Genomic DNA, 53,758 nt, shown 5'->3' with positions numbered 1-53,758 from the left:
CGCTGCTGTCGCTGCTGACCCTGCCCTTCGGCTGGGTGATGCCGCCGCCCGATATCTTTGCCCTGCTGGTGCTGGCGGGCTTTCTTGGCGGGATCGGACAGATCCTGCTGACCTCAAGCTACCGCGAGGCCGAAGCCGCCGTCATCGCCCCGCTCGATTATGCCTCGATGATCTTTGCCCTGGGGATCGGCTGGTTCTTCTTCTCCGAAGTGCCGACGCTGCAGATGCTGTGCGGCGCCGCCCTGGTGATGGCAGCAGGCGTGCTGATCATCTGGCGCGAGCACAGGCTCGGCAAGGACCGCAGCCGGGCGCGCAAAGCCTCCACCCAGGGCGGCTGAGGGCTTGTCACCCGCGTGCAGCAGGCGTAAGCAAAAGCCATGAACAGCCCGCGCCCGATCCTCACGAGTGTTTATTATCCGCTGCCCTGACGCAGCGGAGCATCTGTTCATCCCCCCGCTGTCGTCTCTCCTGCCAGAGGCACAGCGCCGATCTTCCCCGCTTCCCCTGGCCCGCCCCCTACCGGATCCAGGACCATGCAACACCCGACCCTCGCTCTGATTGGCTTTGGCGCCTTTGGCCGCCTGACCGCCCGCCTGCTGGCGCCCCATTGCCGCATCCTTATCTGCGACCCCTCGGAAACCGCCTGCGAGGCCGCACGGCAGGCAGGCCTGACCCCGGTTGCGCTCCCCGAAGTGGCTGCGGCCGATATCGTCCTTCTCTGCGTGCCGGTGCCGCAGCTCGGCCAGACACTCTCAGCCCTGGCCCCCCATCTGCGCCCGGGCCAGCTCATCGCGGATGTGGCCTCAGTGAAATCCGCCCCCGCCGCCCTGATGCAAAACCTGCTGCCGGACCACGTTGACCTGCTGGCAACCCATCCGATGTTCGGGCCCCAAAGCGCGGCCGGCGGCACCCGCGGGCTGCAACTGGTGCTCTGCCCGCTCCGCGGCACCACCTGGCGCCGCCCGGCAGCCTTCCTGCGCAAAACCTTCGGACTGCGGATCCTGCTGAGCACGCCGGATCAGCACGACCGCGAAGCCGCCTTCACCCAGGGCCTCACCCATCTTCTCGCCCGCGCGATGCGCGATCTCGGCCCCGCGCCGAAACTGCGCACGAAAAGCTTCGATCTGCTCGACCAGGCCTTCGCCATGGTCCGGGACGATGCCGCAGAGGTCTTCGACGCCGTCACCCGCGACAACCCCCATGTCGCCCCCCTGCAGGCCCGGCTCGCGGCGCTTCTCTCCCCCGCCAGCCGCTGACTTTGGCTTTTTCAAAATACTCCCGGGCGGGGTCCGGGGAGGGCGGAGCGCCTCCCCGGCGCTCTCCGGACCCACAACCGCCTGAGACCTCTTAAAACCCCCGGAAAAGTAAAGACCCCGGAAAACAAAAACGCCCCCCGGAAAACCGGAGGGCGCTTTGGATCCGAAGGCCGTCGGGATCACTCTTTCGAGCGTTCCACATAGGTGTTGTCATCGGTATTGATGACGATACGGGTGCCCACGCCGATATGCGGCGGAACCATGACGCGCAGACCCGAGTCGGTCATCGCCGGCTTATAGGAGGAGGAGGCGGTCTGACCTTTGACGACCGGCTCGGTCTCGGTGATTTCCACCGTGATCTTCTGCGGCACTTCGATCGAGATCGGGTTGCCTTCAAAGGTCTTCAGCCAGACGCGCATGCCTTCCTGAAGATAGACTTTGGTGTCGCCCATGACGTCTTCTGCCACAACGACCTGCTCATAGGTGGTCGGCTCCATGAAGTGCCAGCCTTCGCCGTCTTCATAAAGATAGTCGAATTCACGTTCTTCGACGGTCGCTTTCTCCACCTGCTCGGTGGTGCGCCAGCGCTCCGAGACCTTGATGCCATCCGAGATGCGGCGCATGTCGACCTGGGTCACCGGGGTGCCCTTACCGGGGTGGATGTTCTGAGCGGTCAGAACGACATAGAGCTTGCCGTCCATGTCGATGACATTGCCCTTACGGATCGACGAGGCGATGACTTTCACGGGTGATAATCCTTGTGATATCCGGAGAACGCGGGGCCACAGCCTGCGCGATTGGCACCGCGCGTAGCGCATTCCGGCCATGATTTCCAGCCGAAAGGCGTTTTTGCCCCCGAAAGGACCCTGCGATATGGCCGAAACTTCCTGGTGGAACGCTGCCCGACATGCCGACCGTCGCCCCATGCTGCTGGCACGCAACCGCATTCAGGCGGGTCTGCGGCGCTGGTTTGACGATCAGGGCTTCACCGAAACCGACCCCTGCGCCCTGCAGATCAGCCCCGGCAATGAGACCCATCTGCATGCCTTTGCCGCCGAGGCCATCGACAATGACGGCGGGATGCGGCGGCTTTATCTGCACACCAGCCCCGAGTTCGCCCTCAAGAAGCTGCTGGCAGCGGGGGAGGAAAAGATCTTCGCCTTCGCCCATGTCTGGCGCAACCGCGAGCGGGGCGCGCGCCACAGCCCCGAGTTTGTCATGCTGGAATGGTATCGCACCCATGAAAGCTATGAGGTGCTGATGCAGGACTGCGCAGCCTTCCTGGCCCTGGCCGCCCGCGCCGCGGGAAGCCCGCTCCTGCGCCGGGGCGATCTGACCTGCGACCCCTTCCTCGCCCCTGAGCGGCTTTCGGTCTGCGAGGCTTTCATGAAATACGCAGGCGTCGATCTGCTGGCGACCATGGATGATAACGGCGTGCCCGATGCCGAAAAGCTGCGCCCGCAACTCCACGCCAAAGGTATGCGCACGGCCCCCGATGACACCTGGTCGGATATGATGAGCCGGGTTCTGACCGCAGATGTGGAACCCCGTCTCGGCCATGGGCGTGCCACCATTCTTGATCGCTACCCCGCCCATGAAGCGGCCCTGGCCCGCCGCTGCCCCGATGATCCGCGCCTGGCCGAACGCTTTGAGCTTTATGCCTGCGGGGTGGAGCTTGCGAATGGCTTTGGCGAGCTGACCGATCCGGTCGAGCAGCGCGCCCGCTTCATCGCTGAGATGGATGAAAAAGAGCGCATCTACGGCGAGCGTTACCCGCTCGACGAAGATTTCCTGAGCGCCCTCGCCGATATGCCCCTCGCCGCCGGGATCGCGCTTGGCTTTGACCGCCTGGTCATGCTGGCCACCGGCGCGCCCAAAATCGACGACATCATCTGGGCCCCCGCAGGCTGAGGCAGAACCGCTCCGGATGCACCCAGGCCGTCCGGCATCCTCACTGCTGAATCCGCCTCCCGGGCAGGGGCCTTGCTGCACAGCAATGCGAAAACCGGCTTTGACCGGCGGGAAACCCGCCGGTCAGAATCTGCAGGGGTGGCCTCAGTCCTGAGCGCCGTCCCAGCCCGAGATGGATTTCACCTCGAGGAACTCCTCAATCCCCCAGACGCCGCCTTCGCGCGCGCGGCCTGAGAGTTTGACGCCGCCGAAAGGCGCACCGGCCCCGCGGCTTTCGCCGTTCATCTCTACCATACCCGAGCGCAGCGCGCGGGCAAGGCGATTGCGGCGCGCGCCGTCCTGGCTCTGGACGTAATTGGTCAGGCCATAGGGCGTGTCATTGGCGATCGCCACGGCCTCTGCCTCGGTGTCAAAGGGGATCATGGCCAGAACCGGGCCGAAGATCTCTTCGCGTTCAATGGTCATTCCGGGCTTCACATCCGCAAAGACCGTCGGGCGGACATAGAAGCCCTTGTTCATGCCCTCAGGCAGTCCCGGACCACCGGCGACAAGGCGGGCGCCCTCTTCGATGCCTTTGGCGATATAGCCTTGGAGCTGATCCCACTGGCGCTTATTGACTACCGGACCGATGTGCTTGCCCTCTTTCGAGGCCGGAGCGACAGCGGTCGCCTCAGCCACTTCGCGGGCGATTTCCACGGCGCGGTCATAGATCGGACGCTCCACCAGCATCCGCGAGGGGGCGTTGCAGCTCTGACCGGAGTTGTTGAACATATGCCGCACGCCGCGCTTCACCGCGTCGTCATCGGCATCGGCAAAGACCAGGTTTGCCCCCTTCCCACCCAGCTCCAGCGTCACGCGCTTCAGGGTTTCCGCCGCTGCAAGGCTGATCGCCCGGCCCGCGCGGGTCGAGCCGGTGAAAGAGATCATCTCAACATCGGGGTGCTTCGACAGCACGCTGCCCACGCCCGCACCATCGCCGTTGACCAGGTTAAAGACGCCTGCCGGGAACCCAGCCTCATGAATGAACTCAGCAAAGAGCAGCGACGAAAGCGGCGCTTCCTCAGACGGTTTCAGCACACAGGTGCAGCCCGCCAGCAGCGCGGGCACCACCTTCAGCGTCACCTGGTTCATCGGCCAGTTCCAGGGCGTGATCAGCCCCACCACCCCGATCGGCTCCATGGCGATGCGGGCGTTGGGCGCATGGGGACCCAGCGGGCGGACCCATTCGATATGATCGAAGGCTTTGATAAAGTTTCGGATATGCGACGAGCCGGAAGGCGCCTGAGAGCTGCGCGCCATGGAGATCGGGGCCCCCATCTCAAGGCTGATGGCCTGGGCCATCTCTTCGTTGCGCGCCTCATAGATCTCAAGAAGCCGCTTCACCAGGGCCAGACGCTCAGCCGGAGGTGTCGCAGCCCAGGAGGGAAAGGCGGCTTTTGCGGCCGCGACGGCGGCATTGGTGTCTGCTTCCGCGCCAAGCGAGATCGTCGCACAGACGTCCTCAGACGAAGGGTCAATGACCGGGTAATCCCTGGGCGTGACCGGAGCAATCCAGGCGCCATTGATGTAAAAATCGCGTTTCTCGATCATAAGACCGGCCCTCCGAAAGTCTGTTGTGCCGGAAATCTGGCAGGGCCGGGGACATTGTGCAACCGCGCGCTTCGGAACAGGAACAGCCTCCCGAAGTTGTTAAGGGCCTGCTGCGAAGGCTTCCCCAGTGCCCGTTGCAGCCTTATTTTCCTGACCGAACCCTGCTGAAAGGACCCGTCATGACGCTGCGCATCAACGACACCGCTCCGGATTTTGTGGCCGATTCCACCGAAGGCCGGATTTCCTTCCATGAGGCAATCGGCGACGGCTACGCCATTCTTTTCAGCCATCCGAAAGACTTCACCCCGGTCTGCACGACTGAATTCGGGGCCGTGGCGCAACTCGCGGAAGAATTTGCGAAGCGCAACACCAAAGTCTTCGGAGTCTCGGTCGACCCGCTCGAAGCGCATGAGGGCTGGAAAGCCGACATTGAGAAATACTCCGGCAAGCCGGTGACCTTCCCGATGTTTGCCGACCCCGATCTGCAGATCGCCAAGCTTTATGACATGATGCCCGCCGAGTCGGTGCTGCCCGATGGCCGCACCCCGGCGCATACCGCCACCGTGCGTTCGACCTTCATCATCGGGCCGGACAAGAAGGTGAAGGTCATGCTGATCTATCCGATGACCGTGGGCCGCAACTTCCAGGAAATCCTGCGCGCGCTGGATGCGGTCCGCGCGACCGACGGCGTGCCTTTTGCCACCCCCGCAGACTGGAAACCGGGCGACAAGGCCATCGTGGCGCTTTCGGTTCCGACCGAAGAAGCGCAGCAGAAATACAAGGATCTTGAGATCGTTCTGCCCTATGTCCGCAAGGCCTCGCTTCCCGCGCAGTGATCTGACGGATATCTGATTTTAAGGCCCTGCAGCATTGCGGGGCCTTTACTTTAGCGCCCCCGTGCATCTGCCGCCGGTCCGGCCTATATTCCTGAGAAGTTTCATCAGGACAGGACCCGGTTATGTATTCCACCTCGGCGCATTTCCCGACGGCCAATGGCTCTAAATACCTTCAGCAGCTGTGCAAACATCTGGCCCATAAGGTCGAAGTCACCTTCACCCCCACCGAAGCAGAGGCCGATCTGCCCACCGGCCACATGAGCCTTCGTGCCGATGAAACCGGTCTTTTCGCCCGCGTGACCGCCGAAGATCTGCCCGCCATCATTCAGGCGCGGTTCGTGATTGATAAACACCTTGTCACCTTTGCCTTCCGCGACGGCTTTTCGGGTTTTTCCTGGGCGCTTGATCCGCAGGCTTAAGATGCTGCGCGGCCCCGGCCCCGGGGCGGTGCCGCGTCAGCCTTGACCCCGGGGGCCTGCCGGGTCAGGGAGGAGGGGAGACCAGAATGAAGCGCATTGCATGTATCCTTTCCTCCGTCTTTACCGTCAGGTTCACAAAGCCCGCCGGATGCCGGCCCTGGGGCTCTTTGACGCGCACCGCTCGGTGCTGCACTGCTGGCCGCAGGATATTGACCCATGGGTTGAGCTGAACAACGGCCGCACACTGACCCTCTTTGACCTTGGACGGGTGCCGATGATTACCCGTCTGGGGCTGCGCCCGCATCTGAACGCCAATGGCTGGAGCATGGCCGTGGCCGGAGCCTCAGTGCGCTACCGCCGCCGGGTGAAGATGTTTGACCGGCTGGAAATGATCTCGCGTCTGGCGGGATGGGACGATAAATTTCTCTATATAGATCAGTCTCTCTGGCGCGCAGGCGAATGCACGACCCAGGTCTTGAACCGCACGGCCGTCACCTCAGGCTCGGGGATCATCGCGCCCGAGCGGCTGATCCGCAGCGCCGGTTTCACCGAGCCGCAGCCCGAACTGCCGGGCTGGATCGCCGCCTGGGCCCGGGCAGAGGCTGAGCGCCCCTGGCCGCCCGAGGCGGGCCGGATCGCCGGAAATAACGTCTGACGGGCGTACAACCGCCACTCTACACGCGGATTTGCGCACAGAATGGCCCCGCCCCCTTTCAATGCGGGTGTGGCGGCGATAAAAGAATGCCGCGACCGGGTTCTTGCGGTCGCGGGTTTCCCTCTAGCACCGGACAGGATCTCCACAGGATGTCGATTTTTTCGGGCCTTTTTTCGTCGGACATGGCCATCGACCTCGGCACTGCCAACACGCTGGTCTATGTCAAAGGCAAAGGCATCATCCTGAACGAGCCTTCGGTGGTCGCCTATCACGTCAAAGACGGCAAAAAGCAGGTCCTGGCCGTGGGTGAAGACGCCAAGCTGATGCTGGGCCGGACGCCGGGGTCCATTGAGGCGATCCGCCCGATGCGCGACGGGGTGATTGCGGATTTCGACTCTGCTGAAGAGATGATCAAACATTTCATCCGCAAGGTTCACAAACGCACCACCTTCTCGAAGCCGAAAATCATCGTCTGCGTGCCCCATGGCGCCACTCCGGTGGAAAAACGCGCAATCCGCACCTCGGTTCTCTCGGCGGGCGCGCGCCGCGCCGGTCTGATTGCAGAGCCGATCGCAGCCGCGATTGGTGCGGGCATGCCGATCACCGATCCCACCGGCTCGATGGTGGTCGATATCGGCGGCGGCACCACGGAAGTGGCGGTTCTGTCGCTCGGTGACATCGTTTACGCCCGCTCGGTGCGCGTGGGCGGCGACCGGATGGATGATGCCATCATCTCTTATCTGCGCCGCAACCAGAACATCCTGATCGGTGAAGCCACGGCTGAGCGGATCAAATGCACCATCGGCACCGCCCGCATGCCCGACGATGGCCGTGGCCAGTCGATGACCATTCGCGGCCGCGATCTGCTGAACGGTGTGCCGAAAGAGACCGAGATTTCGCAGGCTCAGGTGGCCGAAGCTCTGGCAGAACCGGTGCAGCAGATCTGCGACGCCGTCATGCAGGCGCTCGAAGCCACCCCGCCGGATCTGGCGGCAGATATCGTTGACCGCGGCGTCATGCTGACGGGCGGCGGTGCGCTTCTGGGCGATCTCGATCTCTCGCTGCGCGAGCAGACCGGGCTGATGATCTCGGTCGCGGAAGAGTCGCTGAACTGCGTGGCCCTCGGCACCGGCAAGGCGCTTGAGTATGAAAAGCAGCTTCGCCACGTGATTGATTACGAAAGCTGAGGCCTTCCAGCCCGGCCTGACCTGAACAAGAGGCCGCTTTGGCACGCGACCGTGATCCGCAAGCCTATACCAGACCCGTCCGGCGCATCTTTGTGGCCGGGCTGGTTCTTTTGCTGCTCGGGGTCTTTCTGCTCTGGCGCATCGACAGCCCGCGGGTTGAGCGGTTTCGCATGGCGCTGATCGACCGCTTTGCGCCCTCGATGGAATGGGCCATGGCGCCGGTCGCCTGGGGCAGCGGCCTGATTGAGGGTTTTCAGTCCTACAGCCGCATCTATCAGCAAAACCAGGAACTGCGCCGCGAGTTGCAGCAGATGAAGGCCTGGCGCGAGGCCGCTTTGCAGCTTGAGCAGAAGAACGCCAAGCTTCTGGACCTCAATCAGGTGCGGCTGGACCCGAAGCTGACCCATGTGACCGGCGTGGTCATCGCTGACAGCGGCAGCCCCTTCCGGCAGTCGGTGCTTCTGAACGTCGGCAGCCGCGACGGCATTCGCGACGGCTGGGCCACGATGGATGGTCTGGGTGTGGTGGGCCGCATCTCAGGCGTCGGGCGCACGGTCAGCCGGGTCATGCTGCTGACCGATGCGTCGAGCCGGGTGCCGGTGACGGTGCAGCCCTCAGGTCAGCGGGCCATTCTGGCGGGGGATAACTCTTCTCTGCCGCCGCTGGATTTTCTGGAAAAATCAGACCTCGTGCGCCCCGGCGACCGGGTGGTCACCTCCGGCGACGGCGGGCTTTTCCCGGCGGGGCTTCTGGTGGGTCAGGTGGTGCAGGGCTCTGACCGCAGGCTGCGGGTCGCACCGGCTGCGGATTATCTGCGGCTGGAGTTTCTGCGGGTGCTGCGCAGCCATGAGCATGAAGAGATCGCCGATCCCGGTGATCTGATCTCGCCGCCCCCCGGCACGCTGCCTGAGCCTCAGACCGGACCCAATACCCCGGAGCCTGCGGATGGCTGAAGCAGCCCGCAACAGCGTCTGGCTCTGGCGGGCGATCTTTGTGGCGGTCTTTGCCCTTCTGCTGTCGCTGCGCCTGCTGCCGCTCAGCTCAGAGCCCGGCAAACTGCCGGGGCCTGATCTTCTGCTCTGCCTCAGCTGTGCCTGGGTCCTCCGGCGGCCCTATCATCTGCCGGTGCTGCTGATCGCGCTGGTGGTGCTGCTGGAGGATATGTTCCTCATGCGCCCCCCCGGCCTTTGGGCCGCGGTGGTGGTGATGGGCACCGAGTTTCTGCGCCGCCGTGCCGCCTTCATGCGTGAGTTGTCCTGGCTCTCAGAGTGGATGCTGGTGGCGGTGGCCATGCTGGGGATGTTCCTTCTGAACCGCGTGGTCATGGCGCTCACCATGCTGCCGCAACCGGGACTGGGGCTGACGCTGGTCGAATTCATCTTCACCGCTGCGGCCTATCCGGTGATCATCTTTGTTCTGCGCCACCTGGCCGGGCTGACCAAGCCCGCCACGGGCGAGCGCGACAGTCTGGGGAGGCCGCTGTGAAACGCCGCGCCCGCGAAAACGACGAAGCCGCCCGCAAGGTTACCCGCCGGGCGCTGTTCCTGGGCGGCTGTCAGGCCGCATTCATCGCCGTTCTTGGCGCGCGTCTGCGCTATCTGCAGGTCGATCAGGCAGAGCAGTTCAAACTGCTGGCCGAGGAAAACCGCATCTCCATCCGGCTGATCCCCCCTGCGCGCGGGCTGATCTTTGACCGAAAAGGCGTGCTGATCGCCGGCAATGAGCAGAACTACCGCGTCACCATCACCCGCGAGGGAGCGGGGGATGTGGAAGCCGTGCTGCGCCGTCTTTCAGAGGGCATCCCGCTCAGCGAAGACGACATCCAGAAAACCATCCGCGAGACGCGCCGCCGCTCGGCCTTCGTGCCTCATATCGTGGCCGAGCGTCTGACCTGGGAGCAGCTGAGCTGGATCTCGGTCAATGCCCCCGCCCTGCCCGGCGTCACACCCGAAGTGGGTCTGTCGCGCACCTATCCGCTGGATGAGGATTTCGCTCATTCGGTGGGCTATGTGGGGCCGGTTTCGGAAAACGATCTGGCACAGCTGGAAAGCCCGGACCCGGTTTTGCAGATCCCGAAGTTCCAGATCGGCAAGATCGGCGTGGAGCGGCGTCTTGAGGATGAGCTGCGCGGAAAAGCAGGCTCGCGCCGGATTGAGGTCAATGCTGCCGGCCGCGTGATGCGCGAGCTGGACCGCCGTGAGGGGGTTGAGGGCGCGGATATCGTTCTGACGCTGGATGCGCAGATCCAGAACTACGCCCGCATCCGTCTTGAAGAGCACAGCGGCAGCGCCGTTCTGATGGATGTGCGCAATGGCGATCTGGTGGCGCTGACCTCTGCGCCCTCCTTTGACCCGAACCTCTTTGTGCGCGGCATCTCGAACCCGGATTTCCGGCGGCTGATGGACAATGACCACCGGCCTTTGTCGAATAAATCCGTCCAGGGCGCCTATCCGCCCGGCTCGACCTTCAAAATGGTCACGGCGCTTGCGGCGCTTGAGGCCGGGGTGATCACCGCCAATACCACCGTCTACTGCCCCGGCCATTATGAGGCCGGCGGGCGGCGGTTCCACTGCTGGAAGCGGGCGGGCCATGGCTCCTGCGATCTGACCAAGGGTCTCGCGGAAAGCTGCGACGTCTATTATTATGATATTTCCCAAAGAGTTGGCATCGACGCCATCGCCGCTATGGCGGAGCGTCTGGGGTTGGGCGTGCGCCATGATCTGCCGATGTCGGCGATCTCGGAAGGGCTGAACCCCAACCGCGCCTGGAAGCAGGAAAAGCGCGGCCAGGACTGGCGCATCGGCGATACGATCAACGCCTCGATCGGTCAGGGCTATGTGCTGTCGACGCCGCTGCAACTGGCGGTGATGACGGCCCGCCTGGCCACCGGGCGCGCGGTTGAGCCCCGCATGGTGCATTCCATCGGCGGCGTTGAGCAGCCGGTGGCCGAGGCCCCTCCGCTGGGGCTGACGCCGGATCATCTGCGCAATGTGCAGCGCGGCATGTGGGCGGTGCTCAATCAGCGCACCGGCACCGGCTGGTCCTCACGCTCTGAAGACAAGGCCATGCTGATCGCGGGTAAATCCGGCACCGCACAGGTGCGCAACATCTCGGCCGCTGAACGCGCGCGGGGGGTGATCCGCAACGACCAGCTGCCCTGGAACCGGCGCGATCACGGGCTCTTTGTGGCCTATGCGCCCTCAGACAACCCGCGCTACGCCTGTTCGGTGGTGCTGGAGCATGGCGGCGGCGGCGGCGTGGCCGCGCCCATCGCCCGCGATATTCTGCTCTTTGCGCTCAACGGCGGCATGCCGCCCCTGAGCGCCTATCCGAAAAACCAGCGCGGCCGGATCGAATCGCATCAGCAGAGCCTGCCGCTGCGGGCACCGGAAACCTTCTCGGGCAGCCGCCCGACCCGCGCCTGAGGGGTCAGTTGATGAGCTATCTCGATTACTCCGTCAAACGCGCCCCCACCGGCCTGCGCAAGTTTCTCCATATGAACTGGGCGCTGGCCCTGCTGCTCGGGTCCATCGGTTCAATCGGGGTGCTGATGCTTTATTCGGTGGCGGGGGGCGACTTCTCCACCTGGGCCGAGCCGCAGATGGAGCGTCTGATCATCGGTCTGATCGCGATGATCCTTATGGGGCTGGTCCCGATCTGGTTCTGGCGCAATATGGCGGGGCTGGCCTATGGCGGCACCTTCCTGCTGCTTGTGGGGGTGGAGTTATTCGGCACCGTCGGCATGGGCGCGCAGCGCTGGATTGAGATCGGTCCGCTGCGTCTGCAGCCCTCAGAGCTGATGAAGATCGCGCTGGCGATGATGCTGGCGGCCTATTACGACTGGCTCGATCCGAAAAAGGTCTCGCGCCCGCTTTGGGTGCTGGTCCCGGTGCTGATCATCCTGCTGCCGGTGAGCCTGGTGCTGCGTCAGCCGGACCTTGGCACCTCGCTGATGCTTCTGGGCGGCGGGGCGGCGATCATGCTGGTGGCAGGCGTTCACTGGGCCTATTTCGCGGCCGTTCTGGCGATGATCGGCGGGGCGGTCTCCTCGGTCTTCATCGCCCGCGGCACGCCCTGGCAGTTTTTGCAGGATTACCAGTATCGCCGCATTGATACCTTCCTCGATCCCTCTGCTGACCCTCTCGGCGCGGGCTATCACATCAATCAGGCCAAGATCGCCATCGGCTCAGGCGGATGGGCGGGTAAGGGCTTTATGGAAGGCACCCAGAGCCGGCTGAACTTCCTGCCTGAAAAGCACACCGACTTCATCTTCAACATTCTGGCAGAAGAATTCGGCTTTGTCGGCGGCGTCTCGCTGCTGGTGCTTTATGCGCTGGTCATCATTTTCTGCATCTGGACCGCCATTCAGGCGAAAGACCGCTTTGCCTCTCTCGTGGTGATCGGCATTTCAGCGGCCTTCTTCTTCTATTTCGCGGTCAATCTGGCCATGGTGATGGGGATTGCCCCGGTGGTGGGCAAACCCCTGCCGCTGGTCTCCTATGGCGGCTCGGCCATGCTGGTGGTGCTCATGGGCTTCGGGCTTGTGCAAAGCGCCCATGTGCACCGGCTCAGATAGATCAGGCGGCGGCCACTGCGGCCGGGGCGCGGTTCTCGCGCACCGGCAGGTGGACGATGGCTGAGAAAGCCCCGACCCCGATGCCGATCCACCACACCAGGGTGTAATCGCCCGTCAGGTCATACATCTTCCCGCCCAGCCAGACGCCCATAAAGCCGCCGATCTGATGGCTCAGGAACACGATGCCATAAAGCGTTGCCATATAGCGCATGCCCCAGATATGCGCGACGAGCCCTGCCGTCAGCGGCACGGTGGCCAGCCACAGCGCCCCCATGACAACCGAGAACAGCAGCACCGTTACCGGGGTGATCGGCATGAGGATAAAGGCCGCCGCCGCCAGGGTGCGCAGCACATAGATCCCCGCCAGCAGGTTTTTGCGGCTGTAGCGCGCGCCAAGCCAGCCTGCGGTGATCGTCCCGGCAATATTGGCAAGCCCGATGACCGAGATGGAGACCGCCCCCAGAACGGAGGTGGTGGTGATCCCGAGCGCCGCGAGCATCCCGTTGGGCGCAATCGCGCCGCACATCTCGGTCACCATGGCCGGGAAATGCGCGGTGATGAAGGCCAGCTGATAGCCGCAGGAGAAAAAGCCCACGAAAATCAGGATATAGCTCGGGTCTTTCAACGCGCGGGAGAGAACCCTGCCCAGCGGCTCTGCCGGCTCAGAGGGGCCTTCCGCATCGGGGGCGTTCAGGAGAGGCACCGCGAACATCGCCAGAAGGATCACGCCCGCGAAAATCAGAAAGACGCTCTGCCAGGCAAGATAGCCCAGCATGATCTCTGCCACCGGGGCACCAAAGACCTGTCCGGCCGAGCCTGCGGCGGTGGCAATCCCCATGGCCATGGAGCGGTGTTTCTCGGGCGTGGCACGCCCCACAACACCAAGGATCACCCCAAAGCCCGTGCCTGCCACACCAAAGCCCACGATAATCTCAAGCAGCTGATGCTGCCCGGGCGTGATGGCAAAGGCGCTTAACACCAGGCCCAGCGCATAAAGCGCACCGCCCAGCAGCACCGCCGCGCGGTTGCCGAGCCGCTCGGAGATGGTGCCGAAGATCGGCTGACCAAAGCCCCAGGCCAGGTTCTGCAGCGCAATGGCCAGCGAGAACTCTGCCCTGGCCCAGCCGAACTCATTGGCGATCGGGATCTGAAACACGCCGAAAGACGCCCGGATGGAAAAGCCGATCATCAGGATCAGGCTTCCGGCGATCAGCACCGGAGAGAGAAGCGAGGGCGAAGCAGTGGCGTGTCGCATGGCAGCAATCCTGGGGAACTCTGCCGCGAAGCTGTGCCTCGCTCACGGCGGCGTCAACTCACAATCTGACCCCTCAGCCCCTCCGGACGCAGGGAAAGCGGCACGGCGGGCCGGGTGACGGGCCATGCACGGCCCGCTGACGCGGAGGTCATCCGCCGCGAGGCCCTTTCGCGCGGCACAGAAACGGCCGGGATGCGTCAGATCACCGGCACCATGCGGCGGGCTGTGACCCCTTCGGGAGAGATGTCACAGGCCAGCCCCAGCATCTGCACCCCTGCGGCGCGGGCCTCTGCGAAGGCGCGGGCATAGGCGGGATCGATATCCCCCGCGATGGTGATGCGGTCACACGCACTGCGCGACAACAGGTAAAGCATCGCCGCCCCTTCGCCCCGCAGCCGCGCGGCCCTCAGCCCCTCCAGATGCTTTGCGCCCCGCGCGGTGCGGCTGTCGGGAAATTCCGCAAGCCCCGCCTGCCGCGCCAGAGTGACGGATTTCACCTCAAGCCAGAACGGCCCCTCTGCGGTGGTCAGGCAAAAATCGATCCGGCTGTCTGCATCCATCCGCACCTCAGGCCGAAAGCCGCTGAAGGCGGGCAGGCCGGTAATCAGCCCGGCGCCCAGCGCCTCTGCCACCACGCCATTGGCAAGCGAGGTGTCGATGACGGCCATGCCGCCCTGTGGCAGTTCTGCCAGCTTCCAGCCCCAGGCGAGTTTGCTGCCGGGCCTGGAGGGGGCGATCCACACCCGCATCCCCGGCTCAGCCAGCCCGGTCATGGCGCCGGGGTTGGGGCAGTGAATGGTGACTTCCGCGCCATCCGGCAGAACCACATCGGCCAGAAAGCGTTTATACCGGCGAAGCAGACGCGCTTCTGTAAGGGGTCTGGGAAACTGCATAATCCGCCCCTATACCCGAAGGGGTGTTCTGGCAAGGAGGGCCTGAGATGACGAATCCCACTGCAGCAATGCTGGTGATCGGTGATGAAATTCTGTCGGGCCGTACCCGGGATTCCAACAGCCATCATCTGGCGGGCGAACTGACCCGCCATGGCATCCGGCTGATGGAAATCCGCATGGTCGCGGATGAAGAAGCAGACATCGTGGCGGCGCTGAATGCTTTGCGCGACCGCTGGGATCATGTCTTCACCTCGGGCGGCATCGGGCCGACCCATGACGACATCACCGCCGATGCCGTGGCGAGGGCCTTTGGCGTCAGCATCGATGTGCGCGAGGATGCCCGCGCGCTGCTCGCCGCGCATTACCAGCGCTCGGGCCAGGAGCTGAACGCCGCAAGGCTGCGCATGGCCCGCATTCCCGAAGGGGCCGCGCTGATCGACAATCCCGTCTCGGTGGCGCCCGGCTTCACCATCGGCAATGTCCATGTCATGGCCGGTGTGCCGAATGTCTTTCAGGCCATGGTCGCAAGCGTTCTGCCCAAGCTGACCGGCGGTGCCCCCCTCCTGAGCCAGAGCCTGTCGGTACTGCGCGGTGAAGGCGAAATCGCCGAAGGCTTTGCGGCACTGGCGGCGGAATATCCCGAGCTGTCGCTTGGCAGCTATCCCTTCCAGCGCAATGGCGCTTATGGCACCAGCCTTGTGATCCGCGGCACCGATCCGGTGCAGCTTGAAGCGGCGATGAAAAAGCTGACCGCACTTTTCGGGGAGACTGCATGAGCACCCCGCAGCTTCAGGACTGGTTTGACGCGCTGGATGCCACCTGGCCCGGAAAAGCGGTGCATGCCCTTGGCCCCTGGCGCATCCGCGAAGGCGCAGGCGGCGGGCAAAGGGTCTCGGCGGCGACCACCGCCGTGGCCGATGTCAGCGATGCAGAGATTGCTGAGGCCGAAGAGTTTCACCGCAGTCTCGGGCAAAACCCGCTCTTTCAGATCCGCCCCGGCCAGGAGGCGCTGGATGCCCGGCTGGCCGCTCGCGGCTATGGCAAAAATGATGCCACCCATCTGCGCGCAGCCCCGGTCACGCAGTTTGAACCCGCGCCCTATCTGCGCTCGATCATGCACTGGCCGCCACTGGCGCTGACCCGCGAGATCTGGGCGGGTGATCATATCGGGCCGGAGCGCGTTGCCGTGATGGAGCGTGCGGAGGGCAAAAAAACCGCTCTCATCGGGCGGGACGGCAATGATGCCGATCGTGCCTCCGGTGCGGCCTTCGTGGCCACCCATGGCGCAATTGCCATGCTGCATGCGCTTGTGGTGCTGCCGAATATGCGTCGGCGCCGTTCCGCCCACTATATGATGTGTGGCGCGGCAAACTGGGCACAGGATAATGGCGCAGACTGGCTCGCTGTGGCCGTCACTCAGGCCAATGCCGGGGCTGGCGCGCTCTATACTTCCCTGAAAATGCCGGTTGTGGGAGAGTATCATTACCGGGGCCTGTGACGCTTCGGCAGGGTCTGACATCTGTGCAAACGGAATCACTGCAGAGTAATGAGTCTTATCTTTGTTTTGCGAAGTGCCCTGACCGCAGGCCTCTGCCTGCTCCCCGCCCTAGCTCAGGCGGCAGGAACCCTTGTCCCCGCCGGTGCGGAGCGGGTGAGCCAGCATATTGAACCTTCGGGCAGCTATTCCCTGCCGATCGGTCCCTGGGACGGGGGCACAATGCTGACACGCCACAGCGAGGGCCAGGTGATCCAGACCGCCTGGCGCTGGTCAGGCACGGGAAAATCCACGCTCGATCTCTTCGCCCCTCTGCGGGAAAAGCTGCAGGCCGAAGGCTGGTCGCTGATCTATGAATGCGATGGCCGGGGCTGTGGCGGCTTTGACTTCCGCTATTCCACCCGGGTGCTGCCAGAGCCGGATATGCATGTCGATCTGGCCGATTTCCGCTATCTCGCCGCCAGACGCGGCCGAGGGGCTGAGGCCTCTGTTCTGAGCCTGCTGGTCAGCCGCTCAGAAGGGGCGCAGGCGGGCTTTGCCCAGACCATCGAAGTGCAGCCCGCCGCAGAGCCGCCAGGCCTGCCCATCCCGGCGGAACCACCTGTCCTGCCCGTTGAAACCGGCGGGATCGGGGCCGCGCTTGATGCAAGCGCGCGAGTGGTGCTTCCCGGCCTCAGCTTTGCCTCCGGCGGCGCGGAGGTGGAGGGCTTTGACCGTGCCGCCCTGCAGGAACTGGCGGACTGGCTCACCGCCCGTCCTGAGGGTGAGATCACGCTGGTCGGCCATTCTGACACGACCGGCAATCCGGCCAGCAACCTCACTCTGTCCGGCCGCCGGGCTGAGAGCCTGCGTCAGCTGATGATCCGCGATTTTGGCGTGGCTGAAAGCCGCCTCAAGGCGAAGGGTGAGGGGGATGTAACGCCCCTTGCCCCCAATGACACCGCCGAGGGCCGCGCCAGGAACAGACGGGTCGAAGCCATTGTGACCCGTCCGGTCACGACCCCGACCCGTTAAAGTTTTCGCACTTTGACACCGGCCGTTGTCCGGCCCTGCCCTCAGCCTGACAGATCACCAGGAGTCCGGGCCCTTTTCCGCATAGGTCTGCACCAGGAAATCAATGAATGCCCGAACTTTGGGCTGCGTGAAGCGACCAGGCGGATAGACTGCATAAATTCCGAGCGTCTCGCCCGGCAGGGCGGGCATCACATCCTCAACCAGACCCTGACGCAGGGCATCGGCGTAAAGGAACGACGGCAGCAGCGCGATGCCCAGACCCGAGATCGCCGCATTGAGCAGCGACTGCCCGTCGTTCACCGTCAGCCAGCCGTTCGAGCGGATCTGGCGCTTTTCGCCCGAGGCGGTGGTGATCTTCCAGACATTGCCCGCCGCCTGGCTGGAGTAATGCAAAAGCTTATGCTCGTTCAGATCCTCCAGCCGCTGAGGACGGCCGAATTTCTGCAGATAGCCCGGCGAAGCGATCATCCTTTGCGAGGTTTCGCAGAGCCTGCGGGCGCGCAGACTGCTGTCTTCCTGCTCTCCGATACGGATCGCCATATCGAAGCCTTCGGAGATCAGCTCCACATAGCGGGTGTTGAGGACCATATTGACGGTGATATCGGGATATTCGGTCAGAAAATCGCTCAGAACCGGAGAGATGTGATTGACCCCGAAATCCGTCGCCACAGAGATACGCAAAAGCCCCGAAGGCGCGCTTTGCATTGAGGTGACCAGCGCATCGGCCTCGCCCGCGTCATTCAGAACCCGCCGGGCGCGGTCATAATAGGCCAGCCCGATCTCGGTCGGAGAGACCCTGCGCGTGGTGCGGTTTAAAAGCCGCGCCCCCAGGCGCGCCTCCAGAGCGGAGACATGCTTGGAGACCGCCGATTTAGAAATGCCCATCTTCCGCGCAGCATCGGTGAATCCCCCCTGGTCCACCACGGTGGCAAAGGCTTCCATCTCGGTCAGTCGGTCCATCACACTCCCCTTCGGCACAACCGTGGGCCAGGCTCCAGATTTCCGGCAGATTGGGGCCAGAATGGGGTCAGCCAGAGGTGACACCAGGGAATTTTCCGCCGCGATCGGGCCGCAATCTGCACAAAAATGGCGAAGCAAAGGCGCAGGGACGCGCAAAAGATGCATAAACTATTCATGTTTATTTCTGCCCTCTGCGGCAGTGCTGCGGCCTGTTGAGGGAAACAGTCTTTGCAGGAAAACTCTGCGCTTTTCACAACTGCGCCACATTTCCGCCCCTCTCTGCGCCTTTGGGATTGAATGGGCTCAGGGCGGTTGCGGTGGTTGTGCCTGCCCCGCATCCGCCTATAGTCAGAGGCTAAGGCGTTCAGGGAGCCTCTGATGAGCATCGTTGAAATTTACACCACCCCCACCTGCCCCTATTGCCAGCGCGCCAAACGGCTGCTGACCGCAAAGGGCGTCGCTTTCACAGAGATCGATGTCAGCGCCGATCCTGCGATGCGCGAAAAGATGACCATCCGCGCCAATGGCGGCCGCACCGTGCCGCAGATCTTCATCAATGACCGCCATGTCGGCGGCTCGGATGACATCCATGCGCTGGATGCGGCCGGAAAACTCGATCCGCTGCTGAAGGACTGATCTGATGCGCGTCGCCGTCGTTCAGCTCAATGTCGGGGAAGATCCGGCAGAGAATCTTGGTCCCACCCTTGCGCTGATCCGCGAGGCTGTGGCGGGGGGCGCGGAATTCGTGCTGACCCCCGAATGCACCCATCTGATGAGCGCGCGGCGCGACTGGCAGCAAAAGGTCATCGCCCGTGAAGAGGATGACCTGACGCTGAAAGCGCTTCGTGAAGAAGCGGCGAAGGCCGGGATCTGGCTGCTGATCGGCTCGATCGGGCTCAGGACAGAGGATGCGGATGGCCGCTTTGCCAACCGCTCCTTCCTGATCGGGCCGGACGGAGAGATTAAGGCGCGCTACGACAAGATCCATATGTTTGACGTGAATGTCTCGGAAACCGAGGTCTTTCGCGAATCCGCCGCCTATCGCCCCGGTGCGCAGGCGGTGGTGGCGGAGACCCCCTTCGGGATGCTGGGCATGTCGGTCTGCTATGATCTGCGGTTCCCGCATCTGTTTCGGGCCCTTGCGCAGAAGGGTGCGCAGATCCTGGCGATCCCGGCAGCCTTTAACCACATCACCGGTGCGGCGCATTGGGAAGTGCTGCTGCGCGCCCGCGCCATTGAGAACGGCGCCTGGGTGCTGGCTCCGGCACAGACCGGGCATCACCCGCAGCCTGACGGCCCCGGACGGCGCACCTTTGGCCATTCGATGATCATCGCGCCCTGGGGCGAAGTGGTCGCAGATGCAGGCACCGGGCCCGGCGTCATCTTTGCCGACATCAGCCTTGATGCGGTGAAGACTGCGCGTCACCGCGTGCCCTCGCTCAGCCATGACCGCCCGTTTTCGGGCCCCTGACCCATGAACGACCGCACCGGCGATCTGGCCGTCGCTCTCTTCAGCGAGCTTTTCATGGCCGACCAGCTTGCACGGGCTGAGTTAAGCCGCGCCCTGCCCAAAGGGATGGAGCTGTCGCATTTCTCGGTTCTGAACCTGCTGGCGCGGGCGGGCGAAGAACGCACGCCTGCCCAGCTGGCGCGGGCCTTTCACGTCACCCGCGGGGCAATGACCAATACGCTGGCGCGGCTGGAATGGGCGGGCCATGTGCATATCCGCCCCGACTGGGATGATGCGCGGCGCAAATTCGTGGGCATCAGCCCTGCCGGCCGGGCCGCCCGGGATACGGCGCTTCAGGCCATTGTGCCCCTGCTGTCGGGAACGGTAACCGCCCTTGGGGAGGACCGCGTCCGCGCAGCCCTGCCGGTGCTGCGCGATCTGCGCCAGCGCTTTGGCGGCGAGGAGTGAGCGCGGCTTGCGAAGCTGCGCGATCCGTGGCCTAGTTCGGCGACAGCTGACGGGAGGAACGGGATGCGGCTTCAGGGAAAAACGGCGATCGTGACCGGCGCGGGCTCTGGCTTTGGCGCGGGGATCGCGCGGCGTTTCGCGCAGGAAGGCGCGCGGGTCATCGTGGCCGATATCAACCTCGCGGGGGCTGAGGCTGTGGCAGCGGAGATCGGCGGTCTGGCCGTGGCCTGCAATGTCGCCGATGGTTCCTCTGTTGCGGCGCTGGCCGAGGCGGCGCAGGCCGAATTCGGCGGCGCACCCGATATTCTGGTCAATAACGCCGGTGTCACCCATCTGCCCGCTTTTATGGAGGAGATCTCTGAGGCGGATTTTGACCGGGTGATCGGGGTGAATGCCAAATCGATCTATCTGATGGCAAAAGCCTTTGCAGGCGGGATGAAGGCGCGGCGCTCGGGGGCGATTTTGAACATCGCCTCAACAGCCGGGGTCAGCCCGCGCCCGAAGCTGAGCTGGTATAATGCCTCGAAAGGTTTCGTGATTACGGCGACGCGGGCCATGGCGGTGGAACTGGCGCCCTTTGGCGTGCGGGTCAATGCGCTTAATCCGGTGGCGGGCGAGACGCCGCTGCTGGCAAGTTTTATGGGCGAAGACACGCCGGAGATGCGGGCGAAGTTTCTTTCAACCATTCCGCTGGGGAGGTTCTCAACTCCTGAGGATCTGGCCAATGCGGCGCTTTATCTTTGCTCTGATGAGGCCTCGATGGTGACGGGTGTGGCTATGGAAGTGGACGGCGGGCGCTGTATCTGAGGTCAGGCTTTGTCGCGACCCCGGGGGCGCTGCCCCCGGCCCCCCGGAGTATTTTGAAAAAGCCAAAGTCGAAGGGGGCGGCGGATTTCCTTTGGGTGCGGCTGCCGCTATGGTCGCGCCCATGAACAGCACTCCGAGCATTGTTTTTTCCGACGACCAGGCTGAGGCCTTTGACCGCGTTCAGGCGCTTTTGCTGAAGGCCGGGGTCAATGCCGCGGATGGCATTCTGGATGCCCCTGATGGTGTGGGGGGCGGCGTTCTGGCGGTGACCGGCAAGGCGGGGTCGGGCAAGACCATGCTGCTGTCGCAGCTGGTCAAAGAGCTGACCGAAGCCGGGCTGGAAATTGTTTCGGGCGATTATGAGGGCAAAAAGCGGCGCGAGCGGCGCACGCTGGCCGTTCTGGCGCCGACGAATAAGGCGGCCTCGGTGCTGCGGACGCGGGGGGTGCCGGCGACGACCATTCACCGCATTCTTTATACGCCGATCTATGCGCCGGAATATGAAAAGCTGGCGGACTGGCTTGCCGGGACCGGTGAGAAGCCGGTCATGGAAGAGCTGACCGAGCAGGCGCTGGAGCGGGCGAAGGCCTTTTTTGAGAATGTGAAGTCGATCCCCGGCGCATTGGCCGCGGCCGGTCTGCGGGGGTCGGATTTCATTCAGGGCTGGAAGCGGCGCGAAGAGCCTTTGGACATCGGCTTTATCGATGAAAGCTCGATGCTGGATGAGCGGCAGTTTGAGGACTTAAAAGAGATTTTCCCGACCCTGGTGCTCTTTGGCGATCCGGCGCAGCTGGCCCCGGTGGGGCTGTCGGGGGAGATGGTCTTTGATCGTCTGCCGAAAGAACGCCGGGTGCATCTGGAGCGGATCCACCGCCAGCAGACTGACAGCCCGATTCTCGATCTGGCCCATGCCCTCGCTGATCCGGGGCTGAGTTTTGAAGATTTTGAGCAGATGGTCGGTGAGGCCGCGCGGCGCGATGACCGGGTGGTCATGGCCGAGCGGGTGGATGCCGATCTGATGGCGCGCTCTCCGGTGCTGGTCTGGCGCAATGCCACGCGGATCCGGCTGATCAATGCCTTCCGCGCTGCCCATGGTGCGCCGGAGACGGAGCTGCTGACCGGCGAGCCTTTGATCTGTGACGGGATTGAATTGCCGCTGAAGCATCGCAAAAAGCGGATCGATCTGGAGGCGCGGGGGCTGATCAAGGGCGCTCAGGTCATCTATCTGGGGCCGGGCAAAAAGGACGGCTTTGCGCGGCTGCATGTCTTTGGCGCAGATGATCCGCAGGTCTCGGCGGCCTCCATCATCAAGATCGAAAAGCCCGATGAGGAAGAGCCCTTCATCCCGGCCGCCGCCCGGATGGGGGCGACCTTTCTGCATGGGGCGGCGGTGACGATCCATAAGGCGCAAGGCTCACAATGGCCCGAAGTGCAGGTCTTTGCGCCGGATCTTTGGGCCGCGGCGCGGGCCGGGCGGTCAGAGGCGGGATTGCCGCTCTGGAAGCGGCTGGCCTATGTGGCGATTACCCGCGCCGAGAACCGGCTTTACTGGGTGGTGCGCAACCGGCTGGCGCGGCCGACCTATGCGCTCACGGTGGAGGATCTGAAGGTCACGGTTCCGGCGGCGCTGACGCTGACCGCCGAGAGCGATTGACGCCCTGCTGCCCTCTGCGCCAGCATGGCGGTGGGCGGGGGAGCAGCGGGAGACGGACCCATGGAGATTACCATCAACCTCACGCGCCCTGAGGGCAGCCCCGGCAGTGGTCCGCTGCGGGTGGGGTGGTTTCTGAATTCCGACAAGGGCGCGGTGCTTTTTGACCCGCCCGAGCGGGTGAGCTTTCGCCAGACCAACCGGACCCATGCGAAATCGGCGGCGCGCTGCCCCGGCGTGATCCAGCTGGAGAGCCGCTATTTCCTGATCCGCTGCCCCTATGATCTGCACATCGGCTTTGGCCGCGATGAGAAGGGGCAGGCGCATCTGATCAACCGCGCCGGCGCGGGGGCGGGGATCCGCAGCAATAAGCTGAGCCAGGTTCTCGCCCTGGTCAGTGAGGCGGAGTGGCGCTACCCCGACCGGCCCACGGTGCAGCTGATGCTGCCCTATTGTTTTGTGGCCGAAGAGGTCTGTTATATCACCCAGCTTGACAGCTTTGCCCATTACCGCCCCCAGCCTCTGCCCGGCACGATCTTTGGCGGGCGCTTTCCGATCCATGCCTGGGTGCGGCCGCTGATGTGGGCGATGGAGTGGCATGACACCTCGAAAGATCTGGTGCTCAGGCGCGGTGACCCGCTCTTTTACGTGCAGTTTGAAGGGGATGGCCCGGACCGCCCGGTGCAGCTGGTGGAAACCGAACGCAGCCCTGAGTTGCTGGCCTGGATGGAGGCGATGTCGGGGGTGGTGAACTACGTCAATCAGACCTTCAGCCTGTTTAAAGCGGCGGAGGCTCTGCGGCCCCCGGCGCTGATCCGCCCGAAGGAGCGGGGCTGAGGGGAGCCGAAAAAATCATGCAACCTCAGGCGCATCGGGGTGTTGCATTTTCCAGGGGCGCTCCCAAATCTTAAGGCAAGGCCGCAGGGCCCGTGCCGGGGACCCGGGCGGGCCGGAGCGGTGCTTCACAGAAGGAGAACCCGATGAACCTGGAAAAGTTCACGGAACGGTCGCGCGGCTTTCTGCAGGCGGCCCAGACGATTGCGATGCGCGAGGGTCACCAGCGACTGGTGCCGGAGCATCTTCTGAAAGCCCTGATGGATGATGACCAGGGGCTGTCCTCAAACCTGATCCGCCGTGCGGGTGGTGCGCCTGAGCGGGTGGCGGAAAGCGTGGATCTGACGGTCTCACGTCTGCCGAAAGTTTCGGGCGGCAATGGGGAGGTCTATACCGATCAGACCCTCGTGCGGGTGCTGACTGAGGCTGAGGATCTGGCGAAGAAAGCCGGTGACAGCTTCGTGCCTGTCGAGCGCATTCTGATGGCGCTGGCCATGGTGCCCTCACGCGCCAAAGAGGCGCTGGATGCGGGGGCTGTGACGGCGCAGAAGCTCAACATTGCGATCAATGACATCCGCAAGGGCCGGACGGCCGACAGTGCTTCGGCCGAAGAAGGCTATGAGGCGTTGAAGAAATATGCCCGCGATCTGACGGAAGCTGCGGCTGAGGGGAAGATCGACCCGATCATCGGGCGTGATGAGGAAATCCGCCGCACCATGCAGGTGCTGTCGCGGCGCACCAAGAACAACCCCGTTCTGATCGGCGAGCCGGGGGTGGGTAAGACCGCCATCGCGGAAGGTCTGGCTCTGCGCATCGTCAATGGCGACGTGCCGGAATCTTTGCGCAACAAGCGGCTGCTGGCGCTCGATATGGGCGCGCTGATTGCAGGCGCGAAATACCGCGGTGAGTTCGAAGAGCGTCTGAAGTCGATCCTGTCGGAGGTGACCGGAGCGGCCGGTGAGATCATCCTCTTTATCGACGAGATGCACACCCTGGTCGGGGCCGGTAAGGCCGATGGGGCGATGGACGCGGCGAACCTTTTGAAACCTGCGCTGGCGCGGGGGGAACTCCACTGCGTGGGGGCCACGACGCTGGATGAATACCGCAAGCATGTGGAAAAAGACGCGGCCCTGGCACGGCGCTTCCAGCCGGTGATGGTCTCGGAGCCGACGGTGGAGGACACCATCTCGATCCTGCGCGGGATCAAAGAGAAATATGAGCTGCACCACGGGGTCCGCATCGCCGATTCGGCGCTGGTGGCGGCGGCGACGCTGTCGCACCGCTATATTACCGACCGGTTCCTGCCCGATAAGGCCATCGACCTTGTCGATGAGGCGGCCTCGCGGCTGCGGATGGAAGTGGACAGCAAGCCCGAAGAGCTCGATGCACTGGATCGTCAGATCCTGCAGCTGACCATTGAGTCAGAGGCGCTGAAGCGCGAGGATGATGCGGCCTCGAAAGACCGGCTGGAGCGGCTGGAGAAAGAGCTTGCCGAACTGCAGGAACGCTCAAGCGAGCTGACCGCGCAGTGGCAGGCCGAGCGGGACCGACTGGAAGGCGCGCGCGATCTGAAAGAGAAGCTGGAGAAGGCCCGCGCCGAGCTGGATATCGCCAAGCGTGACGGCAATTTCGCCAAAGCCGGTGAGTTGCAATATGGCCGGATCCCGGAGCTTGAGCGTCAGATCGGTGAGGCCGAAGGGCTGGAGAGTGCCAAGCTGGTCTCTGACGCCGTGCGGCCCGAGCAGATCGCGGAAGTGATCGAGCGCTGGACGGGGATCCCGACCTCCAAGATGCTGGAGGGTGAGCGCGAGAAGCTGCTGAAGATGGAAGAAGAACTCGGCCGCCGGGTCATCGGTCAGCGCGAGGCGGTTGTGGCCGTGTCCAACGCCGTGCGCCGGGCGCGGGCGGGGTTGAATGACGAAAACCGCCCGCTGGGATCGTTCCTCTTCCTGGGGCCGACCGGCGTGGGGAAAACCGAGCTGACCAAGGCGGTGGCGGAATACCTCTTTGACGACGATCAGGCCATGGTGCGGATCGATATGTCGGAATTCATGGAGAAACATTCCGTGGCCCGGCTGATCGGCGCGCCCCCCGGCTATGTCGGCTATGATGAGGGCGGGGTTCTGACCGAGGCCGTGCGGCGCCGTCCCTATCAGGTGGTGCTGTTTGATGAGGTGGAGAAGGCCCATCCGGATGTCTTCAACGTGCTGTTGCAGGTGCTGGATGACGGGCAGCTGACCGATGGTCAGGGCCGCACGGTGGACTTCAAGCAGACGCTGATCATCCTGACCTCAAACCTTGGCAGCCAGGCGCTGAGCCAGCTTCCGGAAGGGTCCGACAGCCGTCTGGCACGTTCGGAAGTGATGGAAGCGGTGCGGGCGCATTTCCGCCCAGAGTTCCTGAACCGTCTTGATGAGACGATCATCTTCGACCGGCTGACCCGGGAGAATATGGACGGCATCGTTGAGATCCAGCTGCGTCGCCTGCAAAAGCGGCTTGATGCGCGCAAGATCACCCTGGAGGTCGATGCGGCCGGTCAGGCCTGGCTGGCCGATGCCGGCTATGATCCGGTCTTTGGCGCAAGGCCGCTGAAGCGGGTGATCCAGCGTCATGTGCAGGATCCGCTGGCGGAGCTGCTGCTCTCGGGCCAGGTGCTGGACGGGGCGGTGGTGCCGGTCTCGGCCACGGCTGAGGGGCTGACCATTGACGGGCGGCTCTCGGTCACGCCGCCGGATCTGGTGCGGGGCGAGAAGAAGCTGCACTGAAAGCGCAGGGGAGGGCTGCCTGCCCTCCCCTGACCCCTCCCGGGAGTATTTTGAAAAAACCAAAGAAAAGCCCCCTGCGCGATCGGCACAGGGGGCTTTTCTGTTCAGGCCGGAGCTTGATCAGCCGCGGTATTTGCTGAGCACCAGGGTCGCATTGGTGCCGCCGAAGCCGAAGCTGTTCGACAGGATCGAATCGAAATCGACATTGTCGACGCGGGTGGTGGCGATCTCTTCCGGTTTGATCTCGGGATCAAGCTCGGTGACATTGGCCGAGGCTGCGATGAAATTGTTTTCCATCATCAGGATCGAATAGATCGCCTCATGCACACCGGTTGCGCCGAGCGAGTGGCCGGTCAGCGATTTGGTCGAGGAGATCGGCGGCACATTGCCTTCACCGAAGACGCGGCGGATCGCTTTGACTTCGGTCACATCGCCTGCGGGGGTCGAGGTGCCATGGGCGTTGATATAGCTGACCTTACGGCCTTCCGGCAGGGTCGAGAGCGCCTGACGCATTGAGCGTTCGCCGCCTTCGCCCGAGGGGGCCACCATATCCGCGCCGTCCGAGGTGGCGCCATAGCCGGTCACTTCGGCATAGATTTTCGCACCACGGGCGAGGGCGTGTTCGAGTTCTTCCAGAACCACAACACCACCGCCGCCGGCGATGACGAAGCCGTCACGGGTGGCGTCAAACGGGCGCGAGGCGGTTTCGGGGCTGTCATTATATTTCGACGACATGGCGCCCATGGCATCGAAAAGGCACGAGAGCGTCCAGTCGAGTTCCTCGCCGCCGCCGGCAAAAACGATGTCCTGTTTGCCGAACTGGATCAGCTCGGTGCCATTGCCGATGCAATGCGCCGAAGTCGAGCAGGCTGAGGTGATCGAATAGTTCACGCCTTTGATCTTGAAGGGCGTGGCAAGGCAGGCTGAGTTGGTCGAGGACATGCCCTTGGTCACGCCGAACGGCCCGATGCGCTTGGGCGAGCCGCTGTCGCGCACGATGTTATGGGCTTTGTAGAACGACTTGGTCGAGGGACCGCCGGAGCCTACGATGATGCCGGTGCGTTCATTCGAGACCTGCTCAGGGGTGAGGCCCGAATCCTTCACCGCCTGATCCATGGCGATGAAGTTATAGGCCGCGCCGTCGCCCATGAAGCGCAGGTCGCGTTTGTCGATATGGTCTTCCAGCACGATCTTCGGCGTGCCGTGCACGCGCGAGCGGAAGCCGTGTTCGGCATAGTCTTCAGAGGCCACGATGCCCGAACGGCCCAGGCGCAGGCTCTCGGTCACTTCAGCGGCGTTATTGCCGATGGGGGATACGATGCCGATGCCGGTGATGACGACGCGACGCATGGGGATCTCCTTTCCGGAGGAAGTATCAGGAAGCCGAAAGGGCGACTTTCATGTCTTTGACCAGGTAGATGACTTCGCCATCCGCCTCAACGCGACCGTCAGCAACGCCCATGGTCAGGCGGCGGGTCTGCACGGCTTTGGTGAAATCCACGTGGTAGGTCAGCAGTTTGCGGTCAGGACGCACCATGCCGGTCAGCTTCACTTCGCCCACGCCCAGCGCATAGCCCCGCCCCTGCCAGCCGCGCCAGCCAAGGTTAAAGCCGGTGAGCTGCCACAGGCCGTCGAGACCGAGGCAGCCGGGCATGATCGGGTTGCCGGGGAAGTGGCAGTCGAAGAACCACAGATCCGGGGTAATGTCGAATTCAGCTTTGATATGGCCTTTGCCATGTTCACCGCCGTCAGCCGAGACCTCAGTGATGCGGTCCATCATCAGCATCGGGGGCGCAGGAAGCTGCGCGTTACCGGGGCCAAACAGCTCGCCGCGGGCGCATTTCAGAAGGTCTTCCTTATCGAAGCTGGTCGGATACACGTGTCTCTTCCTGTTCAGGGTCCAGATTTTCCTCTAACACCGCACCCCCTGAAAGGGCAAGTGTTGCGGGCTTTTGGCCCCGCAAAGGGGCAACAAAAGCGATGTTTATGTGGGGTCCGGGCGTGCTTCGATCAATGGGCGTTTGAGATACAGGCCCGGATGCCGGTGGCCAGCTGCATCTCATAGGCGGGGATTCTGACCTCAGCCGAGGGAGGCTTCACTTCGATCAGATCATCGACCAGCGTCAGCCAGCCCGCAGCGCAGGTGCAAAGCGCCTCACGGTCGCGCCCGGCGGCACGCATCTCACGCAGGGTGGCCCGGAGGTCAAAGCCCGGCAGCGGCGCGGCACCGTCCAGCACCTGACCGCATTGCCAGTAGTCATCCTTCGTCACATGCAGATCGCTGTAGATCCGACCGCCGGGTTGGCAAAGAAGCATATTTGAGCGGATGATCTCAACCAGAGCCTCCGCCGCGCCGTCCCCTTCTTCCGCCGCCATCCGGGCCTTTTGTGCCGGGTTGAGGCCGAATTCTTCTCCCACGCAGTGGCAGAACTCTGAGCGTTCCCAGCCGAAGGCATCAACCCTTTCGATCAGCTCAGCCGTGCCGGGCACCGGAAGCTCGCCATCGGCGATCTGCCCGCAGATATCGCGCCCGAGATCGTAAAGCCGGGTATCCATCTGCGGCGCGGCCTGTGCCACCCCGGCCAGAGCCATCAGCAGTCCTGTTAAAATCGCGCGCATGCCTGCCCCCCCCTGCCTGTCACCGGCCTGTCACCGGCCTGTCCCTGAGGATGGGTCGCTACTGCCTGCGGCGCGCGCTGCCTACTCCACCGGACGGGCGATCCCGGCTCAGCGCAGCAGATCGGCGCGGTAGCCGTTATAGGCCAGCATATCGCGGGCCGCTTTGCGCCGGTCGGCCGGCATCACGCCGCGGTCAAGGACCGAAGCGAAACTGCCGGAGGGGGTCGCAAGGATCACCGAGCGGTTGTCGTAATCGGCCCAGATCACCCACCAGGCCTCAGCCTCGCCTTCGACCTGCAGCCGTCCGTTGCCGATGTAACGCGCGGCCCGGTTCACCGGCGTGGCACGTCCCGCCCGGCAAAGCTGCCCACTGAGCCGCAGCCGGTCGCCTTCGGGGCGGATGCTGAGGCGCCCCGGCGCACAGGAGGCCGCGCCGGGGGCAGCCACATGGGCAGCCTCGGTCCAGGTGCCGTGGAGGCGGGCGGGGTTCAGCCCGGCCATGGAATAGATCGGGATCGCGGGGTCGCGCAGAGCGACCCTCTGCGCGACCGGCGCCGCGCTGCAGCCTGCAAGGAGCAGCGCGAGCCACAGTCCGGGGTGTTTCAGTCGCGGCATTGCATCGCCCTCGCCCCGTTGCTCATCACGATCTCATGGCAGCCGTAGAGCGGAGACACCGGCGCGCAGGAGCCGCTGCGCGCCAGGCAGTCGCCCTGACAGTCATCGGCGGCCCGGCACTGCTTTCCGGCATCGGGCATTGTGTGGATGCAGGCCCGCGCCCGGCCACCGCCTGCGCGCAGAAACTCGCCCCCCGCCCGGCTGCAGGCCGCCTCAGCCTCGGCAGGCGGCGCAAAGACCGGCACGGGGGCCGGCGCCTCCTCGCGGCAGGCCGCGAGCGCGAGACAGGCAAGAAGGGCGAGGGCCGCGCGCATCAGAAGGGCTGCGGGTGATCGCGGCGCACTGCCTCGATCTCGGCAATCACTTCGGGCGAGAGCACCACGTCAGCCGCGCCGAGGTTGGTTTTCAGCTGCGCCAGCGTGGTGGCCCCCACGATCGGGATCACCGGCACCGGACGCGAGCGGCAGAAAGCCAGCGCCATCTGGCAGGGATCAAGCCCGTGATCAGCCGCCACCCGCAGATAAGCGGCAACGGCCGGGAACACCTGCTTGGTGATGCGTCCGCCCAGATCCGGCGTCGCCACGCGGCGGGTGTTGTCCGGCGTCACATCGCCTGCATATTTGCCCGAGAGGATCCCGGTCGCCAGCGGCGAATAGGCCAGCAGCGGTACGTCTTCGTGGTGGCAAAGCTCTGCCATATCGGTGTCGAAGAGGCGGTTGAGCAGCGAGTATTCGTTCTGAATGGCCGAAACCCGCGGCCAGCCGTTCAGCTCGGCCAGACGCAGCCACTGCGCGGTGCCCCAGGCGCTTTCATTCGACAGACCGAAGGCGCGGATCTTGCCCTCTGCGACCAGCTTTGCCGCCTCAGACAGTACGTCCTGCATATGGGGGATGACCTCATCGCGGCGCTGCTGCGACGGGTCAAAGCCCCAGTTCTGACGGAAATGATAGGAGCCGCGGTTGGGCCAGTGCAGCTGATAGAGATCGATGTAATCGGTGCCCAGACGGCGCAGCGAGTCCTCTGCACAGCGCCGCAGGACGGGCCCCGAGATCATCTCGCCGTCGCGAATGATGTCACGCCCGCCGCCCGAGACTTTCGTGGCCAGCACCACATCGGCACGGTTGCCGCGCGCGGAAAGCCAGGAGCCGATGATCTCTTCCGTGTGGCCGATGGTTTCCGCCCGCACCGGGTTCGTGGGATACATCTCAGCCGTGTCGATGAAGTTGACGCCCATATCGCGGGCGAGATCCATCTGGGCATGGCCCTCGGCTTCGGTGTTCTGAGATCCCCAGGTCATCGACCCGAGGCAATATTCACTGACCATAATTCCGCTGCGGCCAAGTGGTAGTCTGCGCATGATATTCCCCCTGCTGCAGCTGCAGCCTAGCCCGCAGCCCCTGCCCCGCCAAGCGCAATTCGCCCGCTGCCGCGCCGGACGGCAGAAGACCGCGGGCGCAGCCTCAGATGTGCACAGGGAAAAGGCGCTCCTTCAGAGCGGCGCAATCGTGCTTATATTGCGAAGGCGGGCGTGGCTGTGTATTTCATCGCCCTTAACTGGTTTTGACAAGGAGATGCGGATGCGTCGTGTCGTCGTTACGGGTCTGGGTCTTGTCACGCCCCTGGCCTGCGGTGTGGAAGAAACCTGGTCGCGCCTGCTCGCGGGCCAATCGGGCGCAGGTCCGATCACGCGCTTTGATGCAGGCAATGTCGTCACCCAATATGCCTGCGAAATCCCGATGGGCGATGGCAGCAACGGCACCTTCAATCCCGACGACTGGATGGAGCCGAAAGAGCGCCGCAAGGTCGATGATTTCATCCTCTACGGCATGGCTGCCGCTGTGCAGGCTGTCGAGGATTCGGGCTGGAAGCCGGAAACCGAGGAAGAGAAAGAGCGCACCGGTGTGATGATCGGCTCGGGCATCGGGGGTCTGACCTCGATCGCGGAAACCGCCGTTCTGATCAAAGAGCGCGGCCCCAAGCGCGTCTCGCCTTTCTTCATCCCCGGCGCGCTGATCAACCTGATCTCGGGTCAGGTCTCGATCCGCTTCGGCTTTAAGGGTCCGAACCACGCGGTTGTGACCGCCTGCTCGACCGGCGCACATGCCATCGGCGATGCCGCCCGTCTGATCGCTTTCGGCGATGCGGATGTCATGCTGGCCGGTGGTGCGGAAAGCCCGATCTCGGAAATCGGCATCGCGGGTTTCAACGCCTGCAAAGCGCTCTCGACCAAACGCGCCGATGATCCGACCAAAGCCTCGCGTCCCTATGATGCGGACCGTGACGGTTTCGTCATGGGCGAAGGTGCGGGCGTAGTCGTGCTGGAAGAATATGAGCACGCGAAAGCCCGCGGCGCGAAGATCTATGCCGAAGTCCTGGGCTATGGCATGTCGGGCGACGCCTATCACATCACCGCACCTTCCGAAGACGGCGACGGCGGCTTCCGCTCGATGCAGGCAGCGCTGAAACGCGCAGGCATTGCGCCGGCGGATGTGGATTACATCAACGCCCACGGCACCTCGACCATGGCCGACACCATTGAGCTTGGCGCGGTTGAGCGTCTGCTGGGTGATGCGGCGGCGAAGGCCACCATGTCCTCGACCAAATCCTCGATCGGTCACCTTCTGGGGGCTGCGGGCGCGGTTGAGGCGATCTTCTGCGTGCTTGCGATCCGCGATCAGGTGGCCCCGCCGACCATCAACCTCGACACCCCCGCCGTGACGCCGAAACTCGATCTCGCCGCTAACAAAGCCGTGAAGCGTGAGATCAATGTGGCGCTCTCGAACAGCTTCGGCTTTGGTGGCACCAATGCCAGCCTTGTTCTCGGGAAAGTCAAAGCCTGATGTGGAAATCGATCGCCTCTAATGCGCTGACCCTGTTCATCGTTGCGCTGATTGCCGTCGCGGGCCTGATTGCCTGGGGCAAGCGGCAATATGAAGGGCCTGGTCCGCTGACAGAGGCGGTCTGCTTCCGGGTTGAGCGCGGAGCGAGCTTTGCCTCCTCCGCTGCTGAGCTGGAGCGTCAGGGCGCGGTGTCTGATGCGCGGATCTTCCGCATCGGCTCGCGCTATGCAGAGCTTGATTCCGGTCTGAAGGCAGGCTCTTACCTGCTGCCTGCCGGGATCAGCATGCAGGAGATCGCCGGGGTCATCACCAAAGGCGGGCAGTCGAGCTGCGGCTCTGAACTGAACTACCGCATCGGCGTCAATGCCGCGGATGTGGTGCTGCGCGAGCTCGATCCTGCGACCCAGAAATTCACCGAAGTCGTCAAACGCGATCTCAAAGACACCTCTGAGGTCCCGGCCGAGCTGAAAGCCGCGCTGGAGGACACCGGTATTCGCGCCCGCGTCACTGTGGCCGAAGGCACCACCGTCTGGCAGGTGACCGAGGCGCTGAAAAACGTCGATCTGCTCAAGGGAGAGGTCAAAGACCGTCCCGCGGAAGGCACTCTCGCCCCCGACAGCTATGAGATCACCCGCGGCATGGACCGCGCCGCCCTTGTGGCGGAAATGGCGGGCCGTCAGACCCGCATTCTCAACGACCTCTGGGCCGCGCGCCAGGAGGGGCTGCCCTATAAAGACATCAACGAGGCGCTGATCATGGCCTCGATCGTCGAGAAAGAGACCGGCGTTCCCGATGAGCGTGGTCAGGTGGCTGCGGTCTTTGTGAACCGTCTGCGTCAGGGCATGAAGCTGCAGACCGACCCGACGGTGATCTATGGCGTCACCAAGGGACAGGGCGTGCTGGGCCGTGGCCTGCGCCGCTCTGAGCTTCAGGGGCGCACGGCCTGGAACACCTATGTCATCGACGGCCTGCCGCCGACCCCGATCGCCAACCCCGGCCGCGCCAGCATTGAAGCCACGCTGAACCCGCCGGAGAGCAAATATCTCTTCTTCGTGGCCGATGGCACCGGCGGCCATGCCTTTGCCGAGACCCTGGCAGAGCATAATGCCAATGTCGCCAAATGGCGTCAGATTGAGGCCGAACGCGCCCGCCAGGCCCCGGCTTCGGGCAACTGATCCTGAAAACCCGCCCCTGAGGCGGGTTTTTCATTGCGCTCAGGTCAGATCCCAGACCACCCGAAGATTGTCAGACCGCCAGAGCGGCCCCGGATCGGTGAAGGCCAGGTCTTCACGCCCGCCGCAGTGGCGGTAAAAGGCGCGGGCCTTTGCATTCCCTGCCACCACCGCCAGCGCCGCGCGCCTGTGCCCCGCAGCGCGAAGCCCCGCAAGCGCCTCCTGCAGCAGTTTGCGCCCCAGCCCCTGCCCCTGACGATCGGGGCGCAGATAAAGGTGCCGGATTTCGCCAAAGCCGGTCATAATCTCACCGGCCCCCGGGGCGGTATGGGCAAGGCCAATGATCCCTCCCTCCTCGCGCAGCACCCGGATCTGATGGGCGGGATCGGAGAGCGCCGCCTGCCACTGCGGCAGCCGACGCGCCTCATCGAGCTGCGCATAAGCCTCCGCAGGGGCGAGATCGCGGTAGGTTTCGCGCCAGACGGCGACGTGGAAGGCGGCAAGTTCGGCCGCTGTCACCTCATCCTTTGGTCTGCCGAAATCGTCTGACATTCTCTTGACCTCCTTCCCGCTCCCGCGCAGACTGACACAAAGGGGAGAGAGATGCATGGCCGAAGCTGAGCTGAAGATCTGGATGGAGGAACATGTCGACGGGTTTCAGGGCCCGATGCGGCTGCACCGCCTGGCCGGGGGGCAGTCCAATCCGACCTGGCGGGTGGATACCCCGAACCAGAGCTATGTTCTGCGCCAGAAACCGCTGGGCCCCGTGCTGCCCTCTGCCCATGCTGTTGACCGCGAATTCCGCGTCATGCAGGCGCTGGCGGGCACGGATGTGCCGGTCCCGAAGGTCTGGGCGCTTTGTGAAGACCCTGCCGTCATGGGCTCAATGTTCTTCGTGATGGAGTTCATTGAAGGCCGCGTCTTTTACGACCCCCGGCTGCCCGACCAGACGCCTGAGAACCGCGCCGCGCTCTTTGACAGCATGAACCAGGCCTTCTCGGCCATCTCAACCGTGGATCCCATGGCCGTGGGCCTTGGTGATTATGGCCGCCACGGCGGCTATGTGGCGCGCACCGTCAACCGCTGGTCAAAGCAGTACCGCGCCTCTGAAACGCGGTCGATCCCGGCGATGGATGCGCTGATCGACTGGCTGCCGCAGAACCTGCCGCAGCGCGAAGAAGAAGTGCGGATCGTGCATGGCGATTTCCGCATGGACAACCTGCTGATCCATCCCACCGAGCCGAAGGTTCTGGCGGTGATCGACTGGGAGCTTGGCACCCTTGGCTGCCCGATCTCGGATTTCGCCTATCATATGATGACCTGGAGGGTCAGCCCGGATCTCTTCCGCGGCCTTGCGGGGGCGGTGACGCCCGGCTCCGGCATCCCGACGGAGGAGGCTTACATTGCCGACTGGTGCCGCCGAACCGGACGGGATAAACCTGCAGACTTCGACCTTTATCTGATCGTCAATCTGTTCCGTATGGCTGCAATCCTGCAGGGCATCGCCAAACGCGCCGAAGAGGGCACCGCCTCTGATCCCGACGCGCATGAGGTGGGCGCCCGCGCAGTGCCGATGGCGCAGATTGCCTGGGACATGGCCCGCCGCCTATGAGTTCATCAAGCCCCGACACCCTGGCCCGCGATATCCTGCGCGGGCTGACCGACGGACAATTCGTCCCCGGCCAGCGCCTGGCCGAGCGCGATCTGATGCTGCGCTATGACGTCGGCCGCTCCACCGTGCGGGAGGGGCTGAGCCGTCTGGCCTCCATGGGGCTTCTTGAGATCATCCCGCACCGCGGGGCCACCATCCGCCGCCTGACCCGGCGGGAAGCGGTGGATGTGCTGCGCGTTGCGGCCGTCCTGATCGGCCTGACCGCCCGTCAGGCCGCCGAGGCCGTGGCCGCAGGTGCGGACCCCGCCCCCATGCGCGAGGCGCTCGCCGCCTATGTCGCGGCCGCGCGCAGCGATCTGAGCCGGGCGCGGGCGCGCTATTACCGCGCCATGACCACGCTTGCGGGCAACCGTGAGCTTGACCGCCTGGTGCCGGCCGTGCAGGTCCCTTTGGTGCGGGCGCAGATCGGCGAATATGAGACCAGCTCGGGTGGCGGCCATGAGGCCCTTGTCGCCGCGATTGCCGCAGGCGACGGCGATCTGGCGGAACGCACCGCACATCAGATGCTCAGCGCTCTCGCCGAGCGCCTGCCCGCCCTGCCCGAGAGCCTCTTTACCAGAGGTTAAGATTTCTGCTGCCTCACAGGCAGGAAACCGTTATCCATGGCAAAGCCTCAGCCTGTGGTTTTGCAATGATGACGTTCTCGCCTCATATGACCGGCATTCTTCAGGGCCAGAAGATGATGTTCACCGATTTCCAGACCGGTGGACCGATGTGGACCGGTGAGGGGCCGCGCGAGGTGCGCCAGCGCGTGCATTTTGCGACGCCCTTTCTGCAGGCCCCGGCGGTGATCGTGGGGATCTCGCTCTGGGACAGCGACCGGCGCACCAATCTGCGCGCCGACCTCTGCGCCGAATCCGTCACGGCTGAGGGTTTTGAACTGGTTTTTCGCACCTGGGGCGACAGCCGTGTGGCGCGGATCCGCGCCGACTGGACCGCCATAGGGGCCGTGCGCGATGAGCGCGACTGGCTGGTGGACTGAAGACAGGCCACGCGCGGTCCTCACACAACCGGCAAAGGCGGCTCACAGCCCCAGATGCGCCCGGATCTGCGGAGCCATTTCAGCAGCATGGGTGATCGGCAGCATATGCCCCGCGCCCTCCTGCACGAGAGACTGTGCCTGCGGGATGAGCCGCCCCAGCCCTTCCGAGATCGCGCGGATCACCCCCGGAGAGGTGCCCCCCTCGGCCAGAAGAACCGGCAGGCTGAGGCCCGACAGACGCCCCTCCCGCAGAAGACCGGCGCGGTCATCGCGCACCACATCTGCGGCTGCGGGGATGGCGTCGATGCGATCCACAATATAGGCCCGCTGCGAGGCCGGCATCCGCGACAGCGGCACGCCGGTGCCCCAGAGGCTCTGGAACCACTCTGCCGCGCCTTCGCGGTCGCCCGCATTGATCCGTGCCTCAAAGGCGCGTTCTTTATCGGCCCAGTCCGCAGCTTCCCGGCTGCCGTCCTGCAGGGCCACGGCGAAGAGCACCGGCTCAAAAAGCGTCAGGCTGCGCACCAGATCCGGCCGCTCGACCGCCACGCGCAGCGCCACGGTGCCGCCAAAGGAATGCCCGAAAAGATCCACCGGCGCGCCGCCGCCCATTTGCGTCAGCAGATCCACCGCCCAGTCGCGGGCCAGATCATGCATTGAGCCCGGACGCCAGTGCGGGCTGCGGCCATGGCCGGGCATATCCGGCGCGGTCAGGCTGACCTCCTCAAGGCCCAGCTCTTCCGCCATGGGCTGCCAGACACCGCCATGCGCCAGCGAACAGTGCAGCGCCAGAATTTTGCGCGGTCCATTGCCGAAATGGCGCAGATACGGCGCCCTGAGGGCCGCAGAGGTCAGCGTCTCACTCATCACTTCATTCCGCTCAGATATTGCTCCAGATCGGCCAGGCGATCCTGACCCCAGAACTTCTCCTCCCCCACAATATAGAAGGGAAAGCCAAAGACACCGGCATTCACCGCCTGCTCAAGATTGCGCTCATAGATCTCGGCCCCGGTCCAGAGGCCCTTATCGGCGAGACCCGGATCAAAGCCATGGCGGGCCAGAAGATCGCGGATCACTTCATCTTCGGCGATATTGCGCTCTTCCGCCCAGCAGGCGCGCAGAAAGCTCTGCACCAGCCCGCCGACATCCCCGCCGGCTTTAGCCGCCGCGATGATCGCATAAGAGGCCGGGGCCGGATTGGTCGGAAAATGCGCCGGATGCAGGGCCAGAGGCAGATTTTCCCGTGCGGCTGTGCGTCGCAGATCCTGCAGGCGGTAGTCCTGCCGCGACGGATGGCGCTCTGCGAGCATTTTTCCACCCGTCCGGGCAAAAAGTGCTGAGGGATCAACCGGGATATAGCGCACCCCGGCCCCGTGACGGCCGGCCAGATCTTCCAGACGGGTTCCGGCAAGGTAGCACCAGGGCGACAATGGCGAAAAATAATAGTCGATCTGCATGATCCTCACCGCTTTCTGTCCGGGGCCGGGCTTTCGCAAGACCCTAGACGGGTGATAAGCGGAGTCAATGTTCGAATCCCTCCCGCCATGCCCGCCGGGACTGCAGCCCAAGGACCCCGCCATGCCCGTCATGACTGAACCCAAACTCATTGCCGGCAATGCCAACAAATCCCTCGCGCAGTCGATCGCGCGCCGGATGTCGATGCACCGCGGCATGCAGGTGGACCTGCTGAACGCGCGTATTGAGCGTTTCAACGATCAGGAAGTCTATGTCGAAGTCTACGACAACGTGCGTGGCGAAGACATGTTCATCATCCAGCCGACCTCGAACCCGGCGAACGATCACCTGATGGAACTGCTGATCATGACCGACGCCCTGCGTCGCTCCTCGGCGCAGCGCATCACCGCCGTGATCCCCTATTTCGGCTATGCCCGTCAGGACCGCCGCGCGAAAGCCCGGACCCCGATCTCGGCCAAGCTGATCGCCAACCTGCTGACGGAAGCCGGTGTTGAGCGCGTGCTGACCATGGATCTGCACGCCGCCCAGATCCAGGGCTTCTTCGATATCCCGGTGGACAACCTTTATGCCGCCCCGGTCTTTGCGATGGATGTCGAGCATCACTTCCGCGGCCGTCTGGACAATGTCACCATCGTCTCGCCCGACGTCGGCGGCGTGGCCCGCGCCCGTGATCTGGCAAAGCGCCTTGGCTGTGCGCTGGCCATCGTGGACAAGCGCCGCGAGAAAGCCGGTGAAATCGCTGAGATGACCGTGATCGGGGATGTCGAAGGCCAGACCTGTATCATCGTCGACGACATCTGCGACACTGCCGGCACGCTCTGCAAAGCTGCAGAACTGCTGATGGAAAAAGGCGCGGCTGAAGTGCACGCCTATATCACCCACGGCGTTCTCTCGGGCCCGGCAGTTGAGCGTGTCACCAAATCGGTGATGAAATCGCTGGTCATCACCGACACCATCGAGCCGACCGCAGCCGTCAAAGCCGCGCATAACATCCGCATCGTGCCGACCGCGCCGATCTTTGCGCAGGCCATCCTGAACATCTGGAATGGCAACTCGGTCTCCTCGCTCTTTGAGACCGAGACGCTGCAGCCGATCTACGAAGGCTTCTACCCGCGCGGCTGAGGCATGGCGCGTCACCTTCTTTCCAAACTCGACAGGGGCGGCCTTGCGGTCGCCCTTCTCGCAGGCGCTGCTGCGGGTCTGGGGCAGATCCCCTGGTCGCTCTGGCCGATCTCCCTTTTGGGATTTGCTGTGATCCTGTGGAATGCCGCCCGTGCGCCCACAGCCAAAGCCGCCGCCCTGCGCGCCTGGTTGTCGGGCAGCGCTTATTTCCTTCTGACGCTGAACTGGATCACCGAACCTTTCCAGGTTGAGGCCGAACGCGACGCCTGGATGGCGCCCTTCGCGCTTTTCTTCATGGCGACAGGGCTTGGCCTCTTCTGGGCCGGAGCCGGAGCGCTTTCAGCCCCTTTACGCCGTTTCATGCCTGCGGCCGGGGCCATGGCCCTGATGCTGGCGGGTCTTGAGGCGCTGCGCGGCGTCATTTTCACCGGTTTCCCCTGGGCGCTTCCGGGTCATATCTGGATCGGCTTTGCACCTGCCCAGCTTGCCTCTCTGGCGGGCGCGGGCGGGCTGACGCTGCTGACGCTGACGCTTGCGGCGCTGCCGGTGCTGTGGCGCGCCCGTGGACTGGCAGCCGCTCTGGTTCTCCTGGGAGCGGTCTGGGGCTTTGGACACTGGCGTCTTTCCGACCCGCTGCCCCCTGCGCGGGAGGCGGTCATCCGTCTGGTGCAGCCTGATGCCGATCAGGCGCTGAAATGGCACCCCGATTACGCCCGGATGTTCTTTGAGCGCCATCTGGACCTGAGCGCGGCAGCACCAGGTGAGGCCGGTGTCCCCGATCTGATCGTCTGGCCGGAAACCTCGGTGCCGGTGCTGCTGAATGATCCGGGCCGTGCGCTCGATGTGATCCTGGAGGCGACGGGGGGCATCCCCGTTGCCCTTGGCATTCAGCGCGAAGTCGGTGTGCGGTTTTACAACTCGCTTGCCCTGCTCGGCCCCAAAGACGACGGCACGGCGGAGGTCCGGGCGGTTTATGACAAACACCAGCTCGTGCCCTTTGGCGAATATATCCCCGGCGGCGATCTGGTGGCCGACTGGCTCGGCGTCTTTTCCTTCTCGCCCGCAGCAGGCTACGGCTATTCCGCAGGACCTGCGCCTGAGCTGATCTCTCCGGGCGGCGCGCTTGGCACCTTCCAGCCGCTGATCTGCTATGAAGCGGTCTTCCCCTGGTTTCAGCGCGTGACCGACCGGCCCGAGTGGCTTTTGCAGATCACCAATGACGCCTGGTTCGGCGTCAAATCCGGGCCTTTCCAGCACCTGGGGCTGGCGCGGCTGCGGGCGGTGGAGAGCGGGCTGCCGATGATGCGGGTGGCCAATACCGGCATCTCTGCCGCGATCGGCCCGCGCGGGGAAGTCCTGGCCGAACTGGGCATGAAGCAGCAGGGCATCATCGACCATGCCCTGCCCGCCGCGCTGCAGCCCACGCTTTACAGCCGGATCGGCCCGGCAGCGCCGGTCCTGCTGTGGTTCTTAGCCGCAATGCTGTTGATTTTCCGCAGACGCGCCTTCAATCATTGACCCCACAGAGCCAAAGCACTACTGCGCTCTCTTACCGTCACAACGGCTTCCTGGCGTGACGGCCTTGTTTTCAATGGAGCACTGAATGTCCCGCGACAACTACGTCTTCACTTCCGAGTCCGTCTCGGAAGGTCATCCGGATAAGGTCTGCGACCGGATCTCGGATTCGATCCTCGACGCCTTCCTGCGCGAAGAGGCCAATGCCCGCGTGGCCTGCGAGACATTCGCGACCTCGTCTCTCGTCGTCATCGGCGGTGAGGTCGGGCTCTCTGATGTGGACCGGCTCCATGATTTCATGGGACGCGTGCCGCAGATCGCCCGCGACTGCATCCGCGACATCGGCTACGAGCAGGAGAAGTTCCACTGGAACACCTGCAAGGTGATGAACTTCCTGCATGAGCAGTCGGCCCATATCGCGCAAGGGGTGGACCGCGACGGTGCAGGCGACCAGGGCATCATGTTCGGCTATGCCGTGGATGAAACCCCCGAGCTGATGCCCGCGCCGATCCAATACGCCCATGCCATCCTGCGCCGCCTGGCCGAGGTGCGCAAATCAGGTGCTGAGCCGAGCCTGCGTCCCGATGCGAAATCGCAGCTCTCGGTGCGCTATGAGAACGGCCGCCCCGTTGAGGTGACCTCGATCGTGCTGTCGCATCAGCACGCCGATGAAGCCCAGGATTCGGCTGCGATCCGCGCCATCGTGGAACCCTATATCCGCGAAGTGCTGCCCGCGGAATGGATCACCCCGAAAACCGTCTGGCACGTGAACCCGACCGGGACCTTCGTGATCGGCGGTCCGGACGGGGATGCCGGTCTGACCGGCCGTAAGATCATCGTTGACACCTATGGCGGTGCCGCACCCCACGGCGGCGGTGCCTTCTCGGGCAAAGACCCGACCAAGGTGGACCGCTCGGCGGCCTATGCCGCGCGCTATCTGGCGAAGAACGTGGTGGCTGCGGGTCTTGCGCGGCGCTGCACGGTGCAGGTCTCTTACGCCATCGGCGTGGCAGAGCCGCAGTCGATCTATGTCGACACCCATGGCACCGGCCTGGTGCCGGATCAGGTGATCGAACTTGCGATCCCGAAAGTGCTGGATCTGACCCCGCGCGGCATCCGCACCCATCTGGGGCTGAACAAGCCGATCTATGAGCGCACGGCAGCCTATGGCCACTTCGGCCGCGCCCCCGAAGCCGACGGCGGCTTCTCGTGGGAGCGCACCGACCTGGTTGAGGCGCTGAAAAAGGCGGTCTGAGCCTTGAAAAAGCGCCCCTCGGGGCGCTTTTTGCTTCTGCGGCGGCCTGCCTGCTTGACCCCGGCTCCGGGGCTGATTACCTCCGCCCGACCCCGCCGGAGAGCCAGAATGACCGAAGAGACCCAGACGCCTGCCCGCCGCAACTTCTATGGCCGCGCCCATGGTAAGACGCTGCGCGCGTCGCAGAAGACCTATCTGGCCGAAGATCTCGATGTGCTGCGCCTGAAAGGCATCACCGCCGCCGAGAACCCGGCCCGTGAGAAGATCGACCTTGAGACGCTGTTCCCCGGCACCGGCCCCTTCTGGCTGGAAGTGGGCTTTGGCGGTGGCGAGCATCTGGTGCATATGGCGGCGAAATACCCCGGCATCCGCATCATCGGCTGCGAGCCTTTCGTGAACGGTGTGGCCATGCTGCTCGGCAAGATCCGCGCCGCAGGCGTCACCAATCTGGCGATCCATCCGGCCGATGTGCGCGACCTCTTTGACGTGCTGCCCGACAATGTCTTCGACAAAGTCTTCCTGAACTACCCCGATCCCTGGCCGAAGGCGCGCCACCACCGCCGCCGCTTCGTGACGCCGGACTATCTGAACGAACTCGCCCGTGTGACGAAGCCGGGCGCAGAGTTCCGCGTGGCGACCGATATCCCGGATTACGTTCGCCAGACCCTGGAAGAAGTGCCGCCTGCGGGCTTCACTCTGGAGAAACAGGCCGGTCTGAATGAGGCCTGGGACGACTGGATCTCAACCCGCTATGAGCAAAAGGCGCTGCGGGAAGGCCGCGATCCGCATTACCTGACCTTCCGCCGTCACGGCTGAACCTCGCCCGTCAGCGTCAGACGCGGCAGCCCTGCCGCGTCGACCAGGGCATAGCCCGAAGCCACCTCTTCAAAGCGGCGCACCTGAGAGAGTTCCTCCAGGAAGGCTGCCGCCTGAGCCGCCGCCTCAGGCACCTCACAGCCCGTGGTGACCAGCCGGGCAGGCCCGAGGGACAGATTCGGCAAGACCCCCGACACCTCCGCCTGCCAGCCTGCACCGCAATCGAGTCGCCCCGCTGCCACGAGAGCGCCGCCCGGACTGACATGCAGCAGGAGTGAGCTGCCCATCGCCCCCTCCGCCGCCTCCGGCAGATGCAGCGTCCAGGGCGCGCCCATGCGCAAAGACAACTCCAGCGCCGAAATCGTCTGACCAGGGGGCGGAACGGCGATCAGCAGGGCCACCGCAAAGACCTGAACCCTCATACCCAATACCCCAAATGCAAAACGCCCCGGATTTCTCCGGGGCGTCTTTATCAGAAAACGGGGCTGAAATCAGCCGCGCTCTTCGATGATTTTCGCAAGGTGCGGGATCTTGTTGACCATGCCGCGAACCGAAGGAGTATCTTCGAGTTCACGAACAGCGCGCACTTTGTTCAGGCCAAGGCCACGCAGGGTTGCTGCCTGGATCGCCGGACGGCGAGCGGGCGAGGCAATCTGCTGAACAACGATGGTTTTTTTGGACATCGTCTGGGATCCTTACGCTTCAGCCGCAGCGGCTTCGCCGTCTTTCTTCAGGATGTCAGCGACTTTTTTGCCGCGACGCGCTGCCACCGAACGGGGCGAAGCTTCCTGTTTCAGACCGTCGATGGTCGCACGGATCATGTTGTAGGGGTTCTGCGAGCCGAGCGACTTCGCAACAACGTCCTGAACGCCGAGCATCTCAAAGACAGCGCGCATCGGGCCGCCTGCGATGATACCGGTACCCGGAACGGCCGTACGCATGACGACCTTACCAGCGCCGTGACGACCTTCGACGTCATGGTGCAGGGTGCGGGCATCTTTCAGCGCCACACGGATCATCGAGCGTTTTGCCTGCTCGGTTGCCTTACGGATCGCCTCAGGCACTTCTTTCGCTTTGCCTTTGCCGAAGCCGACGCGACCGCGCTGGTCACCGACAACGACGAGGGCTGCGAAACCGAAGCGCTTGCCGCCTTTAACGGTTTTCGAGACGCGGTTGATCGCTACGAGACGATCTGCGAATTCCGGGGTCTCTTCGCGCTCAGCGCGGCGTTCCCGGCGGTTCTCACGTTCTGCCATAAGACAGTCCTTTTTGAGTTGGCATCTGAAGACGCCATATAAATCCAATCCAGGTGAGGGCCCCGAGGGGCCACTCCCGGATCATCGGGAGGGAGCCTGAGCCCCCTCCGCCTGATCAGAACTTCAGGCCACCTTCACGGGCAGCGTCGGCCAGGGCCTTCACTTTACCGTGGAAGAGGAAGCCGCCGCGGTCGAAGTAGCACTCTTCGACGCCAGCTGCTTTAGCCCGCTCAGCGATAGCAGCGCCGACTTTGGTCGCTGCTTCGATGTTGTTCTTGCCAACGAAGCCCAGAGCAGCTTCCTGAGTCGAAGCGGCGGCAACGGTCACGCCGTTGACGTCGTCGATCAGCTGGACGCTGATGTTTTTGTTGGAGCGGTGAACCGACAGGCGCAGACGGCCAGCCGACATTTTGCGGAGTTTGTTCCGAACGCGCAGGCGGCGTTTGATGAACAGATCTCTTTTCGAGTTTGCCATTTTCGCAGCCCTTACTTCTTCTTGCCTTCTTTGCGGAAGACATACTCGCCCTTGTAGCGGATGCCTTTGCCCTTATAGGGCTCGGGCTTTTTCCACTCGCGGATGTTCGCAGCAACCTGGCCGACCTTCTGCGCGTCGATACCTTCGACAACGATTTCGCTCTGCTTCGGCGCCGTAACAGCGACGTCTGCCGGCGGAACGAAGTTCACGTCATGGCTGTAGCCAAGCGAGAGCTTCAGGCCGGTGCCCTGAGCGGCGGCACGGTAACCAACGCCCTGGATTTCCAGCTCTTTCTTGAAGCCGGTCGAAACGCCGGTCACAAGGTTCGCCACCATCGAACGCGACATACCCCACATGGAGCGTGCACGCTTCGACAGGCCGCGCGGCTTGACGGTGACCGAACCCTCTTCGAGGATCAGGGTGACGTCGTCCGGAGCGGTGAAGGTACGGGTGCCTTTCGGACCCTTTACTTCCAGGGTCTGGCCGGAAAGGGTCGCCGAAACGCCCTTCACCAGTTCGACGGGCTTCTTGCCAATACGAGACATGGAACCCTCCTCAGAACACGGTGCAAAGCACTTCGCCGCCAACATTGGCTGCGCGTGCGTTTGCATCGGTCAGGACGCCTTTCGGAGTCGAAATCACAGCAATGCCAAGGCCGTTGCGGACCGAGGGCAGTTCCTGTGCGCCGGCGTAAACGCGGCGGCCCGGCTTCGAGACGCGCTTGATCTCACGGATCACAGCAGCACCTTCGAAGTATTTCAGGCTGATTTCGAGAGCCGGATGGCCGTCTTTACCAGTGGTTGCTTCGTAGCCACGGATGTAGCCTTCAGCAGCCAGAACATCGAGAACCCACGCGCGCAGCTTCGAGGCCGGGGTCGACACGGTCGACTTGCCACGGAGTTGTGCGTTGCGGATACGGGTCAGCATATCGCCGAGCGGATCGTTCATAGACATTGTCCGACTCCTTACCAGCTCGACTTAACCATGCCCGGGATCTGACCGAAGGAGGCCAGTTCACGCAGCATGATCCGCGAAAGTTTGAGCTTACGGTAGTAAGCATGGGGACGGCCGGTCAGCTGGCAACGGTTGTGCAGGCGGGTGGCCGACGAGTTGCGCGGCAGAGCAGCAAGTTTCAGGGAAGCGCCGAAACGCTCTTCCATCGGCTTGGACTCGTCCTTGATGATCTCTTTGAGAGCAGCACGCTTGGCGGCGTATTGGGCCACCAGCTTAGCGCGCTTTTTCTCGCGTTCGATCATGGATACTTTTGCCATATGTGATGTCCTCCCGCGATCAGGCCATGAAGGGCATGTTGAATTGCTTCAACAGCGCCTTGGCTTCCGCGTCGGTCTTGGCGGTGGTGCAGATGATGATGTCCATACCGAGGATCTCGTCGACTTTGTCGAAATCGATCTCCGGGAACACGATGTGCTCTTTCAGACCCATGGCGTAGTTGCCACGGCCGTCGAACGAGGTGCCTTTTACGCCACGGAAGTCGCGGACGCGCGGCAGCGCGACGTTGATCAGGCGGTCCAGGAATTCGTACATACGGTCACCGCGCAGGGTCACTTTGGTACCCAGCGGCATTTCTTCACGAACGCGGAAGCCGGCGATCGACTTTTTCGCGTGAGTGACGACTGCTTTCTGACCAGCGATTTTCGACAGTTCCTCGGAGGCCTGTTTGACCTTCTTGGTGTCTTTAACCGCTTCGCCAACGCCCATGTTCAGCACGATTTTGTCGAGCTTCGGGAGTTGCATCACGTTGGTGTAGCCGAATTCTTCTTTGAGAGCGGCTTTCACCTTGGTCTCATAGAGCGATTTCAGGCGCGGGGTGTAGGTTGCATCGGTCATCAGATCGCATCCCCGGTGGTCTTGGCGAAGCGGACCTTCTTGTCGCCTTCCATGCGGAAGCCAACGCGGGTTGCTTTACCGTTTGCGTCCAGCAGCGCGAGGTTCGACAGATCGATCGGCATCGATTTCGCGATGCGGCCGCCCTGCGAGGTCTGCGACTGACGGGTGTGGCGGATGGCAACGTTGATGCCTTCGACCACGGCTTTGTTCGCCGACGGGTTCACAGCGGTGATTTCACCCTGTTTGCCTTTGTCTTTGCCGGTGAGGACGACGACTTTGTCGCCTTTTTTCAGCTTTGCAGCCATATCACAGCACCTCCGGCGCCAGCGAGATGATCTTCATGAAGTTCTTCGCGCGCAGCTCACGAACGACCGGCCCGAAAATACGGGTGCCAACCGGTTCACCCTGGTTGTTCAGGATGACAGCAGCGTTGCGGTCGAAACGGATGGCGGTGCCATCTTCACGACGAACTTCTTTCGCGGTGCGAACGACGACGGCTTTACGTACGTCACCTTTCTTCACGCGACCCTTCGGAATCGCCTCCTTGACCGACACCACGATGATGTCGCCCACGGATGCGTAGCGGCGATGCGAGCCGCCCAGAACCTTGATGCACTGAACTCGGCGTGCGCCGGAGTTGTCAGCTACATCCAGATTAGTCTGCATCTGGATCATTTGGTTTCTCCCGACCTTCGGAGACAGCTGATCAGCACTGCCCCGGGGTTTCGCTCAGTGAAGCACTGAAGCGATGAGGGAGGCTTGAGCGGGTGCTCAGGCCTCCGTCACCACAGTCCAGCGCTTCGTTTTCGAGATCGGCGCACATTCGACGATGCGAACGGTGTCACCAACCTTGAATTGGTTTTCCGCATCGTGAGCGCGGTATTTCTTCGACTTACGGACAGTCTTTTGCAGCAGCGGGTGCTTGAAACGACGCTCGACCAGAACGGTGATGGTCTGATCGTTTTTGTCCGAGGTCACGGTGCCTTGCAGAATACGACGGGGCATCTGTGTCTACCTCAGTTCGCTGCCGCTTGCGCGGCCATTTCGTTCAGAACGGTCTTGATACGTGCAACGTCGCGGCGGACAGCGCGCATACGGGCAGTGTTATCAAGCTGGTTGGTCGCCTGACGGAAGCGCAGGTTAAACGCTTCTTTTTTCAGGGCGACGAGTTCGTCGCGAAGCTGGTCCGGGGTCTTGGACCGCAGTTCTTGGGCGCTCATTCGCCTATCCTTTTCATATACACCAGAAGGCCCCCGTCGGTGTCTTCGGGGTAACCGTAGTGATCTGGTGGATCAAAAATGCACGCACGACTCCCCCACGGGGGAATCGTGCGATGCGCCTCATTAGCCTCCGGTGCGACCCGTGGCAAGAGATAGTTTCGAAATCGCCTTATTTTTAAGGCTCTTCGGCGGGGTCACGCCGGCAGAAGCCCGAAGACCCTCTCCGCCCTGCCCGCGCCGGTTCGCCGGGAGAGGACAGAGCAACGGCCGGAGACATCCCCCGGCCGTTGCTGCCTGTCACAGAAGCCGCAGCGCTCAGGCGCGCACCGGCTGCCTTGTAAAGACATGCATGAGAGCGCCGCCGAGCACGGCCCCGATGATCCAGTTATAGCCCGACAGGAAGCTGAACCACGGCACCCAGACCGTCAGCACCGAGAAGACGGCTGCTGCGACAAAGGCTTTCACCGCCGCGCTGTTCCAGCCGTTCTCATAGTGATAGCGACCGCCCGCCATATCATAGAGGTCGTTCAGATCGAGATGCTGACGACGGTGGACGTAGTAATCGACGATCATGATGCCGAAGAGCGGCGCGAGCGTGGCACCCAGGGTGTTCACAAAGCCATCAATGCCGAAGTTGCTGATGAAGCCCGTCCAGAATCCGCCGATGACCAGAGCAAAGCCTGCGGTGATCAGACCCGCCCTACGGAAGCCGATCCGCTCAGGCGCGAGGCTGGCAATGCCGTTTACAGCCGGAATGAAGTTAGCCACGAGGTTGATCCCCACGGTCGCGGCAAAGAAGGTGATCGCGGCGATCACGCTCAGCAGCACGCTGTCGGTCCGCTCAACGATCTCAGTCGGGTTCACCAGAGCCTCGCCATAAACTACAGCCGCCCCGCCCGTCGTCAGCAGCGCCAGCGCCGAGAAGAGGATCATGTTCAGCGGCAGCCCGGTCAGGTTGCCCTTAATCATCGTCGGCTTGTCTTTGGCATAGCGCGAGAAGTCAGAGAAGTTGATCATCACCGCGGCGAAGTAAGCCACCATGGTGCCGACGATGGCCACAAAGCCCTTCAGCTCAGTCCAGAAGGTGCCCTCCGGGTTTACGAAGATCGTCGCCGTGGCCGAGAGCAGCTGCCCGTCCGACTTGTTCCACAACACGATCAGCAGGCCGATCATCACCGCATAAACAAAGGGTCCGGCGATGTTGAGGAAGGTCTCAACCCAGCCCATGCCGCGCCAGAAGATCAGGATGTGGAACAGCCAGACCAGCACGAAGGACAGCCAGTCAACACCCGACATGCCAAAGATCATGCTGGTATCCTGCACCCCGGTCAGAGAGCGGATGAGCAGCGACAGCGCGGTTGAGGCGAAATGCACCTGCACGCCGAACCAGAAGACCGCCACGGTCGCCCGTAAGATCGCCGGCAGCTTGCCACCCTGGGTCCCGAGGCTGGCACGCGCGAGGACGGGATAAGGAATCCCGTATTTCTCACCCGGCGCACCGGAGAGGTTGACCATCCACATAACGAAAAGTCCGGCCGCAATCAGCGCCGCAAAGGCCGTCCAGCCGCCCACGCCGTAGGAAATGAACAGCGAGGCGACCAGCGTATAGCCAAAGAGCGACTGAATATCATTCGCCCAGATATTGAAGATGGCGAACCATCCCCAGGATTTTTCCTCTTTGGTGACCGGGTTCAGAGCGTTACCATCCGGATCCGCCGAGCCCCCCTGCGCATGATGCGCCCGATCAAGCGATGACATCTTTCCCTTCCAGAAATGTGTACACGCGGCCCGCAGATGGATCTCGAAAATGAAGACAATAAGCTGACCCTGGTAATTTCCTTATAAACCAGAAGGTCCTTCGCGCATTATGCGGAAATTCAAACAGGATCTTTTTGAAACAAACGGGAATAAAGCTACATCGCACAACCTGAGGGCGTTACCGGGAGCCGCCGACTGCGCATAAAAAAGGCCCCCGCTTGCGCAGGGGCCTTCGTTGGTCCGGGGACCAGATCTTACCAGTCTTCGCGGACGACGACGCGCGAGGTGACCGGAAGCTTCATCGCGCCAAGGCGCAGAGCCTCACGTGCGATCTCTTCGGACACGCCGTCGATTTCGAACATGATACGGCCCGGCTTCACTTTGCACGCCCAGAAGTCGACGGAGCCTTTACCTTTACCCATACGAACTTCGGTCGGTTTCGACGAAACCGGAACGTCCGGGAAAATACGGATCCAGACACGACCCTGACGCTTCATGAAGCGGGTGATCGCACGACGGGCTGCCTCGATCTGGCGCGCGGTGACGCGCTCCGGCTCGGTGGCTTTCAGCGCGAAGGAGCCAAAGTTCAGCTCAAAGCCGCCCTTTGCTTCGCCCTTGATACGGCCTTTGTGCTGTTTGCGGAACTTAGTCCGTTTCGGTTGCAGCATAGTTCACTACTCCCTATCAGCCGCGATCGCGGTCGCGACGCGGACCACGCGGAGCCGGAGCGTCGTTGCCTTCAGCGGCGCGACGGTCACGAGCCTGCGGGTCGTGTTCCATGATCTCGCCCTTGAAGATCCAGACCTTCACACCAATGATCCCGTAGGGGGTCGATGCTTCAGCCAGGGCGTAGTCGATGTCAGCGCGCAGGGTGTGCAGCGGCACGCGGCCTTCGCGGTACCATTCGGTACGTGCGATTTCAGCACCACCCAGACGGCCACCCACGTTCACACGGATGCCGAGGGCACCCATGCGCATCGCGTTCTGCACAGCGCGTTTCATGGCGCGGCGGAACGAAACGCGGCGTTCCATCTGTTGAGCGATCGATTCGGCGACCAGCTGAGCGTCGACTTCCGGCTTGCGGACTTCGACGATGTTCAGGTGGAGTTCCGAAGCGGTGAACACCGAGAGCTTCTTGCGAAGGGTCTCAATGTCAGCGCCTTTTTTGCCGATGATCACGCCCGGACGTGCGGTGTGAATGGTCACACGGCACTTACGGTGCGGACGCTCGATGATGACGCGCGAAACGCCGGCTGCCTTGCATTCCTCGTGGATGAACTCACGCATCTTGAGGTCTTCAAGGAGAAGGTTGCCGTACTCTTTCGAGTCAGCATACCAGCGGCTGTCCCAGGTGCGGTTGACCTGGAGACGCATCCCGATCGGGTTGACCTTCTGACCCATTACGCAGTCTCCCCTTTCTGACGCACCTTGATCGTGATCTCGGCGAAGGGCTTCATGATCTTGCCAAAGCGACCACGTGCACGCGGACGGCCACGCTTCAGGGTGATGTTCTTGCCGACCCAGGCTTCTGCCACGATCAGATCATCCACGTCCAGGCCGTGGTTGTTCTCAGCGTTGGCGATAGCCGACTGAAGGCATTTTTTCACGTCGATGGCGATACGCTTTTTCGAGAAGGTGAGGTCGGCCAGAGCCTTGTCAACTTTCTTACCGCGGATCATCGCAGCCACCAGGTTCAGCTTCTGAGGGCTGACCTTGAGCATACGGGCGATTGCCATCGCCTCGTTGTCCGCCACGCGGCGCGGATTTTTTTCCATACCCATGGCTTACTTCCTTTTGGCTTTTTTGTCAGCCGCGTGACCATAGTAGGTCCGGGTCGGCGAATACTCACCGAACTTCTGGCCGATCATCTCTTCCGACACAGTCACGGGAACGTGCTTGTGGCCGTTGTAGACGCCAAAGGTCAGACCAACGAATTGCGGCAGGATCGTCGAGCGGCGCGACCAGATTTTGATCACATCCGACTTGCCCGATTCGCGAGCTTTCTCGGCCTTCTTGAGGACGTAAGCGTCGACAAAGGGGCCTTTCCAAACAGAGCGCGACATGGATTAGCGTCCCTTCTTCTTCGCGTGACGCGAACGAACGATATACTTGTCCGTCTGCTTGTTCGAACGGGTACGTGCACCCTTGGTGCTCTTACCCCACGGCGTGACCGGGTGACGGCCGCCCGAGGTCCGGCCTTCACCACCACCATGCGGGTGGTCGATCGGGTTCATCGCCACGCCGCGAACGGTCGGACGAATACCTTTGTGGCGGTTACGACCAGCTTTACCGAAGTTCTGGTTCGAGTTGTCGGGGTTCGACACGGCACCGATGGTGGCCATGCACTCCTGACGGACCATGCGCAGTTCGCCCGACGAGAGGCGGATCTGAGCGTAGCCACCGTCACGGCCGACGAACTGAGCGTAGGTACCTGCAGCGCGTGCCAGCTGGCCGCCCTTGCCCGGTTTCAGTTCGACGTTGTGCACGATCGTACCGATCGGCATGCCCGAGAAGGGCATCGCGTTGCCCGGCTTCACGTCAACCTTTGCACCAGCGACAACTTTGTCGCCGACAGCAAGGCGTTGCGGCGCCAGGATGTAGGTCAGTTCGCCATCTTCATAACGCACGAGTGCGATGAATGCGGTCCGGTTCGGATCGTATTCGATCCGCTCAACGGTCGCTGCGATGTCAAATTTACGACGTTTGAAATCGACAATACGGTAGAGACGCTTCGCGCCGCCACCCTTGTGCCACATCGTGATACGTCCGGTGTTGTTCCGGCCACCCGTCTTGGTCAGACCCTCGGTGAGGGCTTTGACAGGACGACCTTTCCAAAGCTCCGAACGGTCGATCAGTACCAGCCCGCGCTGGCCAGGCGTCGTCGGTTTATACGACTTCAATGCCATGGTTTCTGTCTTCCGTCTGCTGGCAGGATTTTAACCCTGCGGTGAAGGGCTCCGTAGATCCCCGTTATATTTCCGGTTCCGTCACGATCCTGACGCGTCACCGCGCCGGAAAACTTCGGTTTGTCCGAAAAGAGCCACGGCCCCGGATGAACCGGGGCCGTGAGATTCGCCGGTCTAATATCAGAGACCGGTGGAGACGTCGATGGTGTTTCCTTCTTCGAGCGTCACATAGGCCTTCTTAACGTCCGAGCGAACGCCGGGGCGGCCGCGGAAACGTTTGACTTTGCCTTTGGTGATGGTGGTGTTGACCGCCTTCACCTTAACGCCGAATACCGCTTCGACAGCCGCTTTGATTTCCGGCTTCGAGGAATCCATCGCCACTTCGAAGACCACAGCACCGTTTTCCGATGCCAGGGTTGCCTTCTCGGTGATGATCGGGCGGCGGATGACGTCGTATTGTTCCGGTTTCACGCTCATTTCAGGCGAGCCTCCAGAGCTTCGACACCTGCTTTGGTGATGACGAGAACGTCACGCTTCAGGATGTCGTAGACGTTGGCACCGATCCCCGGGAGCACATCCATGCCTTCCAGGTTACGGGCAGCTTTTGCGAAGTTATCGTCGATGGCAGCGCCGTCGATGATCAGGGTACGCTTCCAGCCCAGAGCCTCTTTGGCTTTCGCCAGCTCTGCGGTTTTCGGAGCGGCCAGAGCCGCAGCTTCCAGAACCACCAGCTCGCCTGCTTTGGCTTTCGCCGACAGAGCGTGCTTCAGGCCGAGAGCGCGGAACTTCTTCGGCAGGTCATGGGCGTGCGAACGCGGGGTCGGGCCCTTGTACACACCACCGTGACGGAAGATCGGGGCTTTCTTGGAACCGTGACGTGCGCCACCGGTGCCCTTCTGGCGGTAGATCTTCTTGGTTGAGTAGGACACGTCCGACTTGCCGAGCGTCGAGTGGGTGCCGGCCTGTGCTTTCGCACGCTGCCAGCGCACCACACGGTGCAGGATGTCGGCGCGCGGCTCGAGGCCGAACAGCGCTTCGTCCAGATCGATCTCGCCGGCTTTCGAGCCGTCAAGTTTGATCACATCAAGTTTCATGCTTCACCCCCTTCGACTGCAACTTCAGCAGCCGGAGCAGCAGCAGCGGCACGAATCGCAGCCGGTTTCGGAGCATCGGCGTGAGCCGGCTTCTTCACCGCGTCTTTGATCGTGACCCAGCCACCTTTGGAACCGGGGACCGCGCCTTTAACCAGGATCAGACCGCGCTCTGCATCGGTCTTGACGACCTGCAGGTTTTGCGTGGTCACGCGGACGGCACCCATGTGGCCTGCCATCTTTTTGCCTTTGAACACCTTACCGGGGTCTTGGCACTGACCGGTCGAACCGTGCGAACGGTGCGAGATCGACACACCGTGCGACGCACGAAGACCACCGAAGTTGTGGCGCTTCATCGCACCGGCAAAACCTTTACCGATCGAGGTACCGGCGATGTCAACGAATTGACCGGCCAGGTAGTGTTCTGCGGTGATTTCCGCGCCCACTTCGATCAGGTTGTCTGCCGACACGCGGAACTCAGCCACTTTGCGCTTCGGAGCAACATTCGCTTTCGCGAAGTGGCCGCGCATCGGGGCGGTCGTGCGTTTTGCCTTGGCATTGCCCGCGCCGAGCTGAACAGCGGTGTAGCCGTCAGTTTCAGCGGTGCGTTGTGCCACGACCTGCAGGTTTTCGAGCTGGAGAACGGTAACAGGAACCTGTTTGCCGTCTTCCAGGAACAGCCGGGTCATGCCCAGCTTCTTGGCGATAACACCAGAGCGCATCTGTAATGCCCCCTTAAACTTTGATCTCGACATCCACGCCGGCGGCGAGGTCGAGCTTCATCAGCGCGTCCACCGTCTGCGGGGTCGGATCTACGATGTCGAGGAGACGCTTGTGGGTACGGATTTCCCACTGGTCACGCGACTTTTTGTCGATGTGCGGCCCACGGAGAACCGTGAACTTTTCGATCTGGTTCGGAAGCGGAATCGGGCCACGCACATGTGCGCCGGTCCGTTTCGCGGTGTTTACGATTTCCTGCGTCGAGGCATCCAGGACGCGGTAATCGAAGGCTTTCAGCCGGATGCGGATGGTTTGTCCAGACATCTGATTTCCCTTCGATGGTCAGGTGCGGGCAGGCCCGCACCCTTCCAAAGATCA

General features: G+C 63.1%; 66 protein-coding genes and 1 riboswitch (1 of these 67 cut by a window edge). Of the genes, 30 read left to right on the top strand and 36 right to left on the bottom strand.

The features are described 5' to 3' along the window. Positions 1-338: the 3' portion of a DMT family transporter gene (locus EP867_RS12965; protein WP_128489903.1), read on the top strand. 580 nt of this gene lie to the left of the window's left edge; 338 of the gene's 918 nt are visible here — the last part of the coding sequence; the start codon falls outside the window, past its left edge; it ends in the stop codon at positions 336-338. A gap of 195 nt (positions 339-533) precedes the next feature. Then, entirely contained in the window at positions 534-1,256 is a 723-nt protein-coding gene (locus EP867_RS12960; RefSeq protein WP_128489901.1) for a prephenate dehydrogenase, read from the top strand. A 179-nt stretch (positions 1,257-1,435) separates the two neighbouring features. On the opposite strand, the gene efp is transcribed toward EP867_RS12960, so the two are convergent. Next, positions 1,436-2,002: an elongation factor P gene (efp, locus tag EP867_RS12955; RefSeq protein ID WP_128489899.1), complete on the bottom strand. Its 567-nt coding sequence runs from the start codon at positions 2,000-2,002 to the stop codon at positions 1,436-1,438. 127 nt (positions 2,003-2,129) lie between these two features. Here efp and epmA point away from each other — a divergent pair, with 127 nt between their 5' ends. Continuing rightward, complete coding sequence (gene epmA, locus EP867_RS12950) at positions 2,130-3,167, top strand: EF-P lysine aminoacylase EpmA (protein ID WP_128489897.1); 1,038 nt, start codon at positions 2,130-2,132, stop codon at positions 3,165-3,167. 144 nt (positions 3,168-3,311) lie between these two features. Here the strand turns inward: epmA and EP867_RS12945 are convergent, their stop codons facing one another. Beyond that, positions 3,312-4,757, bottom strand: coding sequence for an aldehyde dehydrogenase family protein (locus EP867_RS12945; RefSeq protein ID WP_128489895.1), 1,446 nt, complete (start codon positions 4,755-4,757; stop codon positions 3,312-3,314). Between the two features lie 179 nt (positions 4,758-4,936). Here EP867_RS12945 and EP867_RS12940 point away from each other — a divergent pair, with 179 nt between their 5' ends. The 8 genes from EP867_RS12940 to rodA all read left to right on the top strand — a co-directional run bounded on the left by EP867_RS12940 (position 4,937) and on the right by rodA (position 12,430). Beyond that, complete coding sequence (locus EP867_RS12940) at positions 4,937-5,593, top strand: peroxiredoxin (protein ID WP_128489893.1); 657 nt, start codon at positions 4,937-4,939, stop codon at positions 5,591-5,593. A gap of 122 nt (positions 5,594-5,715) precedes the next feature. Next, the gene (locus tag EP867_RS12935; RefSeq protein ID WP_128489891.1) at positions 5,716-6,012 is read left to right on the top strand and encodes a DUF2218 domain-containing protein; all 297 of its coding nucleotides are present in this window, start codon (positions 5,716-5,718) and stop codon (positions 6,010-6,012) included. 100 nt (positions 6,013-6,112) lie between these two features. After that, a complete protein-coding gene (locus EP867_RS12930; RefSeq protein WP_128489889.1) occupies positions 6,113-6,667 on the top strand; it encodes an acyl-CoA thioesterase in 555 nt (184 codons plus the stop codon). Between the two features lie 149 nt (positions 6,668-6,816). Further along, entirely contained in the window at positions 6,817-7,854 is a 1,038-nt protein-coding gene (locus EP867_RS12925; RefSeq protein ID WP_128489887.1) for a rod shape-determining protein, read from the top strand. A 38-nt stretch (positions 7,855-7,892) separates the two neighbouring features. Continuing rightward, the gene (gene mreC, locus EP867_RS12920; RefSeq protein WP_128489885.1) at positions 7,893-8,807 is read left to right on the top strand and encodes a rod shape-determining protein MreC; all 915 of its coding nucleotides are present in this window, start codon (positions 7,893-7,895) and stop codon (positions 8,805-8,807) included. After that, on the top strand, positions 8,800-9,339 hold the full coding sequence (locus EP867_RS12915) for a rod shape-determining protein MreD (RefSeq protein WP_128489883.1): 540 nt from the start codon (positions 8,800-8,802) through the stop codon (positions 9,337-9,339). The genes mreC and EP867_RS12915 overlap by 8 nt, the downstream gene beginning before the upstream one ends. Then, positions 9,336-11,279, top strand: a complete 1,944-nt coding sequence (gene mrdA / locus EP867_RS12910; RefSeq protein WP_128489881.1) for a penicillin-binding protein 2 — start codon at positions 9,336-9,338, stop codon at positions 11,277-11,279. The genes EP867_RS12915 and mrdA overlap by 4 nt, the downstream gene beginning before the upstream one ends. 11 nt (positions 11,280-11,290) lie before the next feature. Beyond that, positions 11,291-12,430, top strand: a complete 1,140-nt coding sequence (gene rodA, locus EP867_RS12905) for a rod shape-determining protein RodA (protein WP_128489879.1) — start codon at positions 11,291-11,293, stop codon at positions 12,428-12,430. Position 12,431: 1 nt separating this feature from the next. On the opposite strand, the gene EP867_RS12900 is transcribed toward rodA, so the two are convergent. Both EP867_RS12900 and sfsA read right to left on the bottom strand, forming a co-directional pair. Then, positions 12,432-13,685 (bottom strand): MFS transporter, encoded by a 1,254-nt coding sequence (locus EP867_RS12900; RefSeq protein WP_128489877.1) that lies wholly within the window; start codon positions 13,683-13,685, stop codon positions 12,432-12,434. 197 nt (positions 13,686-13,882) lie between these two features. Beyond that, positions 13,883-14,578 carry a DNA/RNA nuclease SfsA gene (gene sfsA / locus EP867_RS12895; protein WP_128489875.1) on the bottom strand — a complete coding sequence of 232 codons (696 nt, stop codon included), beginning with the start codon at positions 14,576-14,578 and terminating at the stop codon, positions 13,883-13,885. Between the two features lie 47 nt (positions 14,579-14,625). On the opposite strand from sfsA, the gene EP867_RS12890 reads away from it, so the two are divergent. The 3 genes from EP867_RS12890 to EP867_RS12880 all read left to right on the top strand — a co-directional run bounded on the left by EP867_RS12890 (position 14,626) and on the right by EP867_RS12880 (position 17,087). Then, the gene (locus EP867_RS12890) at positions 14,626-15,354 is read left to right on the top strand and encodes a competence/damage-inducible protein A (RefSeq protein WP_128489873.1); all 729 of its coding nucleotides are present in this window, start codon (positions 14,626-14,628) and stop codon (positions 15,352-15,354) included. Next, positions 15,351-16,076: an N-acetyltransferase gene (locus tag EP867_RS12885; protein ID WP_128489871.1), complete on the top strand. Its 726-nt coding sequence runs from the start codon at positions 15,351-15,353 to the stop codon at positions 16,074-16,076. The genes EP867_RS12890 and EP867_RS12885 overlap by 4 nt, the downstream gene beginning before the upstream one ends. 153 nt (positions 16,077-16,229) lie before the next feature. Beyond that, complete coding sequence (locus tag EP867_RS12880) at positions 16,230-17,087, top strand: OmpA family protein (RefSeq protein WP_164888860.1); 858 nt, start codon at positions 16,230-16,232, stop codon at positions 17,085-17,087. A 54-nt stretch (positions 17,088-17,141) separates the two neighbouring features. On the opposite strand, the gene EP867_RS12875 is transcribed toward EP867_RS12880, so the two are convergent. Then, positions 17,142-18,047, bottom strand: a complete 906-nt coding sequence (locus tag EP867_RS12875; protein ID WP_128489867.1) for a LysR family transcriptional regulator — start codon at positions 18,045-18,047, stop codon at positions 17,142-17,144. 378 nt (positions 18,048-18,425) lie between these two features. Between EP867_RS12875 and grxC the strand changes: the two genes are divergently transcribed. From grxC to clpB, 7 genes are all read left to right on the top strand, one after another. Next, positions 18,426-18,683 (top strand): glutaredoxin 3, encoded by a 258-nt coding sequence (grxC, locus tag EP867_RS12870; protein ID WP_128489865.1) that lies wholly within the window; start codon positions 18,426-18,428, stop codon positions 18,681-18,683. Positions 18,684-18,687: 4 nt separating this feature from the next. Then, a complete protein-coding gene (locus EP867_RS12865) occupies positions 18,688-19,518 on the top strand; it encodes a carbon-nitrogen hydrolase family protein (RefSeq protein ID WP_128489863.1) in 831 nt (276 codons plus the stop codon). Positions 19,519-19,521: 3 nt separating this feature from the next. Next, the gene (locus EP867_RS12860; RefSeq protein ID WP_128489861.1) at positions 19,522-19,965 is read left to right on the top strand and encodes a MarR family winged helix-turn-helix transcriptional regulator; all 444 of its coding nucleotides are present in this window, start codon (positions 19,522-19,524) and stop codon (positions 19,963-19,965) included. A 63-nt stretch (positions 19,966-20,028) separates the two neighbouring features. Continuing rightward, entirely contained in the window at positions 20,029-20,772 is a 744-nt protein-coding gene (locus EP867_RS12855; RefSeq protein WP_128489859.1) for a glucose 1-dehydrogenase, read from the top strand. Positions 20,773-20,881: 109 nt separating this feature from the next. Continuing rightward, positions 20,882-22,426, top strand: coding sequence for an ATP-dependent DNA helicase (locus tag EP867_RS12850; RefSeq protein WP_128489922.1), 1,545 nt, complete (start codon positions 20,882-20,884; stop codon positions 22,424-22,426). A 60-nt stretch (positions 22,427-22,486) separates the two neighbouring features. Next, positions 22,487-23,260 (top strand): hypothetical protein, encoded by a 774-nt coding sequence (locus tag EP867_RS12845; protein WP_128489857.1) that lies wholly within the window; start codon positions 22,487-22,489, stop codon positions 23,258-23,260. Positions 23,261-23,403: 143 nt separating this feature from the next. Continuing rightward, positions 23,404-26,022, top strand: a complete 2,619-nt coding sequence (clpB, locus tag EP867_RS12840) for an ATP-dependent chaperone ClpB (protein WP_128489855.1) — start codon at positions 23,404-23,406, stop codon at positions 26,020-26,022. A gap of 120 nt (positions 26,023-26,142) precedes the next feature. On the opposite strand, the gene fabB is transcribed toward clpB, so the two are convergent. From fabB to EP867_RS12810, 6 genes are all read right to left on the bottom strand, one after another. Continuing rightward, positions 26,143-27,372, bottom strand: coding sequence for a beta-ketoacyl-ACP synthase I (fabB, locus tag EP867_RS12835; RefSeq protein ID WP_128489853.1), 1,230 nt, complete (start codon positions 27,370-27,372; stop codon positions 26,143-26,145). A 25-nt stretch (positions 27,373-27,397) separates the two neighbouring features. Further along, positions 27,398-27,901 carry a bifunctional 3-hydroxydecanoyl-ACP dehydratase/trans-2-decenoyl-ACP isomerase gene (gene fabA, locus EP867_RS12830; protein WP_128489851.1) on the bottom strand — a complete coding sequence of 168 codons (504 nt, stop codon included), beginning with the start codon at positions 27,899-27,901 and terminating at the stop codon, positions 27,398-27,400. A gap of 131 nt (positions 27,902-28,032) precedes the next feature. Further along, complete coding sequence (locus EP867_RS12825; protein ID WP_128489849.1) at positions 28,033-28,641, bottom strand: hypothetical protein; 609 nt, start codon at positions 28,639-28,641, stop codon at positions 28,033-28,035. Positions 28,642-28,749: 108 nt separating this feature from the next. Then, positions 28,750-29,256 (bottom strand): lipocalin, encoded by a 507-nt coding sequence (locus EP867_RS12820; RefSeq protein ID WP_128489847.1) that lies wholly within the window; start codon positions 29,254-29,256, stop codon positions 28,750-28,752. Continuing rightward, complete coding sequence (locus EP867_RS12815; protein ID WP_128489845.1) at positions 29,244-29,570, bottom strand: hypothetical protein; 327 nt, start codon at positions 29,568-29,570, stop codon at positions 29,244-29,246. Before EP867_RS12815 ends, EP867_RS12820 begins: the two co-directional genes overlap by 13 nt. Beyond that, positions 29,570-30,613, bottom strand: coding sequence for an aldo/keto reductase (locus tag EP867_RS12810; protein WP_128489843.1), 1,044 nt, complete (start codon positions 30,611-30,613; stop codon positions 29,570-29,572). Before EP867_RS12810 ends, EP867_RS12815 begins: the two co-directional genes overlap by 1 nt. Before the next feature lie 220 nt (positions 30,614-30,833). Between EP867_RS12810 and fabF the strand changes: the two genes are divergently transcribed. Continuing rightward, positions 30,834-32,096: a beta-ketoacyl-ACP synthase II gene (gene fabF, locus EP867_RS12805; protein ID WP_128489841.1), complete on the top strand. Its 1,263-nt coding sequence runs from the start codon at positions 30,834-30,836 to the stop codon at positions 32,094-32,096. After that, a complete protein-coding gene (gene mltG, locus EP867_RS12800; RefSeq protein ID WP_128489839.1) occupies positions 32,096-33,271 on the top strand; it encodes an endolytic transglycosylase MltG in 1,176 nt (391 codons plus the stop codon). Before fabF ends, mltG begins: the two co-directional genes overlap by 1 nt. Before the next feature lie 39 nt (positions 33,272-33,310). Here mltG and EP867_RS12795 read toward each other — a convergent pair whose 3' ends face one another. Next, positions 33,311-33,820 (bottom strand): GNAT family N-acetyltransferase, encoded by a 510-nt coding sequence (locus EP867_RS12795; RefSeq protein WP_164888859.1) that lies wholly within the window; start codon positions 33,818-33,820, stop codon positions 33,311-33,313. Between the two features lie 55 nt (positions 33,821-33,875). On the opposite strand from EP867_RS12795, the gene EP867_RS12790 reads away from it, so the two are divergent. The 3 genes from EP867_RS12790 (at position 33,876) to EP867_RS12780 (ending at position 35,922) form a co-directional block, all read left to right on the top strand. Beyond that, entirely contained in the window at positions 33,876-34,880 is a 1,005-nt protein-coding gene (locus tag EP867_RS12790) for a phosphotransferase family protein (RefSeq protein WP_128489835.1), read from the top strand. Further along, entirely contained in the window at positions 34,877-35,506 is a 630-nt protein-coding gene (locus EP867_RS12785) for a GntR family transcriptional regulator (protein WP_128489833.1), read from the top strand. The genes EP867_RS12790 and EP867_RS12785 overlap by 4 nt, the downstream gene beginning before the upstream one ends. An 86-nt stretch (positions 35,507-35,592) precedes the next feature. Then, the gene (locus EP867_RS12780; RefSeq protein WP_241656902.1) at positions 35,593-35,922 is read left to right on the top strand and encodes an H-type lectin domain-containing protein; all 330 of its coding nucleotides are present in this window, start codon (positions 35,593-35,595) and stop codon (positions 35,920-35,922) included. A 42-nt stretch (positions 35,923-35,964) separates the two neighbouring features. Here EP867_RS12780 and EP867_RS12775 read toward each other — a convergent pair whose 3' ends face one another. Then, complete coding sequence (locus EP867_RS12775; protein WP_128489829.1) at positions 35,965-36,789, bottom strand: alpha/beta fold hydrolase; 825 nt, start codon at positions 36,787-36,789, stop codon at positions 35,965-35,967. After that, positions 36,789-37,379: a 2-hydroxychromene-2-carboxylate isomerase gene (locus tag EP867_RS12770; protein WP_128489825.1), complete on the bottom strand. Its 591-nt coding sequence runs from the start codon at positions 37,377-37,379 to the stop codon at positions 36,789-36,791. The genes EP867_RS12775 and EP867_RS12770 overlap by 1 nt, the downstream gene beginning before the upstream one ends. Positions 37,380-37,500: 121 nt before the next feature. Between EP867_RS12770 and EP867_RS12765 the strand changes: the two genes are divergently transcribed. The 4 genes from EP867_RS12765 to trmB all read left to right on the top strand — a co-directional run bounded on the left by EP867_RS12765 (position 37,501) and on the right by trmB (position 42,106). Beyond that, the gene (locus EP867_RS12765; protein ID WP_128489823.1) at positions 37,501-38,520 is read left to right on the top strand and encodes a ribose-phosphate pyrophosphokinase; all 1,020 of its coding nucleotides are present in this window, start codon (positions 37,501-37,503) and stop codon (positions 38,518-38,520) included. A gap of 3 nt (positions 38,521-38,523) precedes the next feature. Next, positions 38,524-40,038 carry an apolipoprotein N-acyltransferase gene (gene lnt, locus EP867_RS12760; protein ID WP_128489821.1) on the top strand — a complete coding sequence of 505 codons (1,515 nt, stop codon included), beginning with the start codon at positions 38,524-38,526 and terminating at the stop codon, positions 40,036-40,038. Between the two features lie 31 nt (positions 40,039-40,069). After that, a riboswitch (SAM-SAH riboswitch) is annotated at positions 40,070-40,119 on the top strand. A 4-nt stretch (positions 40,120-40,123) separates the two neighbouring features. Then, the gene (metK, locus tag EP867_RS12755; RefSeq protein WP_128489819.1) at positions 40,124-41,290 is read left to right on the top strand and encodes a methionine adenosyltransferase; all 1,167 of its coding nucleotides are present in this window, start codon (positions 40,124-40,126) and stop codon (positions 41,288-41,290) included. A 108-nt stretch (positions 41,291-41,398) separates the two neighbouring features. Next, the gene (gene trmB / locus EP867_RS12750; protein ID WP_128489817.1) at positions 41,399-42,106 is read left to right on the top strand and encodes a tRNA (guanine(46)-N(7))-methyltransferase TrmB; all 708 of its coding nucleotides are present in this window, start codon (positions 41,399-41,401) and stop codon (positions 42,104-42,106) included. On the opposite strand, the gene EP867_RS12745 is transcribed toward trmB, so the two are convergent. The 22 genes from EP867_RS12745 to rpsJ form a co-directional block, all read right to left on the bottom strand. After that, complete coding sequence (locus EP867_RS12745; RefSeq protein WP_128489815.1) at positions 42,097-42,528, bottom strand: hypothetical protein; 432 nt, start codon at positions 42,526-42,528, stop codon at positions 42,097-42,099. The genes trmB and EP867_RS12745 overlap by 10 nt on opposite strands. 69 nt (positions 42,529-42,597) lie before the next feature. Then, entirely contained in the window at positions 42,598-42,789 is a 192-nt protein-coding gene (gene rpmD / locus EP867_RS12740) for a 50S ribosomal protein L30 (protein WP_128489813.1), read from the bottom strand. Between the two features lie 12 nt (positions 42,790-42,801). Further along, on the bottom strand, positions 42,802-43,362 hold the full coding sequence (gene rpsE, locus EP867_RS12735; RefSeq protein WP_128489810.1) for a 30S ribosomal protein S5: 561 nt from the start codon (positions 43,360-43,362) through the stop codon (positions 42,802-42,804). A 115-nt stretch (positions 43,363-43,477) separates the two neighbouring features. Further along, entirely contained in the window at positions 43,478-43,837 is a 360-nt protein-coding gene (gene rplR, locus EP867_RS12730) for a 50S ribosomal protein L18 (protein ID WP_128489808.1), read from the bottom strand. Between the two features lie 11 nt (positions 43,838-43,848). Further along, positions 43,849-44,382, bottom strand: coding sequence for a 50S ribosomal protein L6 (gene rplF, locus EP867_RS12725; RefSeq protein WP_128489806.1), 534 nt, complete (start codon positions 44,380-44,382; stop codon positions 43,849-43,851). A gap of 10 nt (positions 44,383-44,392) precedes the next feature. After that, positions 44,393-44,791 carry a 30S ribosomal protein S8 gene (gene rpsH, locus EP867_RS12720; RefSeq protein WP_174722328.1) on the bottom strand — a complete coding sequence of 133 codons (399 nt, stop codon included), beginning with the start codon at positions 44,789-44,791 and terminating at the stop codon, positions 44,393-44,395. Between the two features lie 11 nt (positions 44,792-44,802). Beyond that, complete coding sequence (gene rpsN, locus EP867_RS12715) at positions 44,803-45,108, bottom strand: 30S ribosomal protein S14 (RefSeq protein WP_128489804.1); 306 nt, start codon at positions 45,106-45,108, stop codon at positions 44,803-44,805. Between the two features lie 19 nt (positions 45,109-45,127). After that, the gene (gene rplE / locus EP867_RS12710; protein ID WP_128489803.1) at positions 45,128-45,688 is read right to left on the bottom strand and encodes a 50S ribosomal protein L5; all 561 of its coding nucleotides are present in this window, start codon (positions 45,686-45,688) and stop codon (positions 45,128-45,130) included. Beyond that, positions 45,685-45,990 carry a 50S ribosomal protein L24 gene (rplX, locus tag EP867_RS12705; protein WP_128489801.1) on the bottom strand — a complete coding sequence of 102 codons (306 nt, stop codon included), beginning with the start codon at positions 45,988-45,990 and terminating at the stop codon, positions 45,685-45,687. Before rplX ends, rplE begins: the two co-directional genes overlap by 4 nt. Position 45,991: 1 nt before the next feature. After that, positions 45,992-46,360, bottom strand: a complete 369-nt coding sequence (rplN, locus tag EP867_RS12700; RefSeq protein ID WP_013066055.1) for a 50S ribosomal protein L14 — start codon at positions 46,358-46,360, stop codon at positions 45,992-45,994. 96 nt (positions 46,361-46,456) lie between these two features. Next, the gene (gene rpsQ / locus EP867_RS12695; RefSeq protein ID WP_128489799.1) at positions 46,457-46,690 is read right to left on the bottom strand and encodes a 30S ribosomal protein S17; all 234 of its coding nucleotides are present in this window, start codon (positions 46,688-46,690) and stop codon (positions 46,457-46,459) included. A gap of 11 nt (positions 46,691-46,701) precedes the next feature. Beyond that, a complete protein-coding gene (rpmC, locus tag EP867_RS12690) occupies positions 46,702-46,905 on the bottom strand; it encodes a 50S ribosomal protein L29 (protein WP_128489797.1) in 204 nt (67 codons plus the stop codon). A gap of 315 nt (positions 46,906-47,220) precedes the next feature. Next, on the bottom strand, positions 47,221-48,663 hold the full coding sequence (locus EP867_RS12685; RefSeq protein ID WP_128489795.1) for an NCS1 family nucleobase:cation symporter-1: 1,443 nt from the start codon (positions 48,661-48,663) through the stop codon (positions 47,221-47,223). Positions 48,664-48,917: 254 nt separating this feature from the next. Continuing rightward, positions 48,918-49,331: a 50S ribosomal protein L16 gene (gene rplP, locus EP867_RS12680; RefSeq protein WP_128489793.1), complete on the bottom strand. Its 414-nt coding sequence runs from the start codon at positions 49,329-49,331 to the stop codon at positions 48,918-48,920. A gap of 16 nt (positions 49,332-49,347) precedes the next feature. Continuing rightward, positions 49,348-50,064: a 30S ribosomal protein S3 gene (gene rpsC / locus EP867_RS12675; RefSeq protein WP_128489791.1), complete on the bottom strand. Its 717-nt coding sequence runs from the start codon at positions 50,062-50,064 to the stop codon at positions 49,348-49,350. After that, positions 50,064-50,444 carry a 50S ribosomal protein L22 gene (gene rplV, locus EP867_RS12670; RefSeq protein WP_124962956.1) on the bottom strand — a complete coding sequence of 127 codons (381 nt, stop codon included), beginning with the start codon at positions 50,442-50,444 and terminating at the stop codon, positions 50,064-50,066. Before rplV ends, rpsC begins: the two co-directional genes overlap by 1 nt. A 3-nt stretch (positions 50,445-50,447) precedes the next feature. Further along, complete coding sequence (gene rpsS / locus EP867_RS12665) at positions 50,448-50,726, bottom strand: 30S ribosomal protein S19 (protein ID WP_128489789.1); 279 nt, start codon at positions 50,724-50,726, stop codon at positions 50,448-50,450. Positions 50,727-50,729: 3 nt separating this feature from the next. Beyond that, positions 50,730-51,569, bottom strand: a complete 840-nt coding sequence (gene rplB / locus EP867_RS12660; RefSeq protein WP_128489787.1) for a 50S ribosomal protein L2 — start codon at positions 51,567-51,569, stop codon at positions 50,730-50,732. Positions 51,570-51,749: 180 nt separating this feature from the next. After that, positions 51,750-52,046, bottom strand: coding sequence for a 50S ribosomal protein L23 (locus EP867_RS12655; protein WP_128489785.1), 297 nt, complete (start codon positions 52,044-52,046; stop codon positions 51,750-51,752). Further along, a complete protein-coding gene (rplD, locus tag EP867_RS12650; protein ID WP_128489783.1) occupies positions 52,043-52,663 on the bottom strand; it encodes a 50S ribosomal protein L4 in 621 nt (206 codons plus the stop codon). The genes EP867_RS12655 and rplD overlap by 4 nt, the downstream gene beginning before the upstream one ends. Beyond that, on the bottom strand, positions 52,660-53,382 hold the full coding sequence (gene rplC, locus EP867_RS12645; RefSeq protein WP_128489781.1) for a 50S ribosomal protein L3: 723 nt from the start codon (positions 53,380-53,382) through the stop codon (positions 52,660-52,662). The genes rplD and rplC overlap by 4 nt, the downstream gene beginning before the upstream one ends. 13 nt (positions 53,383-53,395) lie before the next feature. Next, entirely contained in the window at positions 53,396-53,704 is a 309-nt protein-coding gene (rpsJ, locus tag EP867_RS12640) for a 30S ribosomal protein S10 (protein WP_124962950.1), read from the bottom strand. Between the last annotated feature and the right edge of the window lie 54 nt (positions 53,705-53,758).

Source organism: Falsigemmobacter intermedius, from assembly GCF_004054105.1.
Taxonomy (GTDB): domain Bacteria; phylum Pseudomonadota; class Alphaproteobacteria; order Rhodobacterales; family Rhodobacteraceae; genus Wagnerdoeblera; species Wagnerdoeblera intermedia.
This window is presented reverse-complemented; position numbering and strand designations above follow the sequence as displayed.

Coding starts and splice junctions, on each gene's coding strand:
- rpsJ (WP_124962950.1), bottom strand. CDS start 53,704: ATGTCTGGACAAACCATCCGCATCCGGCTGAAAGCCTTCGATTACCGC.
- epmA (WP_128489897.1), top strand. CDS start 2,130: ATGGCCGAAACTTCCTGGTGGAACGCTGCCCGACATGCCGACCGTCGC.
- EP867_RS12860 (WP_128489861.1), top strand. CDS start 19,522: ATGAACGACCGCACCGGCGATCTGGCCGTCGCTCTCTTCAGCGAGCTT.
- EP867_RS12825 (WP_128489849.1), bottom strand. CDS start 28,641: ATGCGCGCGATTTTAACAGGACTGCTGATGGCTCTGGCCGGGGTGGCA.
- EP867_RS12810 (WP_128489843.1), bottom strand. CDS start 30,613: ATGCGCAGACTACCACTTGGCCGCAGCGGAATTATGGTCAGTGAATAT.
- metK (WP_128489819.1), top strand. CDS start 40,124: ATGTCCCGCGACAACTACGTCTTCACTTCCGAGTCCGTCTCGGAAGGT.
- EP867_RS12655 (WP_128489785.1), bottom strand. CDS start 52,046: ATGAGCGTGAAACCGGAACAATACGACGTCATCCGCCGCCCGATCATC.
- rpmD (WP_128489813.1), bottom strand. CDS start 42,789: ATGTCCAAAAAAACCATCGTTGTTCAGCAGATTGCCTCGCCCGCTCGC.
- EP867_RS12770 (WP_128489825.1), bottom strand. CDS start 37,379: ATGCAGATCGACTATTATTTTTCGCCATTGTCGCCCTGGTGCTACCTT.
- sfsA (WP_128489875.1), bottom strand. CDS start 14,578: ATGCAGTTTCCCAGACCCCTTACAGAAGCGCGTCTGCTTCGCCGGTAT.
- trmB (WP_128489817.1), top strand. CDS start 41,399: ATGACCGAAGAGACCCAGACGCCTGCCCGCCGCAACTTCTATGGCCGC.
- EP867_RS12765 (WP_128489823.1), top strand. CDS start 37,501: ATGCCCGTCATGACTGAACCCAAACTCATTGCCGGCAATGCCAACAAA.
- grxC (WP_128489865.1), top strand. CDS start 18,426: ATGAGCATCGTTGAAATTTACACCACCCCCACCTGCCCCTATTGCCAG.
- EP867_RS12875 (WP_128489867.1), bottom strand. CDS start 18,047: ATGGACCGACTGACCGAGATGGAAGCCTTTGCCACCGTGGTGGACCAG.
- rplD (WP_128489783.1), bottom strand. CDS start 52,663: ATGAAACTTGATGTGATCAAACTTGACGGCTCGAAAGCCGGCGAGATC.
- EP867_RS12865 (WP_128489863.1), top strand. CDS start 18,688: ATGCGCGTCGCCGTCGTTCAGCTCAATGTCGGGGAAGATCCGGCAGAG.
- EP867_RS12845 (WP_128489857.1), top strand. CDS start 22,487: ATGGAGATTACCATCAACCTCACGCGCCCTGAGGGCAGCCCCGGCAGT.
- EP867_RS12935 (WP_128489891.1), top strand. CDS start 5,716: ATGTATTCCACCTCGGCGCATTTCCCGACGGCCAATGGCTCTAAATAC.
- EP867_RS12885 (WP_128489871.1), top strand. CDS start 15,351: ATGAGCACCCCGCAGCTTCAGGACTGGTTTGACGCGCTGGATGCCACC.
- EP867_RS12900 (WP_128489877.1), bottom strand. CDS start 13,685: ATGCGACACGCCACTGCTTCGCCCTCGCTTCTCTCTCCGGTGCTGATC.
- rplN (WP_013066055.1), bottom strand. CDS start 46,360: ATGATCCAGATGCAGACTAATCTGGATGTAGCTGACAACTCCGGCGCA.
- EP867_RS12925 (WP_128489887.1), top strand. CDS start 6,817: ATGTCGATTTTTTCGGGCCTTTTTTCGTCGGACATGGCCATCGACCTC.
- EP867_RS12855 (WP_128489859.1), top strand. CDS start 20,029: ATGCGGCTTCAGGGAAAAACGGCGATCGTGACCGGCGCGGGCTCTGGC.
- EP867_RS12775 (WP_128489829.1), bottom strand. CDS start 36,789: ATGAGTGAGACGCTGACCTCTGCGGCCCTCAGGGCGCCGTATCTGCGC.
- EP867_RS12745 (WP_128489815.1), bottom strand. CDS start 42,528: ATGAGGGTTCAGGTCTTTGCGGTGGCCCTGCTGATCGCCGTTCCGCCC.
- clpB (WP_128489855.1), top strand. CDS start 23,404: ATGAACCTGGAAAAGTTCACGGAACGGTCGCGCGGCTTTCTGCAGGCG.
- EP867_RS12945 (WP_128489895.1), bottom strand. CDS start 4,757: ATGATCGAGAAACGCGATTTTTACATCAATGGCGCCTGGATTGCTCCG.
- EP867_RS12940 (WP_128489893.1), top strand. CDS start 4,937: ATGACGCTGCGCATCAACGACACCGCTCCGGATTTTGTGGCCGATTCC.
- EP867_RS12850 (WP_128489922.1), top strand. CDS start 20,882: ATGGTCGCGCCCATGAACAGCACTCCGAGCATTGTTTTTTCCGACGAC.
- rplP (WP_128489793.1), bottom strand. CDS start 49,331: ATGCTGCAACCGAAACGGACTAAGTTCCGCAAACAGCACAAAGGCCGT.
- EP867_RS12790 (WP_128489835.1), top strand. CDS start 33,876: ATGGCCGAAGCTGAGCTGAAGATCTGGATGGAGGAACATGTCGACGGG.
- EP867_RS12685 (WP_128489795.1), bottom strand. CDS start 48,663: ATGTCATCGCTTGATCGGGCGCATCATGCGCAGGGGGGCTCGGCGGAT.
- EP867_RS12820 (WP_128489847.1), bottom strand. CDS start 29,256: ATGCCGCGACTGAAACACCCCGGACTGTGGCTCGCGCTGCTCCTTGCA.
- rplF (WP_128489806.1), bottom strand. CDS start 44,382: ATGTCTCGTATTGGCAAGAAGCCCGTCGAACTGGTGAAGGGCGTTTCG.
- rpmC (WP_128489797.1), bottom strand. CDS start 46,905: ATGAGCGCCCAAGAACTGCGGTCCAAGACCCCGGACCAGCTTCGCGAC.
- EP867_RS12915 (WP_128489883.1), top strand. CDS start 8,800: ATGGCTGAAGCAGCCCGCAACAGCGTCTGGCTCTGGCGGGCGATCTTT.
- EP867_RS12785 (WP_128489833.1), top strand. CDS start 34,877: ATGAGTTCATCAAGCCCCGACACCCTGGCCCGCGATATCCTGCGCGGG.
- EP867_RS12890 (WP_128489873.1), top strand. CDS start 14,626: ATGACGAATCCCACTGCAGCAATGCTGGTGATCGGTGATGAAATTCTG.
- rodA (WP_128489879.1), top strand. CDS start 11,291: ATGAGCTATCTCGATTACTCCGTCAAACGCGCCCCCACCGGCCTGCGC.
- rplB (WP_128489787.1), bottom strand. CDS start 51,569: ATGGCATTGAAGTCGTATAAACCGACGACGCCTGGCCAGCGCGGGCTG.
- fabB (WP_128489853.1), bottom strand. CDS start 27,372: ATGCGTCGCGTCGTCATCACCGGCATCGGCATCGTATCCCCCATCGGC.
- rpsS (WP_128489789.1), bottom strand. CDS start 50,726: ATGTCGCGCTCTGTTTGGAAAGGCCCCTTTGTCGACGCTTACGTCCTC.
- rplV (WP_124962956.1), bottom strand. CDS start 50,444: ATGGGTATGGAAAAAAATCCGCGCCGCGTGGCGGACAACGAGGCGATG.
- rplC (WP_128489781.1), bottom strand. CDS start 53,382: ATGCGCTCTGGTGTTATCGCCAAGAAGCTGGGCATGACCCGGCTGTTC.
- rpsN (WP_128489804.1), bottom strand. CDS start 45,108: ATGGCAAAAGTATCCATGATCGAACGCGAGAAAAAGCGCGCTAAGCTG.
- rpsQ (WP_128489799.1), bottom strand. CDS start 46,690: ATGCCCCGTCGTATTCTGCAAGGCACCGTGACCTCGGACAAAAACGAT.
- rplR (WP_128489808.1), bottom strand. CDS start 43,837: ATGGCAAACTCGAAAAGAGATCTGTTCATCAAACGCCGCCTGCGCGTT.
- rplX (WP_128489801.1), bottom strand. CDS start 45,990: ATGGCTGCAAAGCTGAAAAAAGGCGACAAAGTCGTCGTCCTCACCGGC.
- mltG (WP_128489839.1), top strand. CDS start 32,096: ATGTGGAAATCGATCGCCTCTAATGCGCTGACCCTGTTCATCGTTGCG.
- lnt (WP_128489821.1), top strand. CDS start 38,524: ATGGCGCGTCACCTTCTTTCCAAACTCGACAGGGGCGGCCTTGCGGTC.
- EP867_RS12815 (WP_128489845.1), bottom strand. CDS start 29,570: ATGCGCGCGGCCCTCGCCCTTCTTGCCTGTCTCGCGCTCGCGGCCTGC.
- rpsE (WP_128489810.1), bottom strand. CDS start 43,362: ATGGCAGAACGTGAGAACCGCCGGGAACGCCGCGCTGAGCGCGAAGAG.
- EP867_RS12780 (WP_241656902.1), top strand. CDS start 35,593: ATGACCGGCATTCTTCAGGGCCAGAAGATGATGTTCACCGATTTCCAG.
- fabF (WP_128489841.1), top strand. CDS start 30,834: ATGCGTCGTGTCGTCGTTACGGGTCTGGGTCTTGTCACGCCCCTGGCC.
- rpsH (WP_174722328.1), bottom strand. CDS start 44,791: ATGTCTATGAACGATCCGCTCGGCGATATGCTGACCCGTATCCGCAAC.
- rpsC (WP_128489791.1), bottom strand. CDS start 50,064: ATGGGTCAGAAGGTCAACCCGATCGGGATGCGTCTCCAGGTCAACCGC.
- EP867_RS12930 (WP_128489889.1), top strand. CDS start 6,113: ATGTATCCTTTCCTCCGTCTTTACCGTCAGGTTCACAAAGCCCGCCGG.
- EP867_RS12795 (WP_164888859.1), bottom strand. CDS start 33,820: ATGTCAGACGATTTCGGCAGACCAAAGGATGAGGTGACAGCGGCCGAA.
- EP867_RS12960 (WP_128489901.1), top strand. CDS start 534: ATGCAACACCCGACCCTCGCTCTGATTGGCTTTGGCGCCTTTGGCCGC.